This window comes from Mucilaginibacter sp. BGA-UO-ETr-C110 (assembly GCF_059567985.1).
Window position 1 is genome coordinate 979,251 of the sequence record NZ_JCAQPB010000002.1, and the last position, 57,671, is coordinate 1,036,921.

At 42.1% G+C, this 57,671-nt stretch carries 49 protein-coding genes (2 of these 49 cut by a window edge); 34 read left to right on the forward strand and 15 right to left on the reverse strand.

Features of this window, described 5'->3' with window-relative positions:
- Nucleotides 1-81: the start of a type II 3-dehydroquinate dehydratase gene (gene aroQ, locus AC57BQ_RS05495; RefSeq protein ID WP_090472347.1), read on the reverse strand. The gene continues 339 nt to the left of window position 1, outside the view; the window shows 81 of its 420 coding nt (coding positions 1-81); the start codon lies at nt 79-81; its stop codon lies off the left edge, out of view.
- 41 nt (nt 82-122) lie between these two features.
- Between aroQ and xerD the strand changes: the two genes are divergently transcribed.
- Both xerD and AC57BQ_RS05505 read left to right on the forward strand, forming a co-directional pair.
- The gene (xerD, locus tag AC57BQ_RS05500; protein ID WP_496405311.1) at nt 123-1,022 is read left to right on the forward strand and encodes a site-specific tyrosine recombinase XerD; all 900 of its coding nucleotides are present in this window, start codon (nt 123-125) and stop codon (nt 1,020-1,022) included.
- A gap of 150 nt (nt 1,023-1,172) precedes the next feature.
- Nucleotides 1,173-1,511: a hypothetical protein gene (locus AC57BQ_RS05505; protein ID WP_090471927.1), complete on the forward strand. Its 339-nt coding sequence runs from the start codon at nt 1,173-1,175 to the stop codon at nt 1,509-1,511.
- Between the two features lie 54 nt (nt 1,512-1,565).
- Here AC57BQ_RS05505 and prmC read toward each other — a convergent pair whose 3' ends face one another.
- Nucleotides 1,566-2,444, reverse strand: coding sequence for a peptide chain release factor N(5)-glutamine methyltransferase (gene prmC, locus AC57BQ_RS05510; RefSeq protein WP_496405312.1), 879 nt, complete (start codon nt 2,442-2,444; stop codon nt 1,566-1,568).
- Nucleotides 2,445-2,477: 33 nt separating this feature from the next.
- Here prmC and ribD point away from each other — a divergent pair, with 33 nt between their 5' ends.
- The 5 genes from ribD to bioB all read left to right on the forward strand — a co-directional run bounded on the left by ribD (nt 2,478) and on the right by bioB (nt 7,726).
- Nucleotides 2,478-3,533, forward strand: a complete 1,056-nt coding sequence (ribD, locus tag AC57BQ_RS05515; protein ID WP_496405313.1) for a bifunctional diaminohydroxyphosphoribosylaminopyrimidine deaminase/5-amino-6-(5-phosphoribosylamino)uracil reductase RibD — start codon at nt 2,478-2,480, stop codon at nt 3,531-3,533.
- On the forward strand, nt 3,533-4,414 hold the full coding sequence (locus AC57BQ_RS05520) for an EamA family transporter (protein WP_496405314.1): 882 nt from the start codon (nt 3,533-3,535) through the stop codon (nt 4,412-4,414). The genes ribD and AC57BQ_RS05520 overlap by 1 nt, the downstream gene beginning before the upstream one ends.
- Nucleotides 4,415-4,423: 9 nt before the next feature.
- Entirely contained in the window at nt 4,424-5,038 is a 615-nt protein-coding gene (locus AC57BQ_RS05525) for an IMPACT family protein (RefSeq protein ID WP_496405315.1), read from the forward strand.
- 121 nt (nt 5,039-5,159) lie between these two features.
- Nucleotides 5,160-6,515 (forward strand): magnesium transporter, encoded by a 1,356-nt coding sequence (gene mgtE / locus AC57BQ_RS05530; RefSeq protein ID WP_496405316.1) that lies wholly within the window; start codon nt 5,160-5,162, stop codon nt 6,513-6,515.
- Between the two features lie 209 nt (nt 6,516-6,724).
- Entirely contained in the window at nt 6,725-7,726 is a 1,002-nt protein-coding gene (bioB, locus tag AC57BQ_RS05535; protein ID WP_496405317.1) for a biotin synthase BioB, read from the forward strand.
- Between the two features lie 127 nt (nt 7,727-7,853).
- Here bioB and AC57BQ_RS05540 read toward each other — a convergent pair whose 3' ends face one another.
- Nucleotides 7,854-8,345: a YajQ family cyclic di-GMP-binding protein gene (locus AC57BQ_RS05540; RefSeq protein ID WP_090471938.1), complete on the reverse strand. Its 492-nt coding sequence runs from the start codon at nt 8,343-8,345 to the stop codon at nt 7,854-7,856.
- A 190-nt stretch (nt 8,346-8,535) separates the two neighbouring features.
- Here AC57BQ_RS05540 and ppk1 point away from each other — a divergent pair, with 190 nt between their 5' ends.
- The 4 genes from ppk1 to AC57BQ_RS05560 all read left to right on the forward strand — a co-directional run bounded on the left by ppk1 (nt 8,536) and on the right by AC57BQ_RS05560 (nt 14,179).
- Entirely contained in the window at nt 8,536-10,581 is a 2,046-nt protein-coding gene (ppk1, locus tag AC57BQ_RS05545) for a polyphosphate kinase 1 (RefSeq protein ID WP_496405318.1), read from the forward strand.
- A 1-nt stretch (nt 10,582) separates the two neighbouring features.
- A complete protein-coding gene (locus tag AC57BQ_RS05550; RefSeq protein ID WP_496405319.1) occupies nt 10,583-11,458 on the forward strand; it encodes a Ppx/GppA phosphatase family protein in 876 nt (291 codons plus the stop codon).
- Between the two features lie 175 nt (nt 11,459-11,633).
- Nucleotides 11,634-12,197: a UbiX family flavin prenyltransferase gene (locus tag AC57BQ_RS05555; protein ID WP_496405320.1), complete on the forward strand. Its 564-nt coding sequence runs from the start codon at nt 11,634-11,636 to the stop codon at nt 12,195-12,197.
- Nucleotides 12,198-12,403: 206 nt separating this feature from the next.
- Nucleotides 12,404-14,179: an amylo-alpha-1,6-glucosidase gene (locus AC57BQ_RS05560; RefSeq protein ID WP_496405321.1), complete on the forward strand. Its 1,776-nt coding sequence runs from the start codon at nt 12,404-12,406 to the stop codon at nt 14,177-14,179.
- Between the two features lie 244 nt (nt 14,180-14,423).
- On the opposite strand, the gene AC57BQ_RS05565 is transcribed toward AC57BQ_RS05560, so the two are convergent.
- Together AC57BQ_RS05565 and AC57BQ_RS05570 are read right to left on the reverse strand one after the other, a co-directional pair.
- On the reverse strand, nt 14,424-15,047 hold the full coding sequence (locus AC57BQ_RS05565) for a class I SAM-dependent methyltransferase (RefSeq protein ID WP_496405322.1): 624 nt from the start codon (nt 15,045-15,047) through the stop codon (nt 14,424-14,426).
- A gap of 106 nt (nt 15,048-15,153) precedes the next feature.
- Nucleotides 15,154-16,152 carry a nucleoside hydrolase gene (locus AC57BQ_RS05570; protein WP_496405323.1) on the reverse strand — a complete coding sequence of 333 codons (999 nt, stop codon included), beginning with the start codon at nt 16,150-16,152 and terminating at the stop codon, nt 15,154-15,156.
- Nucleotides 16,153-16,393: 241 nt separating this feature from the next.
- On the opposite strand from AC57BQ_RS05570, the gene AC57BQ_RS05575 reads away from it, so the two are divergent.
- The 8 genes from AC57BQ_RS05575 to AC57BQ_RS05610 all read left to right on the forward strand — a co-directional run bounded on the left by AC57BQ_RS05575 (nt 16,394) and on the right by AC57BQ_RS05610 (nt 23,592).
- On the forward strand, nt 16,394-16,714 hold the full coding sequence (locus AC57BQ_RS05575; RefSeq protein WP_496405324.1) for a hypothetical protein: 321 nt from the start codon (nt 16,394-16,396) through the stop codon (nt 16,712-16,714).
- Nucleotides 16,707-17,429 carry a hypothetical protein gene (locus tag AC57BQ_RS05580; protein ID WP_496405325.1) on the forward strand — a complete coding sequence of 241 codons (723 nt, stop codon included), beginning with the start codon at nt 16,707-16,709 and terminating at the stop codon, nt 17,427-17,429. Before AC57BQ_RS05575 ends, AC57BQ_RS05580 begins: the two co-directional genes overlap by 8 nt.
- Before the next feature lie 94 nt (nt 17,430-17,523).
- Nucleotides 17,524-17,904: a VOC family protein gene (locus tag AC57BQ_RS05585; RefSeq protein WP_496405326.1), complete on the forward strand. Its 381-nt coding sequence runs from the start codon at nt 17,524-17,526 to the stop codon at nt 17,902-17,904.
- A 126-nt stretch (nt 17,905-18,030) separates the two neighbouring features.
- Entirely contained in the window at nt 18,031-19,419 is a 1,389-nt protein-coding gene (locus AC57BQ_RS05590) for a S41 family peptidase (protein WP_496405327.1), read from the forward strand.
- 419 nt (nt 19,420-19,838) lie between these two features.
- Entirely contained in the window at nt 19,839-21,158 is a 1,320-nt protein-coding gene (mtaB, locus tag AC57BQ_RS05595) for a tRNA (N(6)-L-threonylcarbamoyladenosine(37)-C(2))-methylthiotransferase MtaB (RefSeq protein ID WP_496405328.1), read from the forward strand.
- Between the two features lie 29 nt (nt 21,159-21,187).
- On the forward strand, nt 21,188-22,357 hold the full coding sequence (locus tag AC57BQ_RS05600) for a prolipoprotein diacylglyceryl transferase (protein WP_496405329.1): 1,170 nt from the start codon (nt 21,188-21,190) through the stop codon (nt 22,355-22,357).
- Complete coding sequence (locus AC57BQ_RS05605; RefSeq protein WP_090471956.1) at nt 22,350-22,823, forward strand: GtrA family protein; 474 nt, start codon at nt 22,350-22,352, stop codon at nt 22,821-22,823. The genes AC57BQ_RS05600 and AC57BQ_RS05605 overlap by 8 nt, the downstream gene beginning before the upstream one ends.
- On the forward strand, nt 22,801-23,592 hold the full coding sequence (locus AC57BQ_RS05610) for an inositol monophosphatase family protein (protein WP_496405330.1): 792 nt from the start codon (nt 22,801-22,803) through the stop codon (nt 23,590-23,592). The genes AC57BQ_RS05605 and AC57BQ_RS05610 overlap by 23 nt, the downstream gene beginning before the upstream one ends.
- Nucleotides 23,593-23,684: 92 nt before the next feature.
- Here the strand turns inward: AC57BQ_RS05610 and AC57BQ_RS05615 are convergent, their stop codons facing one another.
- Nucleotides 23,685-24,236: a NifU family protein gene (locus tag AC57BQ_RS05615; RefSeq protein ID WP_496405331.1), complete on the reverse strand. Its 552-nt coding sequence runs from the start codon at nt 24,234-24,236 to the stop codon at nt 23,685-23,687.
- Between the two features lie 188 nt (nt 24,237-24,424).
- The gene (gene purB, locus AC57BQ_RS05620; protein WP_496409459.1) at nt 24,425-25,771 is read right to left on the reverse strand and encodes an adenylosuccinate lyase; all 1,347 of its coding nucleotides are present in this window, start codon (nt 25,769-25,771) and stop codon (nt 24,425-24,427) included.
- A gap of 246 nt (nt 25,772-26,017) precedes the next feature.
- On the opposite strand from purB, the gene AC57BQ_RS05625 reads away from it, so the two are divergent.
- The 4 genes from AC57BQ_RS05625 to AC57BQ_RS05640 all read left to right on the forward strand — a co-directional run bounded on the left by AC57BQ_RS05625 (nt 26,018) and on the right by AC57BQ_RS05640 (nt 32,652).
- A complete protein-coding gene (locus tag AC57BQ_RS05625; protein WP_496405332.1) occupies nt 26,018-26,629 on the forward strand; it encodes a TetR/AcrR family transcriptional regulator in 612 nt (203 codons plus the stop codon).
- 93 nt (nt 26,630-26,722) lie between these two features.
- On the forward strand, nt 26,723-28,072 hold the full coding sequence (locus AC57BQ_RS05630) for a TolC family protein (RefSeq protein WP_496405333.1): 1,350 nt from the start codon (nt 26,723-26,725) through the stop codon (nt 28,070-28,072).
- 32 nt (nt 28,073-28,104) lie between these two features.
- The gene (locus tag AC57BQ_RS05635) at nt 28,105-29,208 is read left to right on the forward strand and encodes an efflux RND transporter periplasmic adaptor subunit (RefSeq protein WP_496405334.1); all 1,104 of its coding nucleotides are present in this window, start codon (nt 28,105-28,107) and stop codon (nt 29,206-29,208) included.
- A gap of 24 nt (nt 29,209-29,232) precedes the next feature.
- On the forward strand, nt 29,233-32,652 hold the full coding sequence (locus AC57BQ_RS05640) for an efflux RND transporter permease subunit (protein WP_496405335.1): 3,420 nt from the start codon (nt 29,233-29,235) through the stop codon (nt 32,650-32,652).
- 76 nt (nt 32,653-32,728) lie between these two features.
- On the opposite strand, the gene AC57BQ_RS05645 is transcribed toward AC57BQ_RS05640, so the two are convergent.
- Nucleotides 32,729-33,838: a mechanosensitive ion channel family protein gene (locus tag AC57BQ_RS05645; RefSeq protein WP_496405336.1), complete on the reverse strand. Its 1,110-nt coding sequence runs from the start codon at nt 33,836-33,838 to the stop codon at nt 32,729-32,731.
- 274 nt (nt 33,839-34,112) lie between these two features.
- Here AC57BQ_RS05645 and AC57BQ_RS05650 point away from each other — a divergent pair, with 274 nt between their 5' ends.
- Nucleotides 34,113-34,634 (forward strand): TetR/AcrR family transcriptional regulator, encoded by a 522-nt coding sequence (locus AC57BQ_RS05650; protein WP_496405337.1) that lies wholly within the window; start codon nt 34,113-34,115, stop codon nt 34,632-34,634.
- A gap of 240 nt (nt 34,635-34,874) precedes the next feature.
- Here AC57BQ_RS05650 and glgX read toward each other — a convergent pair whose 3' ends face one another.
- Nucleotides 34,875-37,025: a glycogen debranching protein GlgX gene (gene glgX / locus AC57BQ_RS05655; RefSeq protein WP_496405338.1), complete on the reverse strand. Its 2,151-nt coding sequence runs from the start codon at nt 37,023-37,025 to the stop codon at nt 34,875-34,877.
- 192 nt (nt 37,026-37,217) lie between these two features.
- Between glgX and AC57BQ_RS05660 the strand changes: the two genes are divergently transcribed.
- Nucleotides 37,218-37,583: a response regulator transcription factor gene (locus tag AC57BQ_RS05660; protein ID WP_143013958.1), complete on the forward strand. Its 366-nt coding sequence runs from the start codon at nt 37,218-37,220 to the stop codon at nt 37,581-37,583.
- 31 nt (nt 37,584-37,614) lie between these two features.
- On the opposite strand, the gene AC57BQ_RS05665 is transcribed toward AC57BQ_RS05660, so the two are convergent.
- Nucleotides 37,615-38,883, reverse strand: coding sequence for an FAD-dependent monooxygenase (locus AC57BQ_RS05665; protein WP_496405339.1), 1,269 nt, complete (start codon nt 38,881-38,883; stop codon nt 37,615-37,617).
- 164 nt (nt 38,884-39,047) lie between these two features.
- On the opposite strand from AC57BQ_RS05665, the gene AC57BQ_RS05670 reads away from it, so the two are divergent.
- The 3 genes from AC57BQ_RS05670 (at nt 39,048) to AC57BQ_RS05680 (ending at nt 42,078) form a co-directional block, all read left to right on the forward strand.
- Complete coding sequence (locus tag AC57BQ_RS05670) at nt 39,048-39,911, forward strand: helix-turn-helix domain-containing protein (RefSeq protein WP_496405340.1); 864 nt, start codon at nt 39,048-39,050, stop codon at nt 39,909-39,911.
- Nucleotides 39,912-39,979: 68 nt separating this feature from the next.
- Nucleotides 39,980-40,630, forward strand: coding sequence for an HD domain-containing protein (locus AC57BQ_RS05675; protein WP_496405341.1), 651 nt, complete (start codon nt 39,980-39,982; stop codon nt 40,628-40,630).
- A gap of 200 nt (nt 40,631-40,830) precedes the next feature.
- Complete coding sequence (locus AC57BQ_RS05680; RefSeq protein WP_496405342.1) at nt 40,831-42,078, forward strand: hypothetical protein; 1,248 nt, start codon at nt 40,831-40,833, stop codon at nt 42,076-42,078.
- 171 nt (nt 42,079-42,249) lie between these two features.
- Here the strand turns inward: AC57BQ_RS05680 and AC57BQ_RS05685 are convergent, their stop codons facing one another.
- Nucleotides 42,250-43,548 carry an NAD(P)/FAD-dependent oxidoreductase gene (locus tag AC57BQ_RS05685; RefSeq protein ID WP_496405343.1) on the reverse strand — a complete coding sequence of 433 codons (1,299 nt, stop codon included), beginning with the start codon at nt 43,546-43,548 and terminating at the stop codon, nt 42,250-42,252.
- A 556-nt stretch (nt 43,549-44,104) separates the two neighbouring features.
- Here AC57BQ_RS05685 and AC57BQ_RS05690 point away from each other — a divergent pair.
- Nucleotides 44,105-44,422, forward strand: a complete 318-nt coding sequence (locus AC57BQ_RS05690) for a hypothetical protein (protein ID WP_496405344.1) — start codon at nt 44,105-44,107, stop codon at nt 44,420-44,422.
- Nucleotides 44,423-44,503: 81 nt separating this feature from the next.
- On the opposite strand, the gene AC57BQ_RS05695 is transcribed toward AC57BQ_RS05690, so the two are convergent.
- The 3 genes from AC57BQ_RS05695 to AC57BQ_RS05705 form a co-directional block, all read right to left on the reverse strand.
- Nucleotides 44,504-46,417 carry an ulvan lysase-like protein gene (locus AC57BQ_RS05695; protein ID WP_496405345.1) on the reverse strand — a complete coding sequence of 638 codons (1,914 nt, stop codon included), beginning with the start codon at nt 46,415-46,417 and terminating at the stop codon, nt 44,504-44,506.
- Nucleotides 46,418-46,764: 347 nt separating this feature from the next.
- On the reverse strand, nt 46,765-47,244 hold the full coding sequence (locus AC57BQ_RS05700; protein WP_496405346.1) for a DoxX family protein: 480 nt from the start codon (nt 47,242-47,244) through the stop codon (nt 46,765-46,767).
- A gap of 64 nt (nt 47,245-47,308) precedes the next feature.
- Entirely contained in the window at nt 47,309-47,881 is a 573-nt protein-coding gene (locus AC57BQ_RS05705) for a Crp/Fnr family transcriptional regulator (RefSeq protein ID WP_496405347.1), read from the reverse strand.
- A 362-nt stretch (nt 47,882-48,243) separates the two neighbouring features.
- Between AC57BQ_RS05705 and AC57BQ_RS05710 the strand changes: the two genes are divergently transcribed.
- Nucleotides 48,244-48,705 carry a nuclear transport factor 2 family protein gene (locus tag AC57BQ_RS05710; protein ID WP_496405348.1) on the forward strand — a complete coding sequence of 154 codons (462 nt, stop codon included), beginning with the start codon at nt 48,244-48,246 and terminating at the stop codon, nt 48,703-48,705.
- Nucleotides 48,706-48,797: 92 nt separating this feature from the next.
- Here AC57BQ_RS05710 and AC57BQ_RS05715 read toward each other — a convergent pair whose 3' ends face one another.
- On the reverse strand, nt 48,798-49,310 hold the full coding sequence (locus AC57BQ_RS05715; RefSeq protein ID WP_496405349.1) for a hypothetical protein: 513 nt from the start codon (nt 49,308-49,310) through the stop codon (nt 48,798-48,800).
- 508 nt (nt 49,311-49,818) lie between these two features.
- Here AC57BQ_RS05715 and AC57BQ_RS05720 point away from each other — a divergent pair.
- The 4 genes from AC57BQ_RS05720 to AC57BQ_RS05735 all read left to right on the forward strand — a co-directional run.
- Entirely contained in the window at nt 49,819-51,663 is a 1,845-nt protein-coding gene (locus AC57BQ_RS05720; protein ID WP_496405350.1) for an alkaline phosphatase, read from the forward strand.
- A gap of 333 nt (nt 51,664-51,996) precedes the next feature.
- Nucleotides 51,997-52,557, forward strand: a complete 561-nt coding sequence (locus AC57BQ_RS05725) for an RNA polymerase sigma factor (RefSeq protein WP_496405351.1) — start codon at nt 51,997-51,999, stop codon at nt 52,555-52,557.
- 300 nt (nt 52,558-52,857) lie between these two features.
- A complete protein-coding gene (locus tag AC57BQ_RS05730; RefSeq protein WP_496405352.1) occupies nt 52,858-54,042 on the forward strand; it encodes a FecR family protein in 1,185 nt (394 codons plus the stop codon).
- A 272-nt stretch (nt 54,043-54,314) separates the two neighbouring features.
- Nucleotides 54,315-57,671 carry the 5' portion of a SusC/RagA family TonB-linked outer membrane protein gene (locus tag AC57BQ_RS05735; protein ID WP_496405353.1) on the forward strand. It continues 57 nt past the right edge of the window, so only the first 3,357 of its 3,414 coding nucleotides appear in the window; it begins with the start codon at nt 54,315-54,317; its stop codon lies off the right edge, out of view.

Genomic DNA, 57,671 nt, shown 5'->3' on the forward strand with positions numbered 1-57,671 from the left:
AAAACTGGTATCACCATAAATTGACTTTTCGCGTACGCCAAGCAGGTTTAAATTAGGGCCGTTTATAATTTGTATATTCATTAGTTCAAACTTAAAATAAATCATTTAAAAAAAGTAATAAATTGGAGTGGCGTTCGGCAATAAAAGGCTTTCAGGCCTATTTGAAGTTAGAAAAATCGCTTGCCGATAATTCTATCGAGTCGTACAGCCGTGATATAGAAAAGCTATTCCAGTTTGCCGATGCACAGCAAACCCAATTGAAACCAGAAACCATCAGATTGACCGATCTGCGGCTGTTTATTGCCTGGGTAAATGAACTGGGTATGATCCCATCTTCGCAAGCCAGGATACTATCGGGTATCAAGGCTTTTTACAAATACCTGCTGATGGAGGACATCATCAAAACCGACCCCTCGGAATTACTGGAGTCGCCCCGGATACAGCGTAAACTACCCGATACCCTGAGCTATCAGGACATCAACAGGCTAATAGCTGCTATTGATCTATCAAAGCCCGAAGGTGTCCGGAATAAGGCAATATTGGAAACACTATATGGCAGCGGTCTGCGCGTGTCTGAATTGACGGAGCTCAAACTATCAAACCTGTATCTGGATATTGAATTTATAAAAGTGACCGGCAAAGGCAGCAAAGAACGCCTGGTTCCCATTGGTGCCGAAGCCATCAGGGCACTTAAAATATGGATAGAGCATGTACGGGTACACACGGCTATTAAAAAAGGCGAGGAGGATATTGTTTTCCTGAACCGGCGGGGTACCCGCTTAAGCCGGGTTTATATTTTTCTGCTGATCAAAGAACTGGCCGTGCGTATCGGGTTGAATAAGGCTATTAGCCCGCATACTTTCAGGCACTCTTTTGCTACTCACCTGGTAGAAGGAGGGGCCGATCTGCGGGCAGTACAGGAAATGCTCGGACATGAAAGTATAACCACTACCGAAATATATACTCACCTCGACCGAGAATATCTGAAAAGTACTATCAGTCAGTTCCATCCGCGCAGTTAATCTGGCCAAATTACTCCTGGCGGTATGTTAATTCCCCGATTGTGGTGGGATTTGCCCAGGTTGCGCTACGAAATTTAATTAACACCTACTACATTGAGCTTAAGAAGGTTTCGGCATTTGGCTTGTTATAGTTAATTAAAGATTAATAACATGTTAGATTATATAGAAGAATTAAATGAGCTAAAAGAGTTGTTTGACGGCTTGGGCAACTATTCGAAAATTAATGCTTACGTGCTTCAGGTGCTTTTAGAACGATATGATGGCGTGGTTGAACAATTATACTGTATGAACGATCAGGTGTTCCAGTCTTCGGTGACTACTATCCTGGAAGCCGAAAATGAACTTAGCATTTTAATGAACGACGAATTACCATCGGTTAAAAAGAAACTGATATTTGAAATAAATAAGTTTAAGCTTAAAGTTGCTGTTAACAGCGATCTTAGCCGGTATGGGCATTATAAAATGATACAACAGATTAACTATAATTAACTGACCTTAAAACTGAACAGCTGTGTATAAGTCTGTTCTGTAAGCCGCGGCAACTCACCTTGTCGCGGCTTTTATCATTCTGTCGCGGCCGCTCATATCCTGCTTTAAAATGATGTCGGTAAATCCCTTTTTTTGGAGCATTTCCACGGTTTGATTACCGTAATTTTCATTGATCTCAAAGAATAATAAGCCTTTTGCAGGCAATTTAAGCAGGGCAAAATCGGCAATGGTATTATAAAATAACAAGGGGTCATCCTCCGGTACAAATAAAGCATTGTGCGGCTCATGATCCGTTACGTTGGTATGCATTTGTTGCTTGTCGTAAAGTGTCACATATGGCGGATTACTGACTATTAAATTATACATTTTGAATTGGGCAGTTTGAGCCTCCCAGTCTAAAATGTCACTGTGGATAAAATTAATTTCAACTTTATTTAATGCTGCGTTAACCTTAGCGGTTTGTAATGCCGGTTCAGAGATATCTACGGCCGAAACCTGTGCATTGGGCAGGTTTTTTTTAAGGCTGATAGCGATACAACCGCTCCCCGTACCAATATCAAGTATAGCCTCTTCAAATTGTTTGCTGTTTTCTGCAAAATGTCCGCCACAAACAGATAGGATCCACTCCACCAGCTCCTCTGTCTCCGGACGGGGAATAAGCACCGATGGATTTACCTTAAATGGCAAACCATAAAACTCTGTCTCCCCTAAAATGTACTGCACGGGTTCACCGGTTTGCAGCCGGGTTAGTATGGCTTTTAGCTCTTCACTTTGTTCTGTGCTTAATTCCCGCTCCGGGAAGGCTTTGATGGATGCCTTTGATAGCTTGCATATTTCGCTGATGACCAATAAAGTAAGAGCTTCTGTCTCCGTACTATCGTAAATATTGTTCAGCTGTTTGTAATCTTCAAAAACATCCTTTATCGTAATCATGCAACAAAGTAACATAAAAGCTACTTTTGCAGCATGCTAAAACATGAAAAATATATGCAACGCTGCCTGGAGCTTGCTCAACTGGGGGCAGGGCAGGTAAGCCCGAACCCAATGGTTGGGGCGGTTGTAGTTCATGATGATAAAATAATAGGCGAGGGCTATCACCAAAAGTATGGACAGGCCCATGCCGAAGTGAATGCCATTGCCCAGGTAAGCTCCCGGTATGATAATGCCGAGGAATTGTTAAAACAATCTATTATATATGTTTCATTGGAGCCTTGTGCGCATTACGGTAAAACCCCGCCATGTGCCGATCTGATCATTAAACACCAGATCCCATTGGTGGTAGTGGGCTGCCGCGATACATTTGAACAGGTTGATGGCAAGGGTATAGCCAAATTAAAAGCTGCCGGAATTGAGGTAATAACTGGTGTGCTCGAAAAAGAATGCCAATGGCTTAATCGCCGGTTCTTTACACGGATACAAAAGCATCGGCCATACATTATATTAAAATGGGCGCAAACCAACGATGGTTTTTTCGCACCTGACGATAACAGCCAGCTTTGGATCACCGGAGAACAATCGCGCAGGCTGGTGCACAAATGGCGCAGCGAAGAGGACGCCATACTGGTGGGTAAAAATACAGTCGCGATTGATAATCCAAGGCTTAATGTGCGTTCCTGGGAGGGGAAATCGCCCAAGCGGGTAGTGATCGACAGAAGGCTGGAATTAGATAAAAGCTTGAATGTATTTGATCAATCTGCTGAAACATTCATATTCAATGAGGTTAAATTTGATACCGACGGTAAAAATAAATATATAGCCCTGGAAGATTTTGACCGTTATGTACCCCAGTATATTTTATACCAATTATATCTACAGGATATCCAGTCGGTTATTATTGAAGGTGGTGCCCGCACGCTAGACAATTTTATAGAAGCAGGTCTCTGGGACGAGGCCCGTGTATTCACCGGGAAAACTGTTTTAAAAAAGGGTATAAAAGCCCCGCAAATAACAGGTATAATTGCAGAAGAATTATCATCGGGCGATGACCGCCTGCAGATAGTATATAATCAACCAATTATATAATGCTCTACGTTTTTTTAAGTATTTGCTGCAGCGTTGTAGTTTCTGTGCTATTGAAACTGGCCAAACGCTACCACATAGATGTATTTCAGGCTATCACCTGGAACTACTCTATGGCTATATTGCTTACCTGGATATTTTTTAAGCCACAATTCATCATCAGTTTTGAGGATGCGCCAATTTATAATTACATAGCGCTCGGTATTTTATTTCCCTCGTTGTTTGTTATTATGGCCTCTTCCGTAAGGTTGGCCGGTATTGTACGTACGGATGTGGCTCAGCGGCTGTCGTTATTTATCCCCATTTTCGCGGCGTTTTTTATATTCAATGAGGCTAAGGATACTGTGAAGATCATCGGTATTGTATTGGCTTTTATTGCCATCATATGCTCTATACCCTGGCAAAAATCCTCACGCGATAAGGCTGCCAAAATCTCCTGGATTTATTTACTGATTGTTTTTTTAGGCTTTGGAATTATTGATGTGCTTCTAAAACAAATAACCAAGGTTAATAAAGTGCCATTCACCTCGGCCATTTTTGTGATCTTTATACTAGCCTTTGTGTTATCCATGATCGGATTGATTTACCAGGTGGCTACCAAAAAAACGAAATTTTCCTGGCCGCATATCCTTATTGGGTGGATACTGGGTGTAGCTAACTTTGGTAACATCCTGTTTTACTTAAAGGCTCACCAGGCTTTGGCCAATAGCCCCTCGGCCGTATTCTCATCTATGAACATTGGCGTAATTATAGTAGGCACTTTTATCGGGATATTCATATTTAAAGAAAAACTCAGCACGCTGAACAAAATAGGTATTGTAGTTGCGGTGCTGGCCATTGTGATCATTTATTTCCCACAGACACTGGGTTTTCTTCATCTATAACGTGTTTTAATGCTTTTTGACGATACTTATAAGACTATAGAACAACCAACCGAAGGCATATTCCGTGATCGCGGCAGCAAATTCCTGGCCTATGCATATCCTATCAATTCCGAGAATGATATCAAGGAAATTGTAGCTAATCTGAAATCGGAGCACCCTAAGGCCAATCATCATTGCTGGGCTATGCGTTTAAGTATCGACAGATCGGTGTTTAGGGTTAATGACGATGGTGAACCTTCGGGCACTGCAGGTCGGCCCATACTCAATACGCTGCTATCCCGCGATTTGACCAATATATTGGTCGTGGTAGTGCGCTATTTTGGTGGTACGCTGTTAGGCGTTCCGGGTTTAATTAATGCCTATAAGGTCGCAACCGAAGAGGCTTTGAACCAGGCAGTCATCATTCATAAAACCGTTAACGATATTTATACTATCGCCTTTGACTACCTTCAAATGAACGATGTAATGCGTATCATCAAAGATGATAACCTGGTGATACTCAATCAGCAGTTTGATAACGACTGCCGCATACAGGTTTCCATCCGCAAAACCCAGGTGGAGCAAACTTTATTTAAAATAAGTAAGGTAAGCGGTGCTGTTGCGGAATACGATCACAGCCTTTGAGAAGCAAGAATTAAGAGTTAAGAACCAAGAAGGTAAAGTAAATCAGCGAGTTAATTCTTGCCTCTTGATTCTTGTCTCCTGATTCTCGATTTCCGGCATAAATGATTATTTTAGTCGGGATATGCAATCTTTTGAAATCGATAAAACCGACCTGCTCCGCATAAAAGCCGCTCTGGAAAGCGATGATGTTGAGTTAGAGAAAGTTCTGCAGGGATACCATGCCTCTGAGATTGCTATACTGTTTGAGAAACTTCCGCAGGAAGCCAAAGAACGCATCATCAATATCCTGCCGACAGACATCGCATCGGAAGTAATTTCGGAAATGGATGAGGAGCATCATCCCGAAGAACTACTGGTGAACCTTCATCCGGAGAAACGTACCGAGATTGTGGAGGAGTTGGATTATGACGATGCTACCGACATTATCTCGCAGTTGGATGAAGAGCAGCAGCACGAGATCCTGAAAGATATTGATCAGGAGGATGCCAGCAGCATCCGGGCCCTACTCAGTTATGATGAGGATACAGCGGGTGGTTTGATGAACTCTGAGGTTATCCGGGTAAATATCAACCTGGATAAAAAGGATGCACTGGACGAGATCATCCATCAATCGGAAGAGATGGAGGAGCTATACACCATTTATGTGATTGACGATGCGGCTACGCTGAAAGGCATACTCTCCATAAAAACACTTATTAAAGCAAAGGCCGATGCACGCATCAGTAACCTGGTGCAAACAACCTTTGTATATGTAAAGGCCGATGTTGACCAGGAAGAAGTAGCCCGTTTAATATCGCAATATAACCTCACCAGTATCCCGGTAGTTGATGAGCACATGAAACTACTGGGCCGCATTACGGTGGATGACATCATCGACGTAATGGAGGAGGAAAACACCGAGGACATCCTGAAAATATCGGGTGTATCTGAGGACGAAGAGTTGAGCGGTAACTGGAAAGACGCTGTAAAAAGTCGTTTACCCTGGCTGGTCATCAACCTGGGTACAGCCTTCCTGGCCGCATCCATCATCCGTAATTTCGATGCCACGGTAGCCAAGCTTTCCATTATTTCGGCTTACATGACCATTATTGCTGGTATGGGCGGCAACGCGGCAACCCAGGCCCTGGCGGTAACGGTAAGGCGTATTTCATTAAACGATCTGAGCGATAAGCAGGCCTATAATACAGTGCTGAAAGAGTTTTTAGTAGGGATGATCAACGGTGCAGCCAACGGTTTGATCGTTTTTATAGTGGCTTTTTTCTATGATGCCAACCCCATGCTGGGCCTGGTATTGTTTTTAGCCATGACGGGTAACCTCATCATCGCCGGTTTAACAGGGGCATCTATCCCGCTGATATTAAAGCGGGTAGGGATTGATCCGGCAGTAGCATCATCTATCATTATTACAACATTTACAGATTGCATAGGCTTTTTATTACCACTTTGGCTGGCGACAAAGCTTTTGTTGCACCACTAAATTAATTATTGAATTATTGAATTAGTGATTGGGCAAGTATTTGTGATTTAGATAGTTAATGAATTATTGAGGAGGGATTGAATACCTTAGTTAAGATTCTGTTAATTCTTTAATTTTGTAAATTCTTGTTCAAAACAATAAATCGCTAAATCACTAATTCACTAAATCACTAATTATTCTAAATTTGAACCATCAAAATTTGAAACAGAATGACCGAGGTAAGATACAACTGGACTAAAGAAGAAATAGCTGAAATATACCATACCCCGCTGCTTGACCTTGTTTACAAGGCCGCAACCATACACCGCGAAAATAAGGACTATGCCGAAGTGCAGATCAGCTCGCTGATCTCGATAAAGACCGGCGGTTGCTCTGAAGATTGCGCGTATTGCCCACAAGCAGCGCGTTACAACACCGGTGTTAATGTACACGCTATAATGCCTAAAGATGAAGTGATAGCCGCGGCCGAAAAAGCTAAAGCAGGTGGTGCTTCGCGTTTATGTATGGGCGCTGCCTGGCGCGAGGTACGCGACAACCGTGACTTTGACAAGGTAATTGACATGGTAAAAGCGGTGAACTCCCTGGATATGGAAGTTTGCTGTACGCTGGGTATGCTTACCGAGAGCCAGGCGCAACGTTTGGCCGACGCGGGTCTGTATGCCTATAACCATAATCTGGATACCTCTGAGGAGGATTATAAGCGTATTATCACCACTCGTACCTATGATGAGCGCCTGCAAACACTGGAGCATGTACGTAAAGCTAAAATTACTGTATGTAGCGGTGGCATCATCGGCCTGGGCGAAACAGTGGAAGATCGTATATCGATGCTTAAAACATTATCAAACCTGCCTAAACATCCGGAATCTGTGCCAATTAACGCTTTGGTACCTGTACAAGGTACGCCACTGGCCGATCAGCCGAGGGTATCTGTTTGGGATATGGTGCGTATGATAGCTACTACCCGTATCATTATGCCCAAAACGGTGGTTCGCCTGTCGGCAGGTCGTACAGAAATGAGTGTGGTTGAACAGGCATTTTGTTTTATGGCCGGTGCCAATTCTATTTTCGCAGGCGAAAAACTATTGACCACACCAAACCCATCATTTGATACCGACATGGCGATGTTTGAATTGCTGGGCTTATCGCCGCGTAAGGCTTTCAAAAATGGTCGACCTAATGAAGTTAAAGAAGCTGAGGCAGCAGGATAATCCTGTTGTTCAAATAATATAAACGAGAAAGAGCCGCAAATTGCGGCTCTTTCTCGTTTTAAACAAAGCGTCATTGCCACGCTACGCTCGCAATGACGTTCAAGTAATATTGAAGTAGGAGTGGGTATTAGTCCCTCATATTAATAAACTGCAGTGGCTGGCCAAAGTTTTCGCCGCGGCACAGGCTGATCACGGCCTGCAGATCGTCGATTTTTTTGCCCTGAACACGTACCTGGTCGTCCATGATAGATGCCTGTACTTTAAGGCCGCTGTCTTTGATCTTTTTAACAATCTTTTTGGCTGCTTCTTTATCGATGCCTTCCTTCACTTTGATCTCCTTGCGGATCATATTGCCCGATGCATATTGCTCTTTACCAAAATCCAAAGCGGCGGAATCTAAATGCTGTTTCACCATACGACTGATGATGGAATCCTGAATAGCCTTTAAACGCATATCGTTTTCGGTCACGATGGTGATCTCGTTGGTTTTTTTATCCAGGTCGATAGTGCTTTTTGAATCGTTAAAATCATAACGGTTCAATATTTCCTTTTTTGCGGTATTGATAGCGTTATCAAGCGTTTGTCCGTCTATCTTGCTTACTATATCAAATGTGGGCATAAGTAAATGGTTTTATAAATGTGTACAAAACTAAGGTATTAGAAACATTTATTTTACCTGTTCAATTAATTTGTTTACTTACTGTAATAAATAATAATGAATAAAAACTCGTTAAATGCTAATGAGTTAATATTAAGTTAACAAATAAATAAGCAGTTTTGTAAAAGTGAGCCCGGCATGGGCAATTTATATGGATAAACAGGTTCCCTTAATAAACAGAGAGATAAGTTGGTTATATTTTAACGATAGGGTTTTGCAGGAAGCTGCCGACCCAACTGTTCCGCTAATTGAACGGGTAAGGTTTTTAGCCATATTTTCATCCAACCTGGATGAGTTTTACCGGGTACGGGTGGCTACTATGAGCCGCCTGGCCAACCTGAACGAAAAATCAAAGGAAATACTGGGTTACAATCCCAAAAAGATCCTTAACCAGATCAAAAATTTGGTTGTAAAGCAAGAGCGCAAATTCAACAACCTTTACGAAAATATCATTGTAAAGGAGCTTGCCGAAGAAAAGATATTTTTGCTGAACGATAAGCAGCTTAACGTAACTCGCGGGGCCTTTGTTAAAACCTACTTCAGGGAAAAGCTGCTGGCCACACTGGTGCCCATTATGCTTGATGACGAAATGCCGTTGCCCGAACTCCGTGACAGGGCCATTTACTTTTTTGTAAAGCTCACCAAAAACAAAAAATCAAGGTTCGCTCTGATCGAGTTTCCGGACAACCTCTCGAGGTTTATAGCGCTGCCCGAAACTAATAACCTGAAATTTATTATCCTGCTGGATGACATCATCAGGTATAGTTTGGAGGATATCTTCTTTATTTTTAACCATGATACCATTGAGGCTTATTCCTTACAGCTCACCCGCGACGCGGAGCTTGACCTGGATAAGGAGGTAAGCGAAAAGTTTATCGATTCGTTATCCAAAAGCCTGCAAAAACGCAAAAAGGGTAAACCCATGCGTTTGCTGTATGATAGCGATATGCCGCTGGATATGTTAAAATACCTGGTGAACAGAATGGGACTGCACGGCGAAAGCCTGATACCCGGCAACCGATACCATAACTTTAAAAACTTCATCTCGTTCCCCAATGTGGGCCGGCCCGAGCTGGAATATCCTAAATATCCGCCATTGCCTGTTGAGGATCTGTCGTTTGGTAAAAGTTTGATCGGACTGATTGCCAAAAAAGACTATCTGGTGAGTACGCCATACCAGTCGTTTGATTATATCATTCACTTTTTGCGTGAAGCTGCCATTGACCCCAAAGTACGGGAGATCAGCATTGCCGTATATCGCCTGGCAGAAAATTCACGGGTGATACACGCGTTGATCAATGCGGCCAAAAATGGTAAAAAGGTAAACTGCCTGGTGGAGCTGCGTGCCAGATTTGATGAGCAGAACAATATTTTCTGGAGCAACAGGCTCGAAGAAGAAGGTGTAAACGTATTGTATGGCGTGGCTGGTTACAAAGTACACTCCAAAATATGCCTGGTAACGCGCATCGAAAAACGTAAACTGGCTTATTACGCCTGTCTTTCAACCGGTAATTTCAACGAAAAAACAGCCCGTATATATGCCGATCATACGCTGTTTACGGCCAACCCTAAGATCACCGACGATCTGGTGGTAGTATTTAAGGCTTTATATAAAAACGCGCTGCCAAAAGGATTGAAAAATTTGATCGTGTCGCCTATTGATTCCAGGCCGGCTATTTATAAGTTGATCGATAACGAAATCAAAAATGCCAAGGCGGGTAAAAAGGCTTACATGATATTAAAAATGAACAGCCTTGCTGATGAGGACCTGATTACTAAGCTTTACACGGCCAGCAATGCCGGCGTTAAGATCAGGATGATCATTCGTGGGATGTGCTGCCTGATACCTGGTGTGAAAGGATACAGCGAAAATATTGAGGTGATCAGTATCGTTGATAAATACCTGGAGCATGCCCGTGTGCACATTTACTGTAATGGAGGTAATGAGCTGCTGTATCTGACATCAGCCGATTTTATGACCCGTAACATTGATAACCGCATCGAGGTTGGTTTCCCGATATATGACGAGCAGTTACGCAAGGAGATCAGGGATGTGATTGATATACAACTGCATGACAACACCAAGGCCCGCGAAATAAACAGTCAAAATAATAACAAGTACCACAAAACTCACTCTGCCGAGTCGCACCGTGCGCAGATTGAGATATATAATTACTTAAAAGCAAAAAATAAATAAATTGAGATACGCCGCTATAGACATAGGTTCAAACGCCGTGAGGCTTTTGATTGCTGACATTATTGAAAACAATGGTTCGATTTCTTTTAAAAAGAATACGCTGATCAGGGTGCCATTACGTTTGGGCGACGACGCGTTTATACAGCACCATATTTCTGAACGTAAAACCAATGATCTTTTAAAGGCGATGCAGGCTTTCCGCAACCTGATGGATGTTTATAAGGTGACCGATTACCTGGCCTACGCCACATCGGCCATGCGCGAGGCCGAAAATGGGGAAGAGGTGGCAAAACTGATCAAACAGGAGGCAAATATCGACCTGGAGATCATCCATGGCTCAAAAGAAGCTAAGGTGATATACGCCAGTCACGCCGATCAAAACATCGATAAAAGTAAAAACTACCTTTATGTAGATGTAGGTGGCGGCAGTACCGAGCTTTCCCTGTTTTCAACCGGCCAGCTCATGGCATCCAAATCATTCAACATCGGTACTATCCGGATCCTGGATAACCAGGACACCGAAGAAACCTGGAATGAAATGAAGGATTTTATACGCGAACATACCCGCGGCTTTAAACAGTTGGCAGGTATTGGCACCGGTGGTAACATCAATAAGCTGTATAAACTGGCCGAAGAAGAGAACGAGGCGCCGCTGAGCTTTAATAAACTTAGGCAGCTATATACCTACCTTACATCCTTTTCGCTTAAAGACCGTATCAACGTACTGGGCCTTAACCAGGACCGCGCCGATGTGATCATTCCTGCCTGCGAAATATATCTTACCGTTATGAAACATGCCGGTATTAAGAGTATTTATGTACCAAGAGTAGGTATGGTTGATGGTATTATTCAATTACTTATCGAAAAGAATTTATAAAAACTTAACGTAAAATTATTTTTACAAATTTGTTTAATAATATAAAAACTCTTATTACATTTGTAGTGCCCTCTCAAGGGCATGTTTTTCATAGGTAGATGTAGGGTCGGGTACTTGTATTCGACCCTTTTTTGTGCCCGTAAATTTGTGAGCGTGGATTGTTGAAGGATTAATTATGAAGAAGAAGATCGTAGTTGCCATTACGGGGGCCAGCGGCGCTATTTATGCCCGGCTGTTATTAGAAAAATTAAGCCAGTTAAAAGACCAGATACAGGAAGTTGCCGTTGTGATGTCTGATAATGCCAAGGATGTTTGGCGCTTTGAGCTCGATAACGAGGATTTTAGTAAATACGACTATCACTTTTACGCCAAGAACGACTTTATGGCGCCCTTTGCATCCGGATCGGCCAGGTTTGATACCATGGTTGTAGTTCCCTGCTCAATGGGCACGTTGGGCCGCATTGCAGGCGGTATATCTGACGATCTGATCACCCGCGCTGCCGATGTAATACTCAAGGAACGCCGCAAGCTGATCCTGGTGGCCCGCGATACCCCTTTAAACCTCATCCATATCCGCAATATGGAAACGGTGACCGAAGCCGGAGGCATCATTTGTCCGGCCATCCCATCATACTACAGCAAACCCAAAACCATCGAAGAACTGGCCATGACCGTAGTGAACCGTGTAATTGACCTCATAGGTCTGGAGAACGAAAGCTATCGCTGGAACGAGGAATAGTCAGATTTCAGCCCGTGGTCGGTATTGTCACCGCGCCACTCAATGATTTAATAATATTGTTAACATTCTTTGTAATTAATTACAATCGATTACATTTGATAATAATCGCTCAAATGTCTTTTTGACGGATAAAAAACAATTGTAAAGATAACCTCCTGGATTTTTTGAATCAGGGCCACTATACACCTTATTATTAATTTTGAATAATGCATCGCAAAAACCAACCCCTTGTTATTAAAGTAGTTTATACCCTTTTATTATTGATGCTATTTACGGTCACCGGGGTCGGCGCGCAGGATCTTTCAAATATCAAGTTTGATATTACCAGGGTTCCTTTCAGTCGTTTTGGTTCCTATATGTCCTTATCTACACTTGATCACGAGCATCATGACACAGGGAAAATACATATATGTGATCTGTCTGGTTCCAGGTTTTCTTCCAATAACACGGTCCTCACTGCAGAACCCTGGCATGAGCAGCAAGCCCTGCCCGTAAAATACGAAGCAACACCTTTGCAGTTGCAAGGTAAAACTACCCTGGGTATACTAACCTTTTATTTTGAAAGCCCGGAAAGGCTGCATATTATGAGCGACGGTCCCGGTGTGTTTTTAAAGGGGAACCTGGATGGCAGCAATACACTCAGGGTGCCAGGGTATAACAAAACCTGGAAATTAAGGGATGAGCGTATGGTAGTGACCATTCAATCGGGAAGTGGGGGATTTAAAACTGAAAAAGACAAGAACGGTTTCTGGGTAGAGCCTGAACAGGGACATCTGGACATCGTAATAGAACAATATCATAGCGACTGGTTGCCCATAAAATATAACGTATCCTATGCCGAAAGCATGCAGATACTCAAAAAGGAGCTTTTACAATGGGAAAAAACTACGGCTACCGTTTCTCCTGCTTATGAGCAAGGGCGGGAATTGGCGGCGTATATCAATTGGTCGTGCATCGTAAAGCCCGATGGCTACTTGACAAGGTATGGTATGTTGATGTCAAAAAACTGGATGTTCAATATCTGGAGCTGGGACAATTGTTTCAACGCGATCGCGCTGAGCTATCAGCAGCCAAAACTATCCTGGGATCAATTGATGCTGGTGTTTGACCAGCAGGATGTTACCGGGGCTTTGCCCGACTATATCAATGCGCATCATTTGGTATGGGAGTTCCGGAAACCTCCAATTCACGGCTGGACACTCGGCCAGTTAATGGAGCATTCCCAGCTCAGTCAAAAACAATTAGCCGAAATTTATCCGAAGCTTGTAAAATGGACTAACTATTGGTTTATATACAGGGATGGCAATCATAATGGCTTGCCCGAATACTATCATGGCAATGATTCTGGCTGGGATAATGGTTCGGCGCTTGATATGGAGTTTCCGATTGAGGGCCCCGATCTTGCCGCGTTTTTAATAAAACAAATGGACGTGCTCGCTAAAGTGGCTACAAAATTAGGCAAACAAAAGGATGCCGCGTACTGGAACAGGAGAGCCGACACTACGCTAAATAAAATGATCTCCAATTTATGGAACGGGGATAAATTTGTAAGTAAAAATGCTTTATCGAGCAAGGTTAATAAAGATAGCAGAAGCCTGATGGCTTATCTCCCCATGTTAATAGGCGATCGTTTACCCAAAAACATCAGGGACAAAATGGTTGCTGATTTAAAAAAGCCCGGAAATTTTGTTACCGAACATGGTCTTGCTTCTGAGAGCCCGCAAAGCAAACTCTATGGTGCTGATAGCTATTGGCGTGGCCCTGTATGGGCGCCGCCTATGTTATTAATTATTGATGGCTTAAATAGATCGGGCGAAAAGGATTTTGCGCGTCAACTGGCCGAGCGCTTCTGTAATACGTGCGAGGCTGGTGGTTTTGCCGAGAATTTCGACGCCTTAACCGGACAGCCATTACGTGACCCTGCCTACACCTGGACATCCAGTACGTTCCTAATCCTGGCACACCAGTACCTGGAAAAGTAGTCCACCGTGTAATTCTTTGCAGTCGCTCGGCTCCAGCCAAGTGACTGCGAGAGAAATAAGAGGTTGTCATTTCGAACGAGGTACGAGGAGAAATCTTCTTCGACATGCAATTAGACATTGTATACTGCAGAAGATTTCTCTTTCACACAACGCTCATGCCCGCCCATGCTCTATCGAAATGACATCCTTTTTTTAAATTTCATTCTCGGAACACCTATAAATTGGGAGCCCTCCTTTAATATCATTACTCGCCTTTCCGGCACTTAATTAAAAAGAAGGGATAGTTCTCCGTGACTTCCGTGACCTCAAACAATCCGGCTTTGCTAAATTCGGCGTTAATCGATTCCTGGTCGTAAAAATACATGTTCACCCCATCAAATATTTCATGACGGTCTTGGCTCAGCAATTTACCCTGGCCATAGGTTGGGGCGGCTTTCGAAATAACCGTGAAAACCATATAGCCATTTTCTGTTAGTTGATGATAGCAGTCATGGATCAATTTCTCCCGTTCGCTGCCATCTAACAAATGAATTAAAGCATAGCAAAATATGCCATCATACAGGTGTTTGTCAAATGGCATATCGGTTACAGAACCGTGATAGATGGTCATATCTGTTCCGTAATGTTTTTTGGCCATATCAATAGCGGTTTTTGAGATCTCGATCCCGGTAACTGCTATCCCATGATCTCTGAAAACTTGCGCGTTCCGTCCGTAGCCAATGCCTGGAATGAGGATGTTTTTTACTGACTTTTGGACAAAAAAATCTTTGGTCAATACGGCCGACTTTGATGGTTCAAATCCCCACATTTCCTGTTTGTCGATAAAGGCGGATTCCCAAAATTCAGACTTTTCGTTTTCATTCATCATCGCGGCTGTCAAATAAGCCCCTAAAGTAACAATATACTAAAATAGCTCTCGCAAGCGGAATGTCATTTCCCTTCATTATTGGATATTGGGCATTCGATGTTTGATATTAATTAGCTTTAGGCTGGTGCATGATCAGTGTATTCAAAGTCGCTTCTATTTGCGGGATGGGCATTTTTAGTACTAAATAACGATCCCTGGTGCCAGTTTTATCCCAAAGGTTACTACCATTGCTGTTGCATATTATTTTGCCTTTTACCACGTCAAAATACCTTTCATAGCCACGTACGGCAACCAGCACCGCGGTTTCGTCCCAGCTCATTCGGCCTTTGGCATCGTTGGGGTCAAGCGGGATGCTTTTTTGGAATACATCTTTAACCGGCGAATGAACAATAGACTTTTCCTTTGTGATCGGCAAGCCGGTATGGATCTTTTCGCCGATCTCGAACCCGCTAAAAATAATGGGAGAGGGCCAAGTATCGAACGCTATTTTCGAAGAAACGGCGTCCTTTTCTACATTAAACTCCTTGAATTTTCCCATCTCCTGGTTAAAACAGGCGGCCATGCTCACCAACAGTTTTACCTTCTTTTTAACCAGGGCAACTCCATTTAATGGCGATGCTTTATCTGGTTGTGATTGCAACAGGTTAGCCATATTGGTCATAAACCCAATGGTTACAATGGTTACGCTTTGGTCAGGTTGAGCAGCCAGGATCCTGCGGTAAAGCGTTGTGGCGTCCTCCGCCTCATCGTTGTTTTTGATCCGGTGCGGGTACCGGGCAACGATCAGGGAATCCCATTTTTGCGAGCAGGGTATATTTACAGCTTTACCCCGTACCACCCCAATGGGGATGCCGGGTCTTTTGAAATAGGTGTTCAATACGCTTAAAACCGGGGCTATACGGCTATGCTGGTTGCTGGCTATAGTAGCCAGGATGCGGCATTCGCCTTTATCGGCCAGGGCGTGTAAAATGGCCATCGCCCCAACATCGTCATAGTCGGGACCTATATCGGTATCCAATATGATGTTTTTAGGCTGTTGTTGCTGGGCAAAAGCAAATATTCCCAAAAACATAGCCAGCAGCAATAAGATTACCTTATGTTTCATGATGATGATTTTTATAGCTATAAAGGTGTTATAATGCAGCCCGGTGAGTTATACATCGAAAATAGCACAATTTTTAAAAACAACAGCAGGGGATTTGCGATTCGCTACCGCAAGCGCCTCGCTTGTGGTAGCGATGGGGAGTCTCTCAGTTTAAAATTTTCTTAAAATACTTTGAAAGAGAAGGTGATTTTATTTAACTTTGTTATGCAAAGTACTTTTTATTAATAAAAAAAACAACAGTATGAAGATTACAAGAACTAAATTTGTTATCATCTTTCTTGTTTCGGCGTTTGCCTTTCAGATTATCTCTAATTTACTGTTGCAACCTGTAAACGGCGAGTGGTTCCCGGGAACGGGCTCACCAATAGCCTGGAAGCGCACTGTAGCCACAATCATATATCCTGTTAAAATTGTTTTGGTAGGACCCCTGGCACCAATATTCAACGATCCGGACCCGGCACCCCCGGTTAGGGCGCTTGCCTGTGCTTTATACTGGACTATCATAGCGTTAGTTCTTCATTTTCTCCTCAGTAAAATTATCCCCCGTAAAAAACATGAATAGATTTGAAGAAATATACTATGAAGCAAGGGCCGACAAGTGGTTTAAACGCTTTGCTATTTTTTGCCGCATCGCTTTAGCTGCGAGCTTTCTTATAGCCGGCTACGTAAAAATCATAGGTGAAAGATTCGCTGCCGGCCTGCCGTCTAACAACCCTTTAGGACATTACTTTGATGCCCTACTTCTTACAGGCTATTACTATACCTTTATTGGAATTGCTCAGATCATAACAGCTATATTATTACTGATCCCGAGAACATCCCTTCTGGGTGCGCTGATGTATTTTCCCTTCATCGTTAATATTTGTGTGCTGACTTATGCTACCCGCTTTGACGGTACCCGGGGCGTCACGATGATGTTATTGGCAAGCTTGTTTTTATTGATCTGGGATTATGACCGTCTAAAACATATTTTGCCATTTAAGCAGCTCAAAACGGAACCTCGTGTGTTAAAAAAGCCCTTGGGTAAGCGCCTGCGGATCCTGTTTTTTGGAGGTTCCTTCGCCGTCATAGTCTTTATCATCATCGGTACTTTCTATTTATTTGAGATCGTACCGGGCAACTCTGAAGCTGAGTGCAGAAATCAATGTGCTTCGAGTAAAAACCCCGCGGCCTGCGCAGTTTTCTGCGATTGCATTTATAAGCGGGGCCAACCGCTGGATAGTTGTTTGACAACTTTTAATAAGGCGAAAGATATTCGCAGATCTGGCAGAAAGTAGCATATTCTACCCCTTTACAAATAAAACCTGATAGTGATAAGTGATATGTAAAGCGTATTTCATTTTTAACAATCCTTAACTTAATTTAGTATCTATGTCCGATCTCCTTTTCGTTTCGCCTTTTTTTATTGTGACCGACCTGCGAGAGTCGGTAGATTTTTATGTGCAAAAACTGGGTTTTGAAGTGCTCTATATCGCTGAGGAAGAAGCTAATCCTTATTTTGCGATGATCGGCCGTGGGCCGGTGTCGCTCATGCTGAAAGCCAGCGGCGAACCTGTACCTAACCATACCCGTTATGACTGGGCGGTTTGGGATGCGCATATTGGGGTAGCCGACCCGGATGCGTTATTTGATGAATTCCGATCCAAAGGGGTCAATTTTCACCAGGATTTACTCGACAATACCGATAACCTTCGGGGTTTTGCCGTTATTGACCCCAACGGTTACCGTTTATTTTTTGCACGGCCGCTATAAAAATCAAAGAGCGCCTTTGGATCATGGTTTTTTATTTTTAAACGGAGACATTTCCTATATTTTATGTGCAGGTCATCTTTCAATAGCCTAAACTTTTATATTTGAGATTATTAACTGAGCCTGTCCATGAAAAAAATCTACTACTGTCTTTCCCTGGTATTTTTAATGACGGGTTTCCGCCCGGCTTTTGCCCAAATTGATACCGTTTCTAATCTTTCATCAGCCGATAAATTATATGGCCTGAGTAAATTCTGGTCGGAAGCAAAATACAATTTCGCGTATTTCGACCATGCCAAAATTAACTGGGATAGTACCTACCAAGCCTATATCCCCAAAATACTGGCCACAAAAAACACCTGGGAATATTATATGGTGATGCAGCGGTTTTGCGCCTTGCTAAAAGACGGGCATACCGATATTGATTTCCCGCAGACGCTGATGCCGCATGGGTCCAGGTATAGATGGATCAATATTGAAAATTTTAACAAAAAACTCATTGTGACTGATATTCCGCTGCAATTTAAAGACCAGGTGCCACTGGGATCTGAACTGGTAAGCGTGGATGGGATGGATGCAAAAGCCTATGCCGAAAAGGAGATCATTCCCTATATCAGCTCGTCAACAGAACATGTGCTTTGGAATACAGCCGCGGCTATGATGTTTTATGGTACCGATACGGCTAAAGTATGGCATTTGAAGCTACGATCGCCCAAAGGCAAGCTAATAGATTACAACTATCAATACCATACCTATCGTGCCAATTGGGTGAGGCGGGCAACCAATAATACACCCTGGAAGGTGCTGAATTACGAAAATATAAATGGGATAGCTTACGTGAAACTGAACAGTTTTGGCGACGAGTCGATAGTTACCGAATTTAAAAAGATAGTGCCTGAACTGTATAAATGCAAAGGCGTAATCCTTGATCTGCGCGGTAATGGTGGTGGTAACAGCGGCGTAGGGGCCGAGATACTGATGTATTTTACTGATCAGAAGGTTTTGGTGGGCTCTGCCTGGAAAACCCGCGATAACCTGTCGGCCTACCGGGCATGGGGAACCTATGAATTAATGGACACCACCAAAAAAGGTAAATTATCCAACTGGCAGCAAAAATCGATAGCATCGGCCAAAGGCGAGTACTGGTACAAGGGCGATACCATGACCTTTTACAACTATGTTAAAGATCAAAAAATTAAAACACCGCTGGTGGTATTGTGCGGAAATAATACAGCCTCGGCTGCCGAGGATTTTTTAGTGATGATAGATGGCTTAAAAGGACGCGCTACAACCATTGGGCAGCGTACTTATGGCAGTACTGGTCAGCCCTTGCCACTCACTTTACCCGGCTTTACGGCCCGCATCTGCACCAAGCGTGATACCTATCCGGATGGCCGCGACTTTGTAGGCATAGGCGTTATCCCGGATATTGAGGTGCCCCGCACCCCAGAGGATGTGATTAATGGTACCGATGCCGTGTTAAAACGGGCCCTAAAAGAAATAAATAATAAGAAGTAGACTATCCTGCCACATGTTTTTACAAGACCGATAAATTGCGTATATTTGTATGTACACCAGCCCGGTTTCTTGATCTATCAGGAAACCGGGCTGTTTGGTTAAGGGGAAATACAACCAAAAATCAACCATTTTGTATTTAGTTATTTGATATACAGGTATTTAATACTTTTTAAAGCTTTTAAAACCCATCAGAAATTTGTTAAAAAGTGTTAAAATCGATGGTTTTGAATGAATTTTGAGCAGTTTTTGACTCGTTTTAGCCCGTTTTTTAGTTAAAAAAGTGTTAAAATAAAGCTTTAAAAAGTTTTCGATAGGGAGCCTGATCAAATATATGTGGTAGTTTGGTTAATAGGTTTGTCATAACTCAATAATTCACTAACTCAGTAATTCAATAATTAATTATCTTTGCGCCCTTTAAGATGAATAAGAAAGTTGCCTTTTATACGCTGGGCTGTAAGCTCAACTATTCGGAAACCTCGTCTATCGGGCGCCTGTTTAACCAGGCCGGCTACGATACGGTGGAGTTTACGAACACCCCCGATGTTTTTGTGATCAACACCTGTTCGGTTACCGAAAACGCGGATAAAAAGTGCAAGAAAATAGTTAAGGAAGCGCTCAAAATATCACCAAACGCTTATGTGACCATTGTAGGTTGTTATGCGCAGCTAAAGCCACAGGAAATAGCCGAAATACCGGGTGTTGACATGGTGTTGGGTGCCGCCGAAAAATTCCAGATCATTGATCATATTACCGATCTGACCAAGAAGCCTAAGGCCCTGGTGTTTAACCAGCCCGTATCCGAAGCTAATGAGTTTGTACCCGCCTATTCGTTTGGTGACCGTACCCGTACTTTCCTGAAAGTTCAGGATGGCTGCGATTATTCCTGTACCTTTTGTACCATACCGCTTGCCCGTGGCAGCAGCCGCAGCGATACTATTGAAAACGTGATAGAGCAGGCCCGCCAGATAGCGGCATCAGGAGTAAAAGAAATTGTGCTTACCGGTGTAAACCTGGGCGATTTTGGTATTCGCAATGGTAAACGCGAGGACAAATTCTTCGACCTGGTACAGGCTTTGGATGAAGTAGAGGGAATTGACCGCATCAGGATCTCGTCCATAGAACCTAACCTGCTTACCGACGAAATTATTGCCTTTGTGGCTACTTCAAAGCGGTTTGTGCCACATTTTCACATCCCCTTACAGTCGGGTTCTGATAAGATATTGGGCCTGATGCGCCGTCGCTACAAACGCGATCTGTATGTAAACCGGGTAGCTAAGATCAAGGAGCTGATGCCTGATTGCTGTATTGGAGTAGATGTGATCGTAGGTTTTCCCGGCGAAACCCGTGAAGATTTTGTGGAAACCTATAATTTTCTGAATGAGCTGAACGTTTCATACCTGCACGTATTTACCTACTCGGAACGGGAAAACACCCTGGCCAGTCAGATGACCGGCGCGGTACCAGGTTCTGCCCGTGGCGAGCGCAGTAAAATGCTGCATATCCTGTCTGACAAAAAACGCCGCGCGTTTTATGAAAGCCAGTTAAACAAAACCGAAGAGGTTTTATTTGAAGGGGACATCAAAGAGGGCTATATGCACGGTTTTACCCGTAACTATGTTAAGGTACGAACCAAGTATGATCCGGTGCTGATCAACGAGCTTAAAAAGGTTTACTTAACAAATATTTCACCTGATGGTGATGTCGATATAACAGAAAGCGCAGAAATATTAGTGCATTAAAACGCTATATTCGCTTCAAACTATAACCTATGTTTCCAACTATTACATCGCTTCTTCAATATCTTTTCGGTATAAATATCCCTTTGCCTATTCAAACTTTTGGCTTTTTTGTGGCCATAGCTTTTATGGGCGCTTACTGGGCCTTTGCGCAGGAATTTAAACGGAAAGAGAAATTAGGCATCATTCATTCGTTTAAAAAAACGGTTACTGTAGGCAAACCCGCCTCGGTTAATGAATTGGTTGGTAATGGTGTTTTTGGCTTTGTTTTAGGTTATAAACTGGTTGATTGTATACTGAACTATCGTTTGCTTCTGGATGGCCCGCAGGATTTTTTGCTGTCATTACGCGGTAGCTGGGTAGGCGGACTCATTGGCGCCGCAGCGTTTGCTTACTGGGCCTATCATGAGGCTGAGAAGCAAAAACAACCTAAGCCAGTAACCAAAGAAGTAACAGTACACCCGCATGACCTTATGGGCAATATTTTGCTGTGGGCAGCTGTTTTTGGGTTCGCTGGTGCCAAAGTATTTAACGCCTTGGAGAACTGGGGCGAATTTATGAAAGACCCTGTAGGGATGCTGATAGGTTTTAGCGGATTGACCTTTTATGGTGGTTTAATATGCGGCGGTGCTGCTGTGCTTTACATCGCTAATAAGCATGGTATCAAACCACTTAATATGTTGGATATTGGTGGTCCGGGTGTGATGCTGGCTTACGCTTTGGGTAGGGTAGGCTGCCAGATGTCGGGTGATGGGGACTGGGGGATAACCAATACCGCGCCAAAACCGGGCTGGCTGAGTTGGGCTCCTGATTGGATGTGGGCCTTTAAATTTCCGCACAATGTAAACGACGAAGGTATTGCCATTCCGGGTTGTATTGGCAAGTTTTGCCACGAGTTGCAGTATCCGGTTTATCCCACATCGTTTTATGAAGTGCTTGTTTGTTTACTGCTGTTCTGGCTTTTATGGAGCATCCGCGATCGTATAAAACCAGCAGGTGTAATGTTTGGCATCTACATGATATTGGCAGGCGTAGAACGCTTTTTTATAGAATTGATACGCGTAAACACTAAATATCATGTTGCCGGTATCAGCTTTACCCAGGCCGAGTTTATTTCGTTGCTGATGGTTATTGGCGGGGCTGTTTTAATTGTGAATGGGTTAAATAAGGATAAAAAATCAGCGGTTTTAAAGCATGGCTAATACTAAGCAAGCCAACAAATTATTGGATAACCAGGTATTCAGATTTGTGATCTCTGCAGGGGCAGGTTTTTTAGTTGATGTTTCTGCCTTTTACTTGTTTTATCATAACTTATTAGTACGACATACTTACCAGATATTTTCGTTAACGGTTCGTAATTCTACCTTATCTCTGGCACTATCATTTTTTATGGGTGTGATCGTTAATTTCCTGATCACCCGCTATATGGTTTTTACGGAGTCAAAACTATCGGCCTATAAGCAGTTTGTTCGCTTTGCATCCGTAGCCTGTCTTGGTTTTTTCGCGAATTTAGCAGTGATAAAAATATTGATACAGGATTTTGGGATATACCCACCGGTGGCCCGGATAGGGGCCGCGTTAAGCTTGTTCTTTGCAAGCTTTTTTGTACATAAAGCATTTTCATTCAGCTTATCATTACGCAAACATGCAACTCAAAAACATAACTGAACAGGTAATTGAAGTTTCAAAACAAGCCGGCGATTTTATAAGACAGGAGCGTAAAACCTTCAACGCCGATAAAATTGAATACAAAGGTTTGAACGATCTGGTATCTTACGTAGATAAAACTGCCGAGAAACTGATCGTAGAAGGTTTACGCAAGATATTACCTGAAGCAGGTTTTATTACCGAAGAAAAAACCACCACCACCGTTGGCGAAAGATATAATTGGATCATTGACCCCTTGGATGGTACCACCAATTTTATACATGGCATCCCTTCGTTTTCGGTAAGTATAGCGCTTAAAGAGTATGATGAATTAGTGGCCGGTGTAGTATATGAGGTGAATCTGGACGAATGCTTTTATGCCTGGAAAGGTGCCCCGGCATATCTGAACGGTACCGAGATCAGGGTAAGCAATAACCAAACTGTGGCCAATAGCTTATTAGCGACAGGGTTCCCATATTATGACTTCGGAAAGCAGGATGCCTATATTGCCTTGTTTGCCGATCTGATGAAGAATTGTCACGGTCTCCGGCGTTTAGGTTCGGCGGCAGTCGACCTGGTTTATACGGCATGTGGCAGGTTTGATGCTTTTTACGAGTATAATTTAAACTCCTGGGATGTAGCTGCCGGTATAGTTATCGTAAGGCAGGCCGGGGGCGAGGTAGTAACCTTTAACGGTGGCAATGATGTGCTAGAGGCCAGAGAAGTTGTGGCAACTAACGGAAAAATAACTGCGGAATTGGTGCAGTATATTCAGAAATACTTTAAGTAAGGATTTCACCGATAAAAAAAGATTTCACCGATTTCAGTTGATATAACAATATGAAATCGGTGAAATCCTAAATAATCGGTGTAATCAAATATTTATAAAGCTTCCGATACTACTTCGGTAACTTCGGGTACCATGCGTTTAAGCAGGTTTTCGATACCGGCTTTAAGGGTAACAGTTGAAGAAGGGCAACCGCTGCATGAACCACGTAGTTCAACAGTAACTACACCTTCGTTAAATGAACGGTATGAAATAGCGCCGCCATCCTGCTCCACAGCCGGACGAACGTAATCATGTAATATCTGTTGTATTTTTACTTCGGTTTCAGAACCTTCAAAGTTTCCCGCTTCTGTTTCTTCCTCTAATTGTATTTTGAGTTCAGATTCAACAGCGCCTTTTACAAACTCTTTCATAATGGGCTCTACATCGTCCCATTCGCTGCCTTCAGTTTTGGTGATGGTAACAAAATTACTGGCGAAGAAAACACCGTTAACAAAAGAAAATTTATATAACTCCTTTGCAAAAGGTGATTTTTCAGCACTTTCTTTTGTGGCGAAATCGGCACTGCCATTAATAAGCAACTTGTTCACAATGAACTTCATTGTTGCCGGGTTTGGCGTTAACTCTGTATATACGTTGATATTCATTTTAGCTTTCTGATTAAATCTTGAATTAACAAATTTAGGTAGCTTTTTTGTTTAAAGTTAGCTATTAATTAGTTATGACATGCAGATGATAGATGACTTTTATGTGCAGATGTGCAAATTTCAAATGTGCAGATGTTTTAAAACCGACCATCTGCATATCTGCACATTTGAAATTCGCACATCTAAAATTAAATACCTGTATAGTTTGCTGGTGTTATCTGTTTTAGCTCTTGTTTAATAGCATCACTTATATTTAACGTATCAACAAAGGCTGCTATTGTTTGTGCGTTAATTTGTTGATTGGTTCTGGTGAGGTCTTTTAATGCTTCGTACGGGTTAGGATAGCCTTCGCGCCTTAATATGGTTTGTATGGCCTCTGCAACAACCGGCCAGTTAGCTTCCAGATCAGCGTTAATAGCGTCCTGGTTCAAAAGTAGCTTGCCTAAACCTTTTATAGTTGATTTGATAGCGATCAGCGTATGAGCCACCGGGACACCGATATTTCGTAAAACGGTTGAATCGGTCAAATCACGCTGTAATCTGGAAACCGGAAGCTTGGCTGCCAAATGCTCAAATAAAGCATTGGCAATACCCAGGTTACCTTCGGAGTTTTCAAAATCTATCGGGTTAACCTTATGTGGCATGGCCGAAGAACCAACTTCACCCGCTTTTATCTTTTGTTTAAAATAGTTCATGGATATATAGGTCCACATATCGCGGTCCAGATCCATGATAATGTTATTGATCCTTTTCAATGCATCGCAATGGGCCGCAAAATTGTCATAATGCTCTATTTGCGTGGTAAATTGTGAGCGTTTAAGGCCTAATATATCGTTAACAAAATGGTTACCAAAAGCTTTCCAATCATTTTTAGGGTAGGCTATATGATGCGCATTGAAATTACCCGTTGCGCCGCCAAATTTGGCCGAGTAGGGTACTGCTGCCAATAATTCAAGCTGGGCCTCTAAACGTTCTACAAAAACCTGGATCTCCTTACCCAAACGGGTTGGCGAAGCTGGTTGCCCATGAGTATGGGCCAGCATCGGCACCTGATTCCAATCACGCGCGTAATTTTTTAAAGTATTAACCAGTTCATTTATAGCAGGATAATAGGTATTGTTTACAGCCAGTTTAAAGGTATATGGTATGGCTGTATTGTTAATATCCTGAGAAGTAAGGCCAAAATGTATAAACTCTTTATAAGGCTCAAGCCCACCTAATTTGTCAAATTCTTTTTTTATAAAATACTCAACCGCTTTTACATCGTGATTGGTAGTTTTTTCGATCTCTTTGATGCTTTCGGCGTCGGCCTCACTGAAGTTTTTATAGATGTCGCGTAACTTTTCAGACACTCCAGCATCAAAATGTTGTAATTGAGGTAGTGAACTTTCTGTTAAGGCAATAAAATACTCTATCTCAACAAATACACGGTATTTAATCAAGGCGTATTCGGAAAAGTAATTGGCAAGTTCAGCGGTGGTATTACGGTAACGGCCATCAATTGGCGAAATTGCTGAAAGCGGAGTAAGCGTCATGTTCTTTATAAATTTTGGCAAAGGTAAGAAAATTGATGCGCAGATGATCAATAAGCGAGGGCGCAAATCGGAAACTATAAAATATTGGGGATCTGTTGTCCTGTTTTGGGATTGTCATTTGTTATATAAGTATTTAAAACAAATGGCATGAGATCAGCATATTAAAACGTTTTGTCAGGAATTTGTATTTTCTGACGGAAACTTTGAAATCAAAAAATGTTTCCTTAGTTTTGACCCGGAAAGTCAATGAGTCAAATAGAGCGAGTAATACAAGGAAGCCTGGAACTGTTTTTAAGAGCAGGGATCAAGAGCATTACCATGGATGATATAGCCAGACATATCGGCATGTCAAAAAAAACCATATACCAGTTTTTTAAAGACAAGAACGAATTGGTTACAGCAGTACTTAGAGTGAGACTGAAAGAGGATGAAGATCAGATGACTGACATCATTAGTAAATCAAACGATGTAATTGAGGAAATGATCAACATGATGAAATGCTCTGAAGAAGTATTTTCCGTGATCAACCCAATAGTTGTACATGATATGCAGAAATATCATCCAGATGCCTGGGCCGAGTTTCAAAAGTTTAAAGCGGAAGTGTTGATCAAAACCATGGAAGAACTTTTGATAAAAGGAATGAAGCAGGGTTACATTCGTCAGGATATCGACGTAAAGATTATTGCAAGGATGAGGGTGAGTCAGATTGAACTGGGCTTTAATACCGAGATTTTTCCTGTATCGGAGTTTAATACCTGGAGAGTACAGGTACAGTTTCAGGATCATTTTAATTATGGCATCTGTACACTTAAGGGATACAAGCTTTTAAACCAGTATAAAAATATACACGAAGAATAAAGGATTGCTGACATAAGGTTGTCATTAGCTGACGTGACCTTTGATTGGTAAAAACATAAATAATAAAGTAATAACCCAACTATAGTATATAAAATGAAATACTTACTTTTTACGGCAACTGTACTTTGCGCCATAGCCTTTAAAAGCTATGCGCAGGAAGCGCCACCTAATAACCAAACTTTTAGCTTTAGCATTCAGGATTGTATCAATTATGCCTATGAGCACCAGGACTCTGTAGTAAATGCCGGGCTTGATATCAAGAGCGCAGAATATAAGGTTAAAGAAACAAGAGGTATAGGGTTACCCCAGATAAGTGGATCAGCCACTTTTCAGGATTATTTAAAGATACCTACAACTTTGTTGCCCGGCGAAGTATTTGGCCAGCCCGCAGGTACTTTTATTCCTGTAAAGTTTGGGGTTAAATATCAATCAAGTATTGGTGCAACAGCAGATCAGATACTTTTTGACGGTAGTTACCTGGTAGGTTTAAAGGCTTCCAGAACATATAAGGAGCTTTCCTTAAAAAACCTAACCCGTAATAAAATCCAAATTAGCGTAGCGGTTACCAAAGCTTACTATCAGATATTGGTTAGTAATGAACAGTTAAGATTAACAGATGCCAACCTTAAGCAATTAAAACAGCAGTTTGATGAAACTACAGCTCAAAATAAGCAAGGAACGGTTGAAAAAATAGATGTAGATCGTATTGCGGTTCAGTATAACAATTTAGTAACCACCCGCGAAAATACCATCCGGTCTCTTGCTTTAAATTATCAGGTTTTGAAATTTCAAATGGGAATGCCTATAGAGAATGCTCTTTCTTTAAAGGACAAACTGGATGATATTAAATTAGATGATACTGCTGACCTGGCAGCCGATACTTCATTTTATCACAACCGCATTGAATACAGCTTATCGGAAACAGGTATTGCACTTAAAAAACTTGATTTGAAGCGCCAGCAATCACAATACTTACCAACGCTTAAAGCTAATGCAAGCTATACCTCATCTTATCAGAATAATAGTTTTGGTAACTTGTACAAAATGAACTTTCCTTCAAGCTACGTTGGACTAACTTTAAACATCCCCATATTTAATGGATGGCAGCGCTTAAACCAGGTAAGACAATCAAAAATTGCAGTTTTAAAATCGCAGAATGATTTAGAGAATTCAAAAAACGGGCTGAAACTGGAAGCTAATAAAGCTAATGTTGCCTATGTTAATGGGATACAAAGCCTTAATAATCAAAAAAGAAACAGGGAATTAGCAGAAGAAGTGCTGCGTGTTTCTAAAATAAAATATCAACAGGGAGTTGGCTCGAGCCTGGAGGTAACGCAAGCCCAAACCTCACTTGATGATGCAAATGACAAATATATACAGGGACTTTACGATGCTTTAATAAGCAAAGTTGATCTGGATAAGGCATACGGCCGCATTAAATAAACAATTACTAAACCTACTATATAATTATTCAAATGAAAAAACTACTATACATACCAGCTTTCATTTTTTTGGCAGCTTGCTCCAATAAACCTAAGGATAAATCGGCTGAATTGGCCGACTTGAAAAAACAACAGGCTGATCTGAATTCAAAGATAACCAAGCTACAGGCCGAGGTTGGTTCAAAAGACTCCTCTAAAACTACGGATGTAAGCACTATTGCTATAAAACCAGCCCAGTTTACCAATTATGTTCAGATACAAGGTAAAATTGATGCCCAGGATAATGTAACTGCTTATCCGCAGGCCTCGGCTGTTATCACCGCCATATATGTAAAAGTAGGGCAGCACGTAAGTAAAGGACAAACATTGGCCCAGCTTGATGATAATGTGCTGAGACAAAATATAGCCCAGAACGAAGCACAGGTTAATTTAAACCAAACATTATTCAATCGTCAAAAAAATCTTTGGGATCAAAAAATAGGTACCGAGGTACAGTTTTTACAAGCGCAAACAACACTGCAAACTGCCAAAAAAGTTTTAGCCGGGTTAAAACAGCAAGCCAGCCAATACCGTATTGTATCTCCTATTAATGGAACTATTGATCAGATGGATCTTAAATTAGGTCAGGCTGCATCGCCAGGCCAAACGGGTATCCGGGTGGTGAATGCTGATGTTTTAAAAATTAAGGCTGATGTGCCTGAATCTTATGCAGGCAGCGTAAATACGGGTAATGAAGTGAAAATATCAGTGCCTGATGCCCAGGATTCATTAGTTACCAAAGTAACTTTTGCCGCTAAAGTTATTGACCCTACATCAAGAAGCTTTGGTGTTGAAATAAAACTACCTGTACGTAAAAGTTTGCGTCCAAACATGACCGCCATTATCCAGATAGCCAATTACTCCAAAGCTAACACCATTGTAGTGCCGGTTAAAGCTATCCTGAAATCAGAAAATGGTGATTATGTTTATCTGAATCAAAATGGCACCGCTAAAAAAGTGAATGTTAAATCGGGCACAACTTATGGCGGCAACACCGAAATATTGTCGGGATTAAAAAGTGGCGATGAGCTGGTTACCGAAGGGGCTACTGAAATTGAGGATGGTGATAAAATTAAGGTATTACAGTCTGCTAATTAATTATTAACGTTTGATCTGTTGATTATGAAAGATCTGAATAAAGAATTTGGGCCCTCAAGTTGGGCCATTGACAACAAAACGGCCATTTATGTGCTCATATTCCTGGTTACCGTGCTGGGATTAATAAGCTACAACAATTTGCCAAAGGAAAATTTTCCGGACATTGCGATACCTAAAATCTTTGTAACTACAACGTTTTTAGGCCAGTCGCCACAAAATGTGGAGAATCTGGTAACCCGGCAGATAGAAAAGAAGTTAAAATCGTTAAAAGGCTTAAAGAAAGTTACTTCAAACTCGGTTCAAAACGTATCCATTATCACAGCCGAGTTTAATATGGATGTGAAGACCAGGGATGCCAAGATTGATGTTAAAGATGCTGTGGACAAAGCCAAGCAGGATTTGCCACAGAATGATGACAACTTTAAAGAACCGGTTATTTCTGACATTAACGTAGCCGATCAGCCTATTTTATACATTAACATATCCGGCGATTATGACCTGAAGAAGCTAAAAGAATATGCCGATATTTTAAAAGATGAGATTGAAAGCTATAAAGAAATATCAAAAGTTGATGAAGTAGGCGCCTTAACTCCTGAAATACAGGTGAACGTTGATATGAATAAAATGGCGGCGGCACAGATAAGTTTTAGTGATATTACCCAGGCAGTTGGCAACGAAAATATATTATCATCTGCAGGTACTATAAAAACAGATGGTATACGCCGTAGTATTGATATTAAACAGGATTTTAAAAATGCAGACCAGGTAGCTGCTATGATTATTCGTAACCCGAAAGGACAAGCAGTTTATTTAAAAGATATTGCTGAAATTAAGGACTCATTTTTAGAGCAGGAAAGTTATGCACGCTTAAAAACCAACGACAACCCCAAATTTAAAAACGTAATTACGCTTAACGTAAGTAAAAGAGCAGGAGAAAACCTGATTGAAGCATCGGATAAAATTAACGACCTGATAAAGGCTAAACAGAAAACAGTATTTCCTAAAGGATTGGACATTGTGGTAACCGGCGATCAATCAGATAAAACCCGTACTACTCTTAACGATCTGATCAATACCATTGTGATCGGGTTTATACTGGTTACTGTTATTCTGATGTTTTTTATGGGTACCACCAATGCCATATTTGTGGCGCTTTCGGTACCGTTGTCGTGCTTCATCGCGTTTTTGGTGATGCCGGCCATCGGTTTTACCCTGAACATGATCGTACTGTTCTCCTTCCTGCTGGCATTAGGTATTGTGGTGGATGATGCTATTGTGGTGATTGAAAATACGCATCGTATTTTTGCCAATGGCAAAGTGCCTATTAAACAGGCCGCCAAAATGGCCGCAGGCGAAGTGTTTATGCCGGTTTTTTCGGGCACAATGACCACCCTGGCCCCATTTGTACCCCTGGCTTTCTGGAATAGCATTATCGGGAAGTTTATGTTCTTTCTGCCTATTACGCTCATTATCACCTTACTGGCATCCTTAGTTGTGGCTTATATTATCAACCCGGTATTCGCGGTCGATTTTATGAAACCGCACCATCCGGGCGAACATGATAATCCCAAATTCGATAAAAAAACCAGGAGGGCTCTCATATATCTGGCCGTGGCCGCGGTATTGGGCTACCTTATGAATGTGGGTATTGGTAATCTGGTGGTTTTTATCATGGCATTATACCTGTTAAACCATTTCTTTCTGTTAAGGGTAATAGACCGGTTTCAGAACAACGCATGGCCTAAATTTAAAAACTGGTATGCTAAATGGCTCGAAAAGGCTGTTCAACGTCCTATTACCATGGTCTTAGGAACAGTTGCTTTGTTTATTCTATCCATTGTTTTATTGGCTACGATAGGCAAAACGCCGGAATTTTTCCCTTCGGGCGACCCTAACTTTGCCTACGTATATATTACTATGCCTATTGGCACCGACCAGGCTACAACCAATGAAGTAACCAGGAAAATTGAGCAGCGCGTAGCCAAAGTAGTTGAACCTTACAAAGGGATGGTATCATCCATTATTTCAAATGTTACCAAAGGCGTAACAGACCCCACGGATGAAGACCAGGGCGATTACGAAAATAAAGGTAAGGTAACGGTGGCTTTTGTAGAGTTTGGTAAAAGAAACGGTCAGGATACTAAAGTGGCGCTGGCTAAAATACGTGGCGCGGTACAAGGTTTACCCGGAGTTAAAATAGCCGTTGCGCAGGAAGCCAGCGGTCCCCCGATACAAAAAGATATTAGTATTGAAATTATTGGTGATGATCTTGATTCGCTGGTAAAAACAGGCAGCAGGTTAAAAACCTACCTGGATAAACAGAACATTGCCGGTATTGAAAACCTGATTGCCGATGTACAAAGTGATAAACCTGATATTGTTTTTGATATTGATCGTGAGCGTGCTAACCGCGAAGGTATCAGCAGTTTTCAAATAACCGACAATCTTAATACAGCTATTTTCGGCAGAAAAGCAGCCGATTTCAGAAACACAAAAGAGGATGATTACCAGATAAAGGTGAGAGCGATGGAACAACAACGCGGCAATATTGATGAACTGCGTAATTTAAAAATAACGTATCGCGATTTAGCTACCGGTGGTGCCATACGCCAGGTGCCTATATCTGCCTTTACCGATATTCGGTATACCAATACCTTTAGTAACATTAAGCGTAAACAACAGCGAAGAGTGCTTACCCTGGGATCAAATGTTATAAAACCATTTAACCCTAACGAAGTAAATGCTAATATTTTACAGGCTATCAATAATTTTAAAAAGGCAGATAATATTAGTATCAGACAGGGCGGTGGCCAGGAAGACCAGGCGGAGGCTATGAACTTTTTGTTAGGAGCTTTGGCTACATCATTCGGTTTGATATTGATCATCTTAATGATGCAGTTTAACTCCATTGGTAAAACATTCATTATCATCAGCGAAATTTTCCTGAGTATTATCGGTGTATTTCTGGGGGTGAGTATTTTCGGCATGACCATGTCTATCGTTATGACCGGTATAGGTATCATTGCCCTTGCAGGTGTAGTAGTGCGTAATGGTATATTGTTGGTTGAGTTTACGGATATGCTCATAGAGCAGGGTGCTAACCTTCATGATGCTGTGGTAGAAGCTGGGCATACCCGTATGACCCCGGTATTACTAACCGCAACCGCGGCCATATTAGGCTTGATACCACTGGCTGTAGGCTTTAATATTGACTTTGTGGGGTTATTTACACACTTTAAACCACATATTCACTTTGGTGGCGATAACGTGGCTTTCTGGGGGCCATTAGCCTGGACAATGATATTCGGACTTGGGTTTGCAACCGTCATTACCCTGATCCTGGTGCCTTGTATGTACATTATCCGTTACAATCTTAAAGCCAAACTTTTTGGTAAAAAATCGGTTGAGCCGCATAAAGAGGTTCTGGAAATCGAAACGGTTTAATTGATATAAAAATTGAAAGAGGCTGTATCATCATTGATTAATGATACAGCCTCTTTTCTGTTTAAAAACATTTAGTTTATCCGCGGTCTTGGGGTTGTATGTATTTTTCCAGATCGCCTAAGTCATTTCTGGTTTTTGGTAAACTACCCGGATAGTTTTGCTGTATAAAGGTGATCAGATTTTCGCGAATGTAACAACTCAGGTCAAATGCGTCAGAAGATGTACGCGAACTCATGAGTACCCTGATCTCGATAACGCGCTCTTTTACATCGGTTACCTGTACTACTTTTACCCGTTTATCCCATAAGGGTGTTTTTACGATCAATCGTTCAAACTCATCTCTGATAGCATTTATCGGTACGGTATGATCCATATATAAGAACACGGTGCCCAATATATCGGCAGATGTACGCGTCCAGTTTTGAAAGGGCTTTTGTATAAAATAGTTAATAGGTAATATAAGCCGGCGTTCATCCCATATTTTTAAAACAACATAGGTAAGCGTAATTTCTTCCACACGGCCCCATTCGCCTTCAACCACCAGTACATCATCAATACGTATGGGTTGCGTAAACGCGATCTGGAAACCGGCTAATAAATTGCCTAACGAGTTTTGAGCCGCAAAACCCACAATAATACCACCTATACCAACACCAGTTAACAACCCGGTACCAATCTTACGCATACTCTCAAAACTCAGCAGGATGATAGCTATGGTCACAAAAACAATAACCACCACCAAAAGCTTTCGCATAAACTGTATCTGTGTTCGTATTTTCCGCTCTTTTAAATTATCGGCTTTATTCAGATCATAAGTGTGATAGATATAATCTTCCAGTATCCTTACGGAGCGAACCAATATGCCTGCAAAGGAAATGGTTAGTAATATTTCGATGGTCTTATCGAGCGGAGCTACATAAATTTTATCCATCCGCATAAAGGGAATGAATAGGTTGAGCAGAAAAAGTGGAATAAAATAGGTAATAGCCCTGCCCAGGTTAATGATCACCGACCTGAAAAAAGAATAAGAGGTTTCTTTTTTGGCGTATACTTTGAAAAGGCTGGTGACTATAAACTTGATAATAAGTCCTACTAAAATAGCTATTACCGCAATGGCCAGATCCCATATGATGGAGGGGACGCGTTGCGATAACTCGAGCAAACCGGGTGGCAATTTATTTTCCATGTTTATAGCAGATGTGTTTATGAAATCTAACTTGAAAATAGTTAGAATGTAAAATTGTTTTAGCAATAACGCATGTAACAGGCCTTGGTACTTATATTTATAGAATTTTTGATAGTTTTGTTAAAAAAGTCAGGAATTGTGACCTGACTTTAGAATTATATAATAATTTATAGATCAAATGGCTGCAGGCAATGACCATCAGGATATAAAGCGGGAAAAAATCTTAGACGCTTCCCATCAACGGTTTTTACATTATGGTTATTCAAAAACTACCATGAATGAAATTGCCGGTGACCTGTCAATGTCAAAAGCATTGCTTTATTATTACTTTCCTGATAAAAGCCAGTTGTACATTGCAGTAATGCGTAAACTGGCCAATGATTACATCAAAAACCTGGAAGACAATATTGACACTTTTGCTAATTTAAAAGACGCTTTTGTTTTTCAGATAAATACCAATCACGATTTTATTGTAAGCAATTACAATTTCTTTGATTTTTTCAGACTTAATGAACAAAACCTTCCGGATACCATTTGGGAGATAGTGGAGCAGGTTCACCTTGCCGAACTGAATTTATTGAGCAGAGCCATCAAAACCGAAATAGAACGGGGGGCTATTAAACCTTTAGAAAATCCTGAGGAAATTGTTGATCTGTTATTGGATGCTTTGCATGGTATTAAAGTTAGCGCCGTATCGCAAAAGAAAATAAACTTCCCGCGTAAAGAACATCTGGAAGAAATACATACCAAAAGATTATTGCTGATAGATATTTTTATAAAAGGCTTGATGTATTAAGTCATCCGTAACTAATGAAGTTGATTTACTGTCAGTTATTAGTCAAAAGATAGATAAACAAACAATCACGAGAGTTATTATAGATAACTTTGAGTGTACAAATAATCAGGGCTATTTTAATTAATACCTTGCTTATTGAAAGATACTTCCTATTTAATAAGAGGTGATTGTTTTAGAGTGATTTAGCAGAATGGAGCATATCCATTCTGCTTTTTTGTGTTTAAATGATTCCAGATAAAGCTATTGCTGTTTTGTTCCCTCGTCATGGATAAGCTGATGTTGAAGTAATACGACCGATCGACCGTCAATCTGTATCGTATCTTCGGCTTTAAATGTTCGTGTTGCACCCTTATCAGCCGGGTTGGCCGTATCAATCAGGAGTTCCCAATCATAGGCGTATTCCTGGTGCGGCAGTTTATAACTCAAGGGTTCGTCATGGGCGTTAAAGATGATGTAAAAACTATCATCAACAACCTTGTCACCTTCTGCGTTAACGCTGTGCAAGCCTAATCCATTTAAAAATACGGCTACAGATTTGGCAAAATCATGGCTCCAGTTATCATCGTTCATTTCAGAACCATCGGGCAAAAACCAGGCTATATCGGCAATGCCGTCATCCTTAATAGATTGCCCGTTGAACCAGTTTTTACGCGAAAAGGCAGCATGTTCTTTTCGTAAACTAATGAGTTTGCGGGTGAATGTATATAGTTCTTTGTCCTGATTTTGCCAGTTTACCCATGAAATTTCATTATCCTGGCAGTAGGAGTTGTTATTTCCCTGCTGGGTTCTGCCTATTTCATCACCGGCAACAATCATCGGCACCCCCTGCGAAAGGAAAAGCGTTGTTAAAAAATTCCTTTTTTGCTTGGCACGTAAGTTATTAATGGCATTATCAACGGTTGGGCCTTCGACCCCGCAGTTCCATGACCGGTTATGGCTTTCTCCGTCGTTATTGTCCTCACCATTGGCTTCATTATGTTTTTCGTTGTATGACACCAGATCAGTTAGCGTAAAGCCATCATGAGCAGTAATAAAATTGATACTGGCGGTTGGTCTTCTGTATGATTTGTACAGGTCGGAACTGCCGGTTATACGGTTTGCAAATTCGGCCAGGGTGCTTTCAGCTCCGCTCCAGTAATCCCGGATGCAATCGCGGTATTTACCATTCCACTCGGCCCAGCCGGCGGGAAATTTACCAACCTGATACCCGCCTTCACCAAGATCCCAGGGCTCGGCAATTAACTTAACGCGTGATATGGTAGGGTCCTGGTGTATGATGTCAAAAAACGCGCTTAAACGGTTCACCTCATGCAGTTCGCGGGCTAGGGTAGCCGCCAGATCAAAACGGAAGCCATCAACATGCATTTCTTCTATCCAGTAACGAAGGCTATCCATCATCAACCGCAACGCATTGGGTAAATTGGCATTCAGCGTGTTACCTGTGCCGGTATAGTCCATGTAATATCTTTTGTCGTCATCCACCAGGCGATAGTAGGATACATTATCTATCCCCCTGAATGATAAAGTAGGCCCCATATGGCTGCCTTCGCCGGTATGGTTATATACTACATCCAGAATAACCTCTATACCGGCCTTATGAAGCTCCTTAACCATGTTTTTAAATTCGGTAACCTGTTCGCCCAATACGCTGCATGAAGCATAACGTGCGTCTGGAGCAAAAAAGCCAATGGTATTATAGCCCCAGTAATTGGTCAATCCTTCATCAACAAGATGCCTGTCGGAAAGAAAATCGTGTACCGGCATTAATTCAATGGCCGTAATACCCAGGTCTTTTAAATAGGCAATAGCTACCGGGTGCGCCATACCCGCGTATGTTCCCCTGATGTTTTCAGGTATGCCGGGATGAAGCTTGGTGAACCCTTTTACATGAGCCTCATATATGATCGACCTGTAGTATGGGATATTGGGGCTTTTATCATCTCCCCAATCAAAATTATGATCAATTACTACGGATTTAGGTATAAAGGCGGCACTATTTGTTTTGCTAAAACTAAGATCTTCTTCCGGGCTGCCAACTTCATATCCAAATAATGAGTCGTTCCAATTAATCGTTCCCGCAATAGCTTTTGCATATGGATCAACCAATAATTTGTTGGGGTTAAAACGATGACCTTTCTCGGGTTCATATGGCCCATATACCCGGAAACCATATAACTGTCCCGGTTTTAAATCTGGTATGTAAATGTGCCATATCAATTCGGAATATTCGGTGATGGGTATTTGTGCCGATTCTACCTCATCATGAACACCATTAAATAAACAAAGATCGACCCCGGTAGCATTTTCAGAATAAAGTGTAAAGTTAACTCCTTCGCCATCCCAGATAGCACCAAGTGGAAATGGTTTTCCGGGATATGTTACTATTTTCATAAGTGTATTTAGCTGTCAGTACTTTCAAATTGAAATTAAAGAAAATTGTTTTAAGCATAGCCATGTTTCCCGGTATTAAACATGATTGTGTAAAAACAGCGTCAAAGTATTACTTTATTTTTAAATAACTTAATTAGTAATTGATTGTTAATATTGGGCTATGTAAATTTGTTTATCTATACCAATAAACCTATGAACAAGAAAATATTTATTGTGGAGGACGATGCCGATCTGTCCGAAGCTATACAACTAATTCTGCGGGAGGAGGGTTACGATACCGCTGCTTCCCTGGATAAAAATTCAATAAAGGGAGTCATATTACACATGCCCGACCTGGTACTGGTTGATAACAGGCTAAAAGATGGCTTTGGCAGTGAGTTATGCGTGTCTATCAAAAATCATCCTTTAACCAGTCATATCCCGGTGGTGTTGATATCAGGATGGGCAAATCTGGCAGATACTGCCCGTGATTGCGGGGCGGATGCTTACCTGAGTAAACCCTTTGAAATGACCCAACTGATTGAAGCAGTAGATAAACATCTGAAACATTTGGTTTAATTATTGATTAAATAAGATGGATGTTTGGCGATCAAAATTGATCGCTTTTTATAGCCTGTAATTTGTAATGGTCATAGCTTTTTAGCTCTATCAAGTTGGCAGCTTCGTCTACAGTCCGTTGCATTTCTTTTAGGAAGCTTTTAAATATCTTTTCTTTCCAGGGCAGTTGAAGCAATAACCGCAGCATGGTTGTTTGCAACCATAATTGACTTTTTGATTTAGCCACCATTTCTTTTAAAACGGTTACCCCTAACTGCTGATTAGCTTTCACAAACCATCTCATTTGACTCTCGTAATTGGCAAATGCTACCTGATGATTACCGGGTGAGGCCGCGAGTTCGCCAGCTAATATATAAGCGCCAACCAAGGCGAGGCTGCTACCTTGACCAGAAGCGGGCGAAGGACAATAACCGGCATCGCCAAGTAATACTACCCGGCCATTGGACAAACTTTCCATTTTTACCTGGCTTATGGCGTCGAAGTAAAAGTCGGGCGTATCATGAATAGCATCCAGGATTTTGGCGATGGCTGGTCCTTCATGCTTAAAATGATCAATCACCATTTGTTTTTGCCGGGCTATATCGCGATGATCATATTCCGTAGCTGGTGCAGCAAACATCAATAAGGCTTTGGCCTCCTGGCCCTTACCTGTGCTGTATATATTTACAATTTTACCTACAGCCGGGTAACTCAGCTCCCAGTGATCGAGGTTAAAATAGTTGGGAATGGTGAAAATGGATACAAAATATCCCAGATGATCAACAGATATCTTTTCCTTATCAAAAGCTAAGCCGCGCACATTTGATCGTAAACCATCGGCAGCAACAACCAGGTCAAAGTCACGTTGTTCGCCATCTTTAAGAGTAACCGTTACGCATTCATCGGTTTGTGTTATGGCTGTAATAACATCATCAAAAATATACTCCGTTTGCTCTTTTGTTTCGTCATAAAGTATGCCCGAGAGTTCGCCCCGCATAATCTCTATGTCGGTATCCTGCCGCATGCCAAATATATTGGGATCATTCAGGTCGGCATATCGTTTCCCGTTGGCATCTATCATGGATGAACCGCGCATGGCCGTATTTAATTCCTTCACCTGGTTTAAAATACCCATACGTTGAGCTACATCTGTAGCCACCCCGCGAAGGTCGATGCGATAACCTCCTTTACGCAGTTCAGGCGCCTTTTCAATAACGGTAACATTAAACCCATATTGGTTTAGCCAATAGGCCAGGGCAGGGCCGGCTATGCTTGCGCCTGATATTAAAATATTCCTGTTGTTTAAGTCGTTGTTCATCATAGGTCGTCAAATAACATTCAAATATGATGAGGGGGATGTAGCTTTTTTTAATGGATTTCGGTCAAATACCCTAAATTATCGGTGAATACGGGGAAAGTTAAATTGAAATTATTTAAACAGCGATGACTTTATAATCACGATGGTTTTATAGGTTTGTTACCACAATGGAAAAACAAGATCATTTATGGATGCAGATTGATAAGGAATTGAAAGACTCCTTTGCCATCAATTATTTGCACGATCATGTTTTTGAAACCTCAACTGTTTGCAGGATCAATTATCACCGCGTTTTTATACTTAAACAAGGAAGCGGTGCCCTCCGGATAGATGACAATGTTTATCCAATCTCAGGTAGCGAATTGTTTTTATTGGCAAAAGGTCAGTTCTATTCTTTTGAGGAAGGAGCTACTATAACCGGCTACGAGCTTTCTTTCGGTGATTGTTTTTGGGAAAAGGCGCCAGATAGTGCCAGCAATTGTAAGGCGGTGATGTTTAATAATGCCGCGGCCAACCAGCAACTGCCCTTGAGTAGCGCTGATCATTCAGAATTGAATCTCCTGTTTCATACCCTTTACCTGGAATTTTTAAAAGATGATTATCCTAATAAGCTGGATGCCATGGCCGCTTATTTAAAGATCATCATGATCAAGATAGCCAATGTGAACGCTTCACTTGCCCGTGGCTACGATAGTTATGAAAATCAGGTTTACCGGCAATACCTGGAGCTGGTGAGCAGCCAATATCAAAGTACGCATGAGGTTGCCGATTTTGCCCGTCAATTGGGGATCCCGGCGCGTAAACTGTCTGATCTGTGCAGGCGTTGCAGTGGTAAAGGTGCTAAGGATATTATTAACGGACAGATCATTGCCGAAGCCAAACGCTCCCTACAATTCTCGTCCAAACCGGTTAAGGAGATAGCCTATCATCTTAACTTTTCAACACCCGACCAGTTCAGTCACTTTTTTAAGAAAAACACGCTGATATCACCCAACGATTACCGCGATCGCTTTGTAAATATTGGCATGTGATCAGCCGTTTTTAACATTTACCGGGACACATAGCACAGCTAATTTTGCTGATATAAAATCAACAAAATATGTCTGTAAATAAAATAAAAACAATTGCCGGGATAAGCATCCCAGATAGTACTATCGCCACCCAGGCCACCGAGCTTTTATTAGAGCATGGTACCGAATTTATCTATAACCATTCGCTCAGGGTATTCCTTTTTTCATCGCTGAATGGAAAACGCAATAACTTACCGTATGATGCCGAACTGTTATACGTGAGCTCGGTATTTCACGACCTGGGTTTAACCAAACATTATAGCAGCCCCGATCTGCGTTTTGAGGTGGACGGCGCCAATGCCGCCCGCGATTTTCTGAAAAGTCATGGACTGCCCAAGGAATCCTTACAACTGGTTTGGGATACCATCGCCCTGCACACCACCATCGGCATTGCTGAGCACAAAGAACCTGAGGTAGCCCTGATGTATTCGGGGGTAGGTCTGGATGTCATGGGTGAGGGTTATGAAAACCTGAGCACTGAAAACAGGGAAGAGATCATCCATGCCTTTCCGCGTAATGATTTCAAGAAGAATATTATCCCTACTTTCTTCAGCGGTTTTGAGCATAAAACAGAAACTACCTTTGGCAATATCAAAGCCGACGTATGTGCCTTCATGATCCCGAACTTTCACCGCAAGAATTTCTGCGACTGTATTTTGCATTCGCCTTGGAGTGAGTAAGTTTTTTGTGATCGAATGTCATTTCGAACGATAGTGAGAAATCTTTTGCAAGCGATGAGCCAGGCGCAAAAGATTTCTCCTCGTTCCTCGTTCGAAATGACATTTCTCTCTTCACCATTAATCATATTTTAATAAAATATTTATTCCCGGTTATAGTTTTGTGCTATACCCCGCTTCGCAAACCTGTTAAAACCTGGATAATGAATCTACCTGTATTAATTCTAAAAAGAGTTTGTGGCTGTGCTATGGTAACAGCCCTGTTATGTATCTGCCTGCTCAGTAAGGCTGCCACGCCGCCTGACGGCGGCGATTATCAATTCGACAAAAAAATATCGCGTAAGGTATTGGAAAACTATCTCGATCGTTCCATCACCATGCAAAGCCTGTTGGTGGGTAAAGGTAACTTTGACGATAACCTGCGCATGATCAAAAATATCGGCGCGAAGTTTATCGGCCGGGCTGTTTGCCAGTGGGGCGAGGAAGATGAGATCACCCAGAACCTGGTAAAAGAAAAAGAACTGGCCGCAAAGGTACATGCAGCCGACGCCGACATTATTTTACAAGCCTGCATCTTCGAGATCGTAACTCCCAAAGTAGAACAACTGACCATACCCGCATGGGCATTTGAAGCTTTGGGCATACCGGTACAAAAACGAAATTTTAGCTATGTCGATATGCTTTACCCCGATGGCAAGTTTAAAAATCAATGGGGCAGGGGCTCCGTACCCGATGTAAGCAGGACCGAAACCAAATTATTCTTTTACTTTCTGGCAAAATCATATATCGACGCGGGTATCGAAGGGATCCATTTTGGACAGGTAGAGCTGATGAATAAAAACGATTCTAACCTGGATAATTACGCGCAGATCCTGGCCCTGATCCGCGCTTATGCCAACAAACATGCCCGCAGGCATATGATCATTTGTGATTCGCACGTACCCAGCGGAGGTTTTGTACGCAACGGCAAGCTCTTGATGGATGTCCATGCCTTTCCGCTCCGCATTATGGAAACTCCGGGTAAGCCCGAGGAGGCTACGCTACAGGCTGGTCATACAGATGCACTTTACCTGCGCAGCAAGGGCGGTATTACGCCCAGCGGCTGGACCTGCGAACACCTGCCATACCTGGTGGAGTTTGATAACTATGGGGTGAGTAAAAAGCCAGGCGTAGAAAATGCGGGCGACATCCCTTTTTGGGTTTGGGGTTATGATGAGATCAGCTGGTTTGCTCATCAGGATAAAGCCTACCGTACCCAATGGTTGCATTATGCGTACGACTGGCTAAAGAAAACCGATCCGAACGGTCACCTGGAAATGCCAGGCGGCAGGCAAACCACATCGCCTATTGATAAAAAACGCTGGTACTATGCCAATAACCCGAGCGCCGAAGTACCCGATGGGCACGGTGATGAGGATACTATACGGGATATTTGGGTTAAAGGCAAATAAGATAAAAAGGCTGTCATGCTGAGCACCGTCGAAGCATGGTGGGGAGGCCTCTGCGCTCTACCCTTCGACGAAGCTCAGGGTGACAGACCCTTCTTTGCTTCTCTACAAAAACAAAACGGTCTGATAAGTTTTGCCTACCCGACCGTTTGCATGTCCCGGTTTGAAGAATTGTTATGATCTGAAGATCATCCTTAACGATTGATCTTTTGACATATAGGCAGTACCCCAGTTATACAGGGTTTTTAATTTATTACGATAGTTGACCAATGATATCAGGTGGATAAACAACCACATGAACAGGGCCATGATGCCCCCAATGTGCAACTTGTTCTTAAACAGATCGACCACGGCCTTGTTACGACCGATAATGGCCATATCGCCTTTGTCAAAGTAGTTAAATGCGCTTAAAGGCTTGGCTTTTTGCATGGCTATAAAGTTTTTAGCCAGGTTACGGCCCTGTTGTATAGCTACCTGCGCCAGTTGCGGGTGACCTTTAGGATAACGCTCGTCCGTTATCTGTACGCTGGCATCGCCAATGGCGTATACATTTTCCAGATCTGTTACCTTGTTAAATTCATCGGTGATCATCCTGCGGCCAACGCCCAGGCTACTTTCCGGTATGCCTTCAAAAGTATTGGCGGTAATACCGGCAGCCCATATCAACGTTCCAGCCTCAATGGTTTCGCCGGTTGACAGGGTAACCGCATGTTTATCATAATCCTTAACCTGTGTGTTCAGTTTTACTTTTACACCCAGGTCTGAAAGTACCTTATAAGCTTCCTGGTGTGTTTTTTCGCTCATGGGGCCCAGCAGGTTCTTGCCGCCATCAACAATGTAAATACCACCCGGAGTTCCCTTCAATTCGGGATAATCCTTTAAAAAAATGTTCTTTTTCATTTCGGCCAGCATCCCGGCAATTTCCACCCCGGTAGGGCCACCGCCTGCAACTACAATGGTCAACAGTTTTTTCCGTTCGGCCAGGTCTTTAGTCATGGCGGCCTGTTCCATGGTTTGCAGTAAAGCATTACGCATGTGCAGGGCGTCGTCAATGGTTTTCATAGGGATAGCGTTCTTTTGAACATTTTCCATCCCAAAAAAGTTTATTCTGGCACCTGATGCAAACACCAGGTAATCATATTTCAGTTCTTCGTTGGTTAAGTGTACAGTTTGTGATGCAGGGTCGATCTTGACTACTTCGGCCATGCGGTAACTGATCCGTTTATTACGAAACATTTTACGGAAAGGGTAACTGATATCTGATGGGTCCAAAAAGCTTGTTGCCACCTGGTAAAGCAGGGGAGGGAAGTAGTTATAATTGTTTTTATCAAGCAAAATAACCTCGTAATTTTTGTTTTTGGCTACTTGTTCGGCCAGGTTTATCCCGGCAAATCCACCTCCAACAATAACAATTTTTTTAGCAGTGTTTTGGACATTGTCCGTGCCTGCAGGTATAGTTTTAGGAGTGCTCATTTTATCAATTATTTGATAGTGTATTTTATACACAAATATACCTCTATTTTTACCGGATGTATCTGCTTTTGAGCACTAACTTGGGCTGATATGAAAGTATTTACAATAGGATGATTAAGTGTGTATTTTATACACTAAGTGTAAGGAAAAAAGGTGATAGCTCATGAAAAGACAGTCGTACAAACAGGGTGTCATGGTGAGCTTCGTCGAACCATGGTGGGCAGGCCTCTACGCTCCACCCTTCGACGGAGCTCAGGGTGACACCTCCTTTTTTTAGCCTATGGTCGGTGTTATCACCGCACCATACATTCCGTCCCCTTAGGGTCTCCTGAAAGGGACCCTAAGGATGTTTTATTGCCGCTCTACGAGAGACCCTGAGGGGGAGAGAAGTACTGTATAGAAAACGCAAAACTACCTGGAAGAAGTATTAAATATTGTGTTATTTATCAGATAAATGAATATGATATTTAATTCTCTGCATAATGAATCATACAATAATATTTATGAAAAATTATTATTACCTTGATGCAACTATTAACGTAAAAAAATAAAAACCATGAAAAGAATTAAGCTTACATTATTGACACTGACCTTAGTGATTGGTATCTGCGGAGCATTTGCATTCAAAACCCCGGTTCATCATGAAAAGAAGTTTTTAGCATTGTATTGGTATCAGGTTAATATATCTGGTGAAACAGTGGGTTCGCATCTTTTTAGCGATGCTGTTACCAAGGCTATGGCTATAGCAGCACAAGATTGTAAAGATTCCCCAAATCAGCCGGTGTGTCTGTATGGTGATACAAACCCTGATGTTCCAAGTGGCACACCTATAGGTACACCTAACTCTGGCCACGTTATTCTAAAAAGCAATTAATAGCAAAGGATAGACATCTTTTAAGAGAATAGAATATTTAAATACTTATAAAACCCGGGATACATAGTGTCCCGGGTTTTATTATATCACCTCGATAATAAGGGTCGCTTCGTTCTGATCTATACTCAAGGGGATAGCCTCCAGGCCCGGTACAAAGTTGAACACCCTGCCTTTATTGGTGGTAGGCATGGCTATAAACTTATCGGTTGATGCTATTTGTAAAGTGGCTTTTTCTTTGTTTATGCGGATCAGTTTTTCTTCGAGCACGAACTTCTCCGTTGATCTGGAAACTACAGGTAAAATGATCCTGGTCTGGCCATCATAACTGCTTTTCTCGATATTGTATTTGATGATCACCCGCTCGCCGGCAAACTGGTAAGTTATCTGGCAGTTAACTTCACCATTTGGTGGGTTTTGCTGATTTTTGTCGACCAGTTTTGATTGTGTTTTGATAACCTCCTGTCCGCTGATGTCTCCGCGTGTTATCTGAGCTCCCAGATCGTTGATATTCATAAACACCGATTCACCTACCCGGAGCTCAATGCGTGGCGTTAGCGGCATGGATAGCGGGTCTGTATCGGGTTGCATATTATCAGCCTCAAACAATTGATACTGGTTCATGCTGCCGGCAAATATAGGACCTGTTTTTGGATGCCAAAGCATGGTGAGGGCACCGCCTGTGGCGTGTCCGTTTTTGGTTTCCTTATATTCCCTGTCGTACCCGGTGATCGTGGCCCTGAATTTTCCTTTGGCTACCAGCCATGTTTGTATATCGCTAAAAGCCCTGATGCCATAGGTTTCTTCGCGGGGGAGTTTGATGCTATCGACATTTACTTTCGCCGGCTGATGATCGTGTTCCAATATGGTGGTCAAAGCTTTGATATGACAAAAGGTATGGTGCACGCAAACCGGTACTTCGTGCGATATATAATGCGGCCCACCATACAGTAAATTATCCTTGGTGCATTCCTGCAGTAATTGGGTGTTCCGCAGTGCCACTTTATAAAACCTCGGGTCGCGGTCGGCCATTAGCGTGTAGGCTGCCTGGCAACCATCGCTGGTACGGCTGCCCCAATAGGTCCATTTATAATTACGTGTACCCCAGCTGTTATCCCATCCGCCATCGGGCAGCATAAACTCCATATGGGTGCGTAAACTGTGGGTTACCGCGTCCAATACTTCCTCGTCCTTTGTCAATAAGCCATAAAGCACCAACGAAGGCAATGATTCTTCTACATTATAGCCCAGGTCGACAGAAAAACATCCCTTGGGACTTGCTTTGCTGTTAGGGCCGCCTTCGCCATAGATGAAACCATCTTTAGGCGTGATATATTTTAAAGCGGTGTGTGCAAACTCCCGGCCTTTATCTTTATACTTCGGGATATCCAGCATAGTGCCTATCAGTGATAGCGCGTAGGAGGCGGTAATAGGATAGTTAACATTGCCATACTCCATGGAAAAGTTAGTGTAAACATAGTCGGCCGCCTTTTGCAGGCGGTCAGTAAGCTCGGTTTTAAAGTTCTTATCCATGATGGAGCCATGGTTTTTCAGCGTCTCAGCCAGTGCTATTGACGAAAACACGGTAGTACCTTTCCAGGAGCCTTTCACGGGTTCATTTAACCAGGAACCATCGGGCTGGCTTACCCGGGTTTTCATCCAATTATAAAGCAATGCCGCGGCATCTGTGTATTTGGAATCGCCGGTTTTTTGGGCCAGATGGTAGAAGGGGTAAATAGCATCACTGCCACGGCCATGAACCGCTTTGTTGGCCGGGCAATATAAGCCGCCATAATTATCGGTATTTGATTTATCCAGAACCTGCAGCGCCAGCAAACCTTTAGCCCATTGCCCTAATAACTGATCGCTCAAGGCATACAGATCATCAGTAACAGGAGGAACGGTTAAGGCGAAGGCATTTGTCAATGGCGATACGCTGATCAACCCAGCCGTTCCAATGGCAGTGGTTTTAATGAAACTTCTTCTGGATAATATCATGGTTATAACAGGTATGGGTCACAAATGTAATTGATAGATGATTAGGGATTAAAAAAATCAACTACAACGATGTAATAGCCTGTTTTGCCATGCCGGGGCTGTTATTTTCTTCGCCAGTTTAAGCGTCCACGCTCACCTACTGTGTATTTAAGCGTCCACACTTAAATAGGCGGAGGGATTCAAAGTACCGTAGGTACATAATGTCGGTAGAAAAGGGTATAACAAAATAAGCGTGCCTTAGGTACGCAACAAGTTACGCACCTAAGGAGCGAATATCAAGGTCAATATGTTTGCTACCGACATTTCACCCCGATGGGGTTGAGCGTCCACGCTCGCCTATCAAATATTTAAATAGGCGAGGTGGTTATTTGCCCTGATGATACCCGATGATCCACAGAAAATCTCCCGCCGCCACTAATAACAAGTGACACGGCCAGACCGATCATCAGCAGATCGAACTCAAAACCTTCAAAGCCCTTTGGGTTCGCGCCAAACCAATCCATAAAAAAGCCGGCCTGCCAATGGTGGGTAATGATAATGCCGATAAACAGCGGGATGATCAGGGCGGCGACAATACGTGTTGCCCAGCCCAACAGCAATATCATAGAGCCGAAAAACTCGATCATGATCACGATAAAACCAATAAGCCAGGGCAGGTGCACCACGTCTGTAAAGTATTGCATAGTATTTGAAAAACCCATTCCTCCGAAAAGCCCCAATAGTTTCTGAGCGCCATGCGGTAATAATATAAAGCCCAAAGTAAGGCGACTGATAGTTGCGGGCCAGTTACCCGAGGTATTAAAAACTGTGTTTCTGATATTTTTCATGAAGCAAAATTCGGCACACCGAAAATGCTGTCTATGAAACTACATTCATAAATTGTCTCCGCCGTTATAGTTTTTTACGGCGGATCCTGCTTAAAAATTGGGGTGTTATACCCAGGTAAGAGGCTATCAGGTATTGGGGGATCCGTTGTTGTATGGTAGGGTAGCGCTTCAGGAAGATGTCATAACGCTGCTCGGCCGTAAAACTGATCGCTTCCATCACCCGTGATTGTGAGGCCACAAAGGCGTTTTGAAAAAGTATCCTGAAATATCTTTCCATAGCCGGTACCGCTATCAGCAGCTTGTCCAGCGCGTGTTTATCTATCTGCAAAAGCTCGGTATTTTCCAAAGCCGATATATAAAGCGTGGAAGGCTGCCCGGTTAAAAAGCTGTACAGATCACCGGCATACCAGTTTTCTACAGCCAAAAAACCGATATGCTCGGTACCCTGCTCATCAAGTGTGTATGCTTTTAGGCAGCCTTTCACAATAAAACTCTCGTACCGGCATATCTCGCCCGCCCGTATCAGATACCCATGTTTTTTGATGTGGGTGGTCTTAAAGTTGGAGAGTACAAGCCGGGCATCATCGGCAGAAAGATCTGCATGCTGATGGATATGTTGTAACAGGAGGTCGCTCATTAAATCAGAAATATTTATCTAAGAGGCTGTTTGAATTTAATTTTATAGAAATGTTATAACGAGTTTTAACGGTCAGAATTAGTAAATTACGGCAGTTTTTATAGCTGAAAACGGTCGATTATTAAGCCTGAAACGTCCATAAAGACCTTATCACATTTTTTAACAGCCTCTAAGATTTCCAGCAATTTATGTAATTATTTGCTATCGTGAATAATTTAGCGCCATTAAGCGCAGAAACACCCATAGCGATAACGTTAAACTTACCGAATAATAGCCTGGTTAGCTTAGAAAGCATGCTTACTGCTACTTAATTAGTGACAAAGTATTTTTAAATCAATATATTTAACTATCAAATATAAATCATGAAAAAAGCAGGCTTATTATTCATTTTCGCATTTTTGCTGAATTTTCACACGTTTGGGCAGGACCAAAAAGCTATGTTATACAGCAAAGACCCTCAGCTTGCCAAAAATAAGAAACTGGTTTATGATTTTTGGCGGGAGGTTCTTGAAGGCGGACATCTTGAGCTTGCAGCCAAATATCTGTTACCAACATACATTCAGCATAACCCCAATGTACCAACCGGGCGGCAGGGCTTTATTGATTTCTTTTCCAAATTTGCCAAACCTTTAGCTATAAAGGCAACCGTTAAAGCGCCGCTGATTTCCATAGTTGCCGAAGGTAACCTGGTTGTACTTAGCTTTAAAGATGAACATCCAGATCCGAAGGTTAAAGGCAAAAAATATATTACCACCTGGTTTGATATGCTACGTATCGAAAACGGAAAAATAGCCGAGCATTGGGACAGCGCACTTAAAAATTAACCACCCGAATCCTGATGTGATTAAAAGTATTGCCTTGCGCAACAAAACTGTGCAATCCTTAAGATAAAATAAGCTGCCTGATATTCCCGATTTTATGATACTGCTGGTGGAGGAGTAGCCTTTTTTAGCTTCCGTAATTTAACTATCTGATAGGTGACGCCCACGATATATAACAGGAACCAGATGCCGAGCCACATTTTTACCATAGGCGAGTCAGGACCGCTGGCCAAAGGCTGACTGATGGGTAACCGGGTGAGGGTTTCGACGGTAGCAGGTATCATCGAGAAAAAGAGCGTTAACGACAGCAGGATGATCTGTATATAATCGGCCGCTTTTCCAAAAAAAGGGATCGACCTGGCATAAACCGCGATGGGCAATATCACCAGGATAATAATACCAAGTGCGTGACCCGCAGAAGGGTGCCCTGTTTTCATGATCGGGAAGCCGGTAAGGCAGGTAATAATGGTTAAAATAACGTATAAGCGGCCCGCGCCTTCACCCGGATTTATTTTTCCATGGCGAAGTAAAGCTATAATGGCAGCAATGATGGCCAGCACACTGATAATGGTGTGGATGATCCCAAGTACAGAAAGGTGGTTCGGCATAATTTGATTTTTAAGGTTAACAGTTTCTGTATTAAATATAGGGAATTAGCTGTTAAGTAGGATAGAGGTACCTGGATAAATTATCTTATGAGTATCCCACAAATTTTGCTTATATTTATACAAACGGCAGCCCGGTTCTCTTTTTATAAGGGAACCGGGCTGTTTGGTTAAGGCCAAACAAGGCCCAAAATAGACTGATTTGTGTGTAGTTATTTGATAGTCAATTATTTAATACTTTTTAAAGTTTTCAAAATACCTCAAAACCGTATTGAAATTTGTTAAAAAGTGTTGAAATGAAGATTTTCGATAGTTTTTCAACTGTTTTTGCCCCGATTTCGGCCCGAAAAGTGTTAAAATTTGAGGTTTAAAAAGTTTTTGAGCGGATCGCTACTACGAAAAGGATCAGGTTAACATTCAGTTTAATTTATGTTAACAAGATAACAGTTTCTTTGGCGCAAATTAAAACAGGGGCTATATTGCACCGTCGTTTTATATCAACAATTTCCGCATGAATAATTTTACAAAAGCAGTTACCATTTTAGGGGCCTTAGCAATTACCGGGATAAGCGCCAACGCACAACAAACAAAAACCTATACCGTTGCCGACGCCCATTCGCACAATGATTATAAAAATAATATCCCCTTTTTGCGGGCATACGAAAAAGGTTTTGGATCCATAGAGGCTGATGTATATGCAGTTAACGGTCAGCTGATGGTGGCTCATGATAAAAAGGAGATCAGCGCCAAACGGTCGTTGAAAATTCTTTATATCGATCCGCTGATCGAAAAATTTAACCGTGACAGTCAGCGGAAACTCCGCCTACTGATCGAGATCAAGGAAGATCACAAAGCGGTATTGCCATTGGTGATCAAAGAGTTAAAACCGCTTGAAAAATATTTTTCCTATGAGGGGCACCCGGGACGTTTGTCTATCGTAATGACTGGCGCCGTACCGCCAGCTGCCGAAATGACTAACTACCCTGATTGGATCTCCTTTGATGTTGACCATATGGATGGCTTTAATGCCCGGCAATGGAAAAAGGTAGGGCTGGTCAGCTTTCCCTTCAGTAAATATCTGAAATGGAACGGTAAGGGCGTACTGAACAAAGAAGAGATCAGCAGAGTGAAAGCAGGTATAGACAGTGTGCATCAGGCCGGAAAAATGGTCCGTTTTTGGGAAACCCCTGATACTAAAAGCAGCTGGCTGGCCCTTGTCAGACTGGGTGTTGACGTGATTGGTACAGATAAAATAGAAGAGCTTGGTGATTTCCTGAATAAAAAGCCGCACAGCGAATATTTATCGCCGGCACCTTACGCCGTATACCATCCAACTTATAGTTCAGATGGGACACAAAAGAAGGTTAAAAACATTATTTTATGTATTGGCGATGGCATGGGCTTATCGCAGATCTATTCAACCTATACAGCTAACCGCGGGCAGCTGAATATATTCCAGATGCAAAATATAGGCTTTTCTATCACCTATTCGGCTGATGCTTATATCACCGATTCAGCTGCCGGAGGTACAGCTTTCGCTACCGGTCAAAAGACAGATGACCGCGCAGTAGGGGTTGATCCATCGGGCAAACCACTAAAATCATTGGCCGTTTATAGCGCCGAAGCCGGAAAGAAAACTGCCGACATTGTTGCCTGCGAATTAACCGATGCCACACCTGCGGTATTCTATGCGCATCAGTCAGAGCGTTCGAGCGCCGCAGCTATCGCCAATGATATGGTATCAACGCCAATTGATATTTTATTAGGTTCGGGCTATAAAGATTTTACAGAAAGGGTAAATGGCGAAACGCCGCTGGATAAAATGAAGCAAAAGGGCTATACCATTATTCGTGATTTTAATGAGTTTTTAAATTCACAGGCGCCTAAAATAGTGGCCCTGGTGGATGATAGTGTAACCCGGCCAAAAATGGAAGGCAGAGGAAATTACCTGCCCCTGGCTTTTAATAAAGTTACTACGGCGTTTAAAAATAGCCCACAGGGATTTTTTATGATGGTTGAAGGTTCGCAAATTGACCATGGTGGCCATAGCAATAACCTGAAACAGGTAATTACCGAAAACAGCGATTTTGACCAGGTAGTAGGTAATGCCCTGCGCTTTGCGGACGAAGATGGCGAAACACTGGTCATCGTAACCGCCGACCACGAAACGGGTGGCTTAACCCTGCTTGATGGCAATATTAAGAACGGATATGTTTGGGGAGACTTCAGCACGAATGACCACACCGGCACGCCGGTTCCTGTCTTTGCGTACGGCCCTCATGCCGGTGATTTCAGAGGAGTGTATCAGAATACCGAGATTTTTAACAAATTGTTGGCCCTGATCAAAGCTAAGTAAGCGTAAATCGGACACTTTCATAAACTCCGAACAAAAAGCGCCTTGAATGATTCATTTGGGGTGTTTTTTGTTTGTTTTATATAACTGGTTATTTACCTGCCCTTAACTTTCCGGAAACGTTTGCGCATTTTTAACTCAACTTCTTGTCCTTCTGTTCGCATTTATCTCTAATTTAGTTAACCAATTATAACCGTGAATAGCCCCTGATCATGCCCTCTGTTATCAGCAACAATGAGGTAATTGAAACAGCTGATTAAGCCCGGTTTTTACTGTAATGATTTGATAACGTTACAGTCGGTATTGATTAACCTTAAAAAACTAAGATTGATGCTTATGCCTGAAACAGTTTCTATAACAGCATTTCAAAATGGTGATATGGGAGCGTTCAATCACGTTTTTAACTTTTTTTATAAACGGGTCTGTTTCTTTGCTGCCGGAATTGTTAATGAAAACTTTGCTGAAGATATTGTTCAGGATGCTTTTGTAAAACTGTGGGAACGGCGAAGGAGTTTTAGTGATTTAAATTCTATAAAGGCTTTTTTATATCTAACCACAAAAAACAGTTGTATCAACTCTTACAAACATCAAAAGGTTGTTGACAAATTTGAAGGTGCGCAGGTAGATGTTATTGAAGAACCAAATGTCATACACCAACTCATTGAAGCAGAAGTGCTTGATGAGGTTCAGCAAGCGGTTCAACAATTATCCCCAGGCTACCGCAAGGTAATTTATCTGAGTTATTTTGAAGGGTTGAGTAATCAGGAAACAGCCGACTATCTACAGGTTTCTATCAATACCGTCAAAACCCAAAAAGTACGCAGTCTGCGTATTTTGCGCGAAATATTAAAACACTCGCCAACAGCTATAGCATTGTTGATACATAAAGTGCTGTGATTCACTATTAAAATATTGTGCGGTCTGGATAAGCAATTCTCTTTATTTAGTAGTATCCCGACTGCTTTGTTTATGGTTTACAGTGTAAACCCAGTTTAACGCGTTTTTTGAATTTAACTATCTCATTTTCAAATAAATGTATTTGTGTAAACCATGAAAAGTGTAAACCATGTAAACCCACTTTTGCTAAAATAGATATCTGGATCAGGCTTACATTTCCTAACCGAACTCACGTTTAATTTAATTTTTTTTTAAAGGCTGTCACCTGTTATGTATCCATAGGTGTTTGTATAGTAACCAATGGAAAAAACCGAACACGATATTTATGTTGCCGGGCTTATCGGCAAATTGTTGAATGGCGATATTTCGCCTGATGAACATCTGTGGTTAAAAAACTGGATAGATGAAAGTGAAGCTAATCAGACGCTTTTCAACAAGTTGACCAATCCTGAGTATCTGGAAAAACAACTTGACTATTGGAATACAATTGATAACAACAGCGCCTGGGAAAAACTACAGGGAAAGTTGGTTACAACAGAAACAACCCATCGGTTTAAATATAGGTCACTGCTGAAGTACGCTGCTGCTGTGGTATTGTTATTAACCGTTTCTATCTTAATATACCGGGGCAACGATAAATCCCCAAAAAAGCTGGTTAACAAAATAGCGCAGGAATCGATTAACCCGGGAAGCAATCATGCCATATTGATCCTTAATGATGGTCAAAAAGTAACGCTTAAGAAGCACGCAAAGATATCTCTGAATGAAAAAGATGGTACTGCTGTATCTAACCAAAACGATGTACTGACTTATAAGCAAAGTGCGGGCAGCGCCGATGCAGAGCAAAACCTCACCTACAATACAATCATGGTTCCGCGTGGCGGAGAATATCAGCTCATATTGGCCGATGGATCAAAGGTCTGGATGAATTCCGCGTCTACTTTAAAATACCCAACAGCTTTTTCAGGTAAGGAGCGAAAAGTCTATTTAACCGGCGAAGCCTATTTTGAGGTGGCCAAAAACGCGGCTATGCCATTTGTTGTAAAAACCAATAAGGCCGAAGTACAGGTTTTAGGCACCCACTTTAATGTAATGGCTTATGACGATGAGGCCAGCTGCAAGGCTACACTGTTAGAAGGTTCTGTGAGGGTGCAATCATCATCTGCCGTCAATGTGATCAAGCCGGGGCAGCAAGCGATAATCAACAACCTGGGGCAGCAAAAAGTAACCAGCGATATCAATATAGATGAGGAAATGGCCTGGAAAAACGGCTTCTTCCTATTTAAAGATGCCGGCATCAAAGGCATTATGCAACAGGCTGCACGATGGTATGACCTTGATGTAGTATATGAGGGTGATATTCCTGAAATTCAGTTTAGCGGCAAAATGTCGCGCAAGGTTGATTTTTATGGTTTCGTCAACATATTAAAGTATGCGGGCCTGCATTTTAATATCAAAGGAAAAACCGTAACGATAACTAAATAACAGATTAGTGTGTGAGAAGATTGATCTGTATATACAAGAGAACAATAACCAGTTATTCACTTAAATTAAAAACGATGAACGAACAAATACCTGCTGCACCTTAAGAAGTAGAGGGCTCATAATTACGATTATATACGCAGCCCGTTTCACACATTTTTAACGATGATAAAAACCGGAGAGTGCTGGAACACTCATCCGGTTGTATCTGGGCAAACCAATTATTGCTGACCGCATAATTGAAAATTCGAGTCTAACCCAAACTGTACAAAAGTATGAAATTCATTTCTAAGTCCATGCCGGGCAAGTGGCCGGCTATAACTAAATTTTTATTGGTTATGAAACTGATTGCCATTATAATGATTGCCTTTTTGACCAGTGTAAGCGCAAGAAGTTTGAGCCAAACTGTAACGCTTCATGAAAAAAATGTAAGCATCAAAACTGTCCTGGAATCTATTGAAAAGCAAAGCGGCTATCAACTGATCTTTGTAAACGTAAAACAGGATATATCACGCATCCACATTAAAAACATCGACCTGGAACACGTGAAGGTTGAAGATGCCTTAAATACCTGCTTTCGTGATCAACCCATCACGTATAAGATCATCCAGGGAACCATCGTGATCAAGCAAAGAGAGGCTGAGGTTAAAACAGATATAAAAGCCAGTATTGATGTTCAGGGTAAAGTTGTTGACGATAAAGGACAACCATTAATTGGGGTTAATGTAAAAGTAAAAGGATCTGCGACAGGTACTATCACCGATGTTCAGGGGCATTACGCTATAAAAGTACCTGATGAACAGGCCGTGCTGGTATTCTCTTATGTGAGTTTCGAAACACGGGAAATAACAGTCGGTAGCCAAACCGTGATCAATGTAACCTTGAAAGATGCTACCAATAACCTGAACGAAGTGATTGTTGTAGGATACGGAACTCAAAAGAAGGCTGATTTGACTGGTGCCGTGGCTACGGTTAGCGGTACTGAATTGAATAAAAGGGTAGCAACTGATCCAACTCAACTACTACAGGGGAAATTACCTGGCTTATCAGTAGTACAGGGATCAGGTGAGGCCGGTAATGAGGGTACAACCCTGCGGATAAGGGGTAATGGCACTTTTAGCGGTGCCGGTAATGCGCCATTTGTGATCATTGATGGTTTGCCGGGAAGCCTTACTGCGCTTGATCCGCAAAATATTGAATCGGTGACCGTGTTAAAAGATGCCGCATCGGCATCTATATATGGCACACGCGCGGCTAATGGTGTAATACTGGTTACAACCAAACAAGGTAAGGAGGGAAGGCTTCAGCTTTCTTATGACTATAATCTCGGGATAACGCGCCCGACTGCACTACCTAATAATCTGATCTATAATTCCGTGCAGTACATGACCTTATGGAACCAGGCTGCTACCAATTCAAATTATCCCAATAAATTTACTGATGCACAAATAGCGCTGTATCAAAATCCTTCGGATCCTAAATTATATCCTAATTATAATTGGCTGGATGCCATTTTCCGGACGGTTAATGTACAAACGCATCACATTGGCATAACCGGAGGTAGCAATGGCACAACGTTTAACGTAGGCTTGGGTTTTGTCGATCAGCCGGATATTATGCTGGGATACTATTACAAAAAATACAATCTACAGGTTAACCTGAATTCTAAATTAAATAAATGGGCAACATTTGGATCAAACATTACTTTAAACTATAGTGAACGGGGATATACCTCAAGGGGTAGCCAGGATCAATTCTTATCGGCATTATCTCAAACACCATTGTATGGTCCCATTTTACCTGACGGTAGCGGACGCTATACAAACTCGGTATTCCCCAGTGTTCAAACACCTAATAAAAACCCGATAGCCATTGCGCAAAACGCTATTAATAAACAAAACGATTATTATGTACAAAGCAGTTTCTACCTCAATATCCGTTTATTAAAAGGTTTGGAATGGCGTACTAACGCGGGTTTTAATTTCGACTTTAATAAAACCACCGATTTTAAACCTGTAATTAATCAGTATAACTGGTTTGCCAAGCCGACTGATGCTCCCGAGCGTACCCTTGATGTTAATGGCCAGGGTATTGATGTAACCGATAACAATACTTTCTATCCGATTGCTTACACTCAACTTACCTATAGCCGGTCGATCAACAACGAGCATAATTTTAAATTGCTGGCCGGTACACAGGTGGAGTATAATAAATCGCAAAATTTAGAAGGTATCCGGAATTTACCTTTTGCTACCAATACTTTACAGGAGATTGATGCAGGGCCGGTTGCTTCGCAATTAAATAACGGAACCAGTAATATTTACGCCTTGCACTCCTACTATGGCAGGTTTAACTATGATTATCAGGAAAAATATCTGTTAGAGGCCAATGCGCGGTTTGATGCATCTTCACGTTTTCCGGCAAACAATAGATGGGCATTTTTTCCATCGGTGTCTTTGGGTTGGGTAGTCACTAAAGAAAAATTCCTGTCTAATGTAAGCTGGTTAAATAACTTAAAGTTCCGGGCTTCATTAGGTAACCTGGGTAATCAGAATATTGGTAATTATCCGTACCAGGAGACCTATAATTTTAAGAGCTATTACAACACCAAAACCAGTTATGCTTATCCGTTTTCAGGCAGTACGGTTACTAGTGGGGTAGTTAATAATTCACTGACTAACCCAAATATCAAATGGGAAACAACCCGTGTATTTGACCTGGGTACAGATTTTGCCCTGCTTAACAACAAGCTCAGTTTTTCGTTAGATTGGTATAATAAGCTAACCTCAGGTATCCTGGAGAATGCCGCACCGCTTACCCCGTTATATTTTGGTCTTAGTGCACCCACCATTAATTATGGTAAAATGAAAAATACAGGCATTGAGGCATCTTTTCAGTATAATGATAGGTTTGGTAAGGTTGGTTTTACATTTGGCGGAACTATACAAGCTAATAAAAATACCCTGGTATCCTATGGCGCCCCGGCTATCAACACCGGAACCAACACCATTAACCAGGAGGGGCAGCCTTACGGAAGCTTTTATATGCTGAAATATGTGGGGATATTTCAATCCGCAGAGGAGATCGCCAATTCACCTAAACAGCAATATAACCCTCAACCCGGTTATATCAAATATGCCGATACCAATAACGACGGTAAGGTTGACGATAATGACCGTGTAATAGTACCCGGTGCTTACCCCAAATTTGATTATTCTTTTAATACGGGTGCTACCTGGAATAATTTTGATCTTACTGTTTTCTTTTATGGTTCTTACGGTCAAAAACTATATGTAAATGGTTGGGGTATACAACCATTTAACCAGGGTTCGCCGCCGCCAAGTGAATGGCTAAATGCCTGGACACCCACTAACCACAGTACAACCATGCCTATGGTTTATGTATTAGGCCAGGGTAATATCAGCAGTAACGCGAATACTGCATCAACCTATTATTTAAAGGATGCCTCTTTCCTGCGGTTAAAGAATGTTCAATTGGGATATAATCTACCGAAAAAATTTGCTAACCACCTGTTCATGTCTGGCTTGCGCATCTACTTTGCCGGAGATAACCTGTTTACGTTCACCAAGTTCCCGGGGCTTGATCCGGAACGCGTGGCTTCAAATACGAGG

Excerpts from the sequence above, each read along its gene's own strand:
- AC57BQ_RS05585 (WP_496405326.1), top strand. The coding sequence starts at position 17,524 with ATGTCCGATCTCCTTTTCGTTTCGCCTTTTTTTATTGTGACCGACCTG.
- AC57BQ_RS05690 (WP_496405344.1), top strand. The coding sequence starts at position 44,105 with ATGAAAAGAATTAAGCTTACATTATTGACACTGACCTTAGTGATTGGT.
- AC57BQ_RS05635 (WP_496405334.1), top strand. The coding sequence starts at position 28,105 with ATGAAAAAACTACTATACATACCAGCTTTCATTTTTTTGGCAGCTTGC.
- AC57BQ_RS05700 (WP_496405346.1), bottom strand. The coding sequence starts at position 47,244 with ATGAAAAATATCAGAAACACAGTTTTTAATACCTCGGGTAACTGGCCC.
- AC57BQ_RS05645 (WP_496405336.1), bottom strand. The coding sequence starts at position 33,838 with ATGGAAAATAAATTGCCACCCGGTTTGCTCGAGTTATCGCAACGCGTC.
- AC57BQ_RS05665 (WP_496405339.1), bottom strand. The coding sequence starts at position 38,883 with ATGATGAACAACGACTTAAACAACAGGAATATTTTAATATCAGGCGCA.
- AC57BQ_RS05610 (WP_496405330.1), top strand. The coding sequence starts at position 22,801 with ATGCAACTCAAAAACATAACTGAACAGGTAATTGAAGTTTCAAAACAA.
- mgtE (WP_496405316.1), top strand. The coding sequence starts at position 5,160 with ATGCAATCTTTTGAAATCGATAAAACCGACCTGCTCCGCATAAAAGCC.
- AC57BQ_RS05730 (WP_496405352.1), top strand. The coding sequence starts at position 52,858 with ATGGAAAAAACCGAACACGATATTTATGTTGCCGGGCTTATCGGCAAA.
- AC57BQ_RS05525 (WP_496405315.1), top strand. The coding sequence starts at position 4,424 with ATGCTTTTTGACGATACTTATAAGACTATAGAACAACCAACCGAAGGC.
- AC57BQ_RS05505 (WP_090471927.1), top strand. The coding sequence starts at position 1,173 with ATGTTAGATTATATAGAAGAATTAAATGAGCTAAAAGAGTTGTTTGAC.
- bioB (WP_496405317.1), top strand. The coding sequence starts at position 6,725 with ATGACCGAGGTAAGATACAACTGGACTAAAGAAGAAATAGCTGAAATA.
- AC57BQ_RS05640 (WP_496405335.1), top strand. The coding sequence starts at position 29,233 with ATGAAAGATCTGAATAAAGAATTTGGGCCCTCAAGTTGGGCCATTGAC.
- AC57BQ_RS05710 (WP_496405348.1), top strand. The coding sequence starts at position 48,244 with ATGAAAAAAGCAGGCTTATTATTCATTTTCGCATTTTTGCTGAATTTT.
- AC57BQ_RS05520 (WP_496405314.1), top strand. The coding sequence starts at position 3,533 with ATGCTCTACGTTTTTTTAAGTATTTGCTGCAGCGTTGTAGTTTCTGTG.
- AC57BQ_RS05650 (WP_496405337.1), top strand. The coding sequence starts at position 34,113 with ATGAATGAAATTGCCGGTGACCTGTCAATGTCAAAAGCATTGCTTTAT.
- AC57BQ_RS05625 (WP_496405332.1), top strand. The coding sequence starts at position 26,018 with ATGAGTCAAATAGAGCGAGTAATACAAGGAAGCCTGGAACTGTTTTTA.
- AC57BQ_RS05660 (WP_143013958.1), top strand. The coding sequence starts at position 37,218 with ATGAACAAGAAAATATTTATTGTGGAGGACGATGCCGATCTGTCCGAA.
- ppk1 (WP_496405318.1), top strand. The coding sequence starts at position 8,536 with ATGGATAAACAGGTTCCCTTAATAAACAGAGAGATAAGTTGGTTATAT.
- AC57BQ_RS05560 (WP_496405321.1), top strand. The coding sequence starts at position 12,404 with ATGCATCGCAAAAACCAACCCCTTGTTATTAAAGTAGTTTATACCCTT.
- AC57BQ_RS05715 (WP_496405349.1), bottom strand. The coding sequence starts at position 49,310 with ATGCCGAACCACCTTTCTGTACTTGGGATCATCCACACCATTATCAGT.
- AC57BQ_RS05540 (WP_090471938.1), bottom strand. The coding sequence starts at position 8,345 with ATGCCCACATTTGATATAGTAAGCAAGATAGACGGACAAACGCTTGAT.
- purB (WP_496409459.1), bottom strand. The coding sequence starts at position 25,771 with ATGACGCTTACTCCGCTTTCAGCAATTTCGCCAATTGATGGCCGTTAC.
- AC57BQ_RS05680 (WP_496405342.1), top strand. The coding sequence starts at position 40,831 with ATGAATCTACCTGTATTAATTCTAAAAAGAGTTTGTGGCTGTGCTATG.
- AC57BQ_RS05685 (WP_496405343.1), bottom strand. The coding sequence starts at position 43,548 with ATGAGCACTCCTAAAACTATACCTGCAGGCACGGACAATGTCCAAAAC.
- AC57BQ_RS05555 (WP_496405320.1), top strand. The coding sequence starts at position 11,634 with ATGAAGAAGAAGATCGTAGTTGCCATTACGGGGGCCAGCGGCGCTATT.
- AC57BQ_RS05590 (WP_496405327.1), top strand. The coding sequence starts at position 18,031 with ATGAAAAAAATCTACTACTGTCTTTCCCTGGTATTTTTAATGACGGGT.
- glgX (WP_496405338.1), bottom strand. The coding sequence starts at position 37,025 with ATGAAAATAGTAACATATCCCGGAAAACCATTTCCACTTGGTGCTATC.
- AC57BQ_RS05720 (WP_496405350.1), top strand. The coding sequence starts at position 49,819 with ATGAATAATTTTACAAAAGCAGTTACCATTTTAGGGGCCTTAGCAATT.
- AC57BQ_RS05670 (WP_496405340.1), top strand. The coding sequence starts at position 39,048 with ATGGAAAAACAAGATCATTTATGGATGCAGATTGATAAGGAATTGAAA.
- mtaB (WP_496405328.1), top strand. The coding sequence starts at position 19,839 with ATGAATAAGAAAGTTGCCTTTTATACGCTGGGCTGTAAGCTCAACTAT.
- AC57BQ_RS05630 (WP_496405333.1), top strand. The coding sequence starts at position 26,723 with ATGAAATACTTACTTTTTACGGCAACTGTACTTTGCGCCATAGCCTTT.
- AC57BQ_RS05615 (WP_496405331.1), bottom strand. The coding sequence starts at position 24,236 with ATGAATATCAACGTATATACAGAGTTAACGCCAAACCCGGCAACAATG.
- AC57BQ_RS05605 (WP_090471956.1), top strand. The coding sequence starts at position 22,350 with ATGGCTAATACTAAGCAAGCCAACAAATTATTGGATAACCAGGTATTC.
- prmC (WP_496405312.1), bottom strand. The coding sequence starts at position 2,444 with ATGATTACGATAAAGGATGTTTTTGAAGATTACAAACAGCTGAACAAT.
- AC57BQ_RS05675 (WP_496405341.1), top strand. The coding sequence starts at position 39,980 with ATGTCTGTAAATAAAATAAAAACAATTGCCGGGATAAGCATCCCAGAT.
- AC57BQ_RS05695 (WP_496405345.1), bottom strand. The coding sequence starts at position 46,417 with ATGATATTATCCAGAAGAAGTTTCATTAAAACCACTGCCATTGGAACG.
- AC57BQ_RS05575 (WP_496405324.1), top strand. The coding sequence starts at position 16,394 with ATGAAGATTACAAGAACTAAATTTGTTATCATCTTTCTTGTTTCGGCG.
- AC57BQ_RS05580 (WP_496405325.1), top strand. The coding sequence starts at position 16,707 with ATGAATAGATTTGAAGAAATATACTATGAAGCAAGGGCCGACAAGTGG.
- AC57BQ_RS05705 (WP_496405347.1), bottom strand. The coding sequence starts at position 47,881 with ATGAGCGACCTCCTGTTACAACATATCCATCAGCATGCAGATCTTTCT.
- AC57BQ_RS05565 (WP_496405322.1), bottom strand. The coding sequence starts at position 15,047 with ATGATGAATGAAAACGAAAAGTCTGAATTTTGGGAATCCGCCTTTATC.
- ribD (WP_496405313.1), top strand. The coding sequence starts at position 2,478 with ATGCTAAAACATGAAAAATATATGCAACGCTGCCTGGAGCTTGCTCAA.
- AC57BQ_RS05725 (WP_496405351.1), top strand. The coding sequence starts at position 51,997 with ATGCCTGAAACAGTTTCTATAACAGCATTTCAAAATGGTGATATGGGA.
- AC57BQ_RS05600 (WP_496405329.1), top strand. The coding sequence starts at position 21,188 with ATGTTTCCAACTATTACATCGCTTCTTCAATATCTTTTCGGTATAAAT.
- AC57BQ_RS05570 (WP_496405323.1), bottom strand. The coding sequence starts at position 16,152 with ATGAAACATAAGGTAATCTTATTGCTGCTGGCTATGTTTTTGGGAATA.